Genomic DNA, 57671 nt, shown 5'->3' on the forward strand with positions numbered 1-57671 from the left:
AGTACTGCTAAGTCAGTATAATGATCAAAGCCAATTAACTCTGCAGGGTAGACTTGGCCGTTTTGTAGCAGTACTTGAATTAAGTCGGCTTCTCGAATAACGTGTAAGTTAGTGAGAATATAACCTTGAGTGCTCATGATAACCCCGGAGCCTAAGCGTGTACTTTTTCGTGGAGTACGACCATATTGCGGGTTTACTTCAATCTGCTCGGAATAAATATTTACCACCGCTGGGCTGGCAATACTCACTGCTTTAGCAAAAGACAACGGTGCTTGTTGAGTTTGGCTTCCTTTAAAGAGATTGCTGATTAAACTTGTATCATTTAAGCCGGGCACTAAACCGGGCAGAAGAAGTAATAACACTACGGCCAGTAATACGCCGTAACTAATTGCTGTTACTATATATTTTATTAACGCTAATATTTTCAAGAGGGGTCTGATTTTAATATTGTACTGATATTTTCAGTGTAACATAAAAAAAGCTGAACATAATGCTCTGGTGATTGATTCACTCAGGTTCATTACGCTCAGCTCATTACGTAAAGGCCATTACTTTTAGCGTGTCGCTTTATATGCACTAATTTATGTATGCGCTAAGCTCATTTACAAGCAGAGATGCATTTATGCAAAACACATAATTATCTTAACGGATCATTAAATAGAGAGAGTTTTTATCTCTAACAATATTTAAGGCGAAAACCTCACCTGCTTGATCTTTAAGATAATCACGTAATTGCGCAAGATCTTTGATACGAGTTTTATTAACACCTGTTATTAAATCTCCTTTTTGCAGCCCTATCATTTGCGCCGGTGACCCTTCAGCAACTTGCTCAATAACAACAACTTGTTTTTTACTGTCGTTATTAAATTTAGCGCCATCAAGCATTGGATGAATACTTGCAGCTGCAATATCAGCACTTTGGTCTTGTTTTAATGTAACGGTAAACTCTTCACTGTCACCGTCTCTGATTATGGTTAATTTTACTTTTTGATTAGCACCAATAGTGCCGATTTTTGCGCGCAGCTCAAAGAAACTTTTAATAGCTTTACCGTTCATGGCAACAATAACATCGCCTGCTTTTATACCCGCTTCGTCGGCAGCAGAGCCCGGCATTACTTGCTCAATAAAGCTACCTTGACTGGTTTCTAATTCCATCGCTTTGGCTATTTCACTGTTAACGCTGCGACCAGACACGCCAAGTACGCCGCGGTGCACTTCACCAAATTCAACTATTTGTTTAACCAGGTTGTCCATCATATTACTAGGTATCGCAAACCCAATACCTACGTTACCACCGCTAGGGCCAATAATAGCGGTATTAATACCAATTAACTCGCCACGTAAATTCACTAGCGCACCACCTGAGTTACCGCTATTAATGGCTGCATCGGTTTGAATAAAGTCTTCGTATTGCTCTATGTTTAGGTTACTACGTCCTAACGCGCTAACAATACCGGAAGTAACAGTTTGCCCTAAACCAAATGGACTACCGATAGCGACAGTAAAGTCACCAACGCGTAGGGCATCAGAATCGGCTAATTTTATTTCACTTAAATTTTCGGCCTCTACTTGAAGTAAGGCAATATCACTTTTAGCATCGCTACCTAGCTTTTTAGCTTCTAACTGACGACCATCTTTTAAAGTGATCATTATTTCGTCTGCGTTAGCAATAACATGGTTGTTGGTTACGATATAACCCTTGTCACTATCAATAATAACGCCCGAACCTAAACCGCGAAACTGCCGCTCTTGTGCTTGGCCTCTATTTCTATCACCAAAGAAAAACTTAAAGGCTTCAGGGATATTTTGTTGTTGTGTTTTATGGGTGCCAACTACCGAAATACTCACAACTGCTGGTGTTGCTTTTTCTAGCATAGGCGCCAAACTCGGCATTTCTTGACCTTCTACTTGGAAAGGCCATGCAGCTAAAGCCGGCGTGCTAGTTAGTGCTAAGGTTGATGAGAGCAATGCCGCGCCGACGATAAGGGAAAGTTTAGCTGTTTTAAACGAATTAACCGGTTTAAGTAACGTAGTTGATTTTTTCATATTTAGATTAGTATGTAAGCTCATAATTAAAAGGACTCCAATATTTAAAAAAGACTGAAAAAAAAAGTTAATTAAGACATTGGTGCCTTAATTAACTTTTTAAAGGGTACTTTTAAATAGACTGAACAAAAATATTTTAGTTCAGTGCTAACCTACTAAACTTAGCTTGCAGATGTAACGGTTTGTTTCTGATCGGCAAATAAACCACTTGGATTATTTGAGTAATCAAGCGGTGCTTCAGTTGCTTCAGTTGCTTTAGTTACGCGGTCTACTCCACGTAAAGTTGCAGTTTGTTGCAGTTCATTATGTGTTTCAGCAGAGAAAAATGGCATGCTTTCCACTTCTTCTATAGTAGCTCGTTGCAATAGTTGTGTACTTTCTTGCATTTGCTTCATTGCCGTTTGACAGGTGTTATTCATTTGTTCTAATAATGCCGCTGAGCTTGATAAATGTTCGGCAACATCAAGTTTATATTGATCTAATGCGGCTTCACTTTTAGTGACTTGCTCTGACAGTTTACGTTGCTCTTTGCTGGTGCTAGATAAAAGACGTGTTGCAAAAAAACCACCAATTCCACCGATAATAAAGATGACTAGGGCTATTACTACATTCATGGTGTGTACCTTATTTAATAATGATGATTGTGCTAACTATGTAATTAGAAATTAAATATGCTGTCTATATAGATTATACTACCATCAAAACAATTTGCTAAGTAAAAATATCTTCGTAAAATGTGTCTTTAAACGCTATTTTTTATAGTTTAGCGTTTGAATAAAAATAACGTGGTTTATTCGTACTGATATTGATAACAAGCAACAGCATGTAGCTTTACTATACAGTTTTTATTGAATACCAGTTGAAGATGATTAATTTATTATTTCAATTGATATAAGTACCACTTAGATTTAATCCAATGATTCAAATAACATAGGCTATCGATGACAAAGCTTCCTCCGCTTGCACAGTATAAACAAGATTTGACCCAAGATGATTTCCTTTTTGATGCAGCACAAGAAAATGCGGTTATTCATTTACAGCGCTTATATGATGATTTAGTTAATCAACCTAAAGCAACCTCGGGTTTTAAAAAATTATTCAATGGATTTTTTAATCAAAAGGAAATTAACCCAATTAAAGGCCTTTATTTTTGGGGAGGAGTAGGGCGTGGTAAAACTTATTTAGTTGATACGTTTTTTGATAGTTTACCGTTTGATAATAAAATGCGTGTCCATTTTCATCGTTTTATGCACCGAGTACATCAAGAGCTAAAAGGCTTAACAGGACAATCAGATCCACTTAAAATTATCGCTAAGAAATTTGCTCAAGAAACACAAATCATTTGTTTTGATGAATTCTTTGTTTCTGATATAACCGATGCGATGATTTTAGGTACATTATTTGAAGAATTATTTGCCCATAATGTAACCTTAGTGGCGACCTCAAATATAATTCCTGATCAGTTATACCGCAATGGTTTACAGCGCGAACGCTTTTTGCCAGCTATTAAGCTTATTAACCAATGTACAGAAATAGTGAATGTAGATAGTGGCGTTGATTATCGGTTACGTACTTTAGAACAAGCTGAAATTTTTCATCACCCGCTTGATGCGCAAGCGACCGACAATTTAAATCATTACTTTAAGCAACTTTCAACAGACGAAGGTAAAGTTGGCGCGACCATTGAAATTAATAATAGACAGTTAACCACAGTATTAGTGAGTGATGGCGTGGTGTACTTTGATTTCTCGGTGCTTTGTGAAAGTGCGCGAAGCCAGGGAGATTACATGGAAATCAGTCAAGTTTACCACACCGTATTAATGGCTAACGTTAAAGAAATGGGACCTGACTCTGACGACACTACCCGTCGTTTTATTGCTTTAGTGGATGAGTTTTATGAACGTAATGTGAAATTGATTATGTCAGCAGAAAAACCACTAGAATCCCTATATAGTGGTGGTCGCTTAGCATTTGAATTTAAACGTTGTTTAAGTCGTTTACAAGAAATGCAGTCGCATGATTATTTAGCAAGTGAGCATCTTCCATAAAGCTATTTATATTGCTCTAAATAAAACAGCCCGTTTCATGTGTAATGAAACGGGCCGTTTTTACTTTTCTATAAATATTTTTAATACATTAATGTATAAAGTTTTCTTCTGAATTTAGCGGCAAGCGGGTCGCCATCAGGTAACGATTTCAAAACATCAAGAAATAATTCTTTACTCTTATCCTTAGTTGACTCATCACCTGCTTGAACTAAGCGAAATAGAATGGTAAGTGCTTCTTCATGGCGATTTACCTGACTATATTGCGCGGCTAGTTGCTGGTTGATATTAATATCTCCAGGGCTGGCTTTTATTTGCGCTTCTAATGCTTGTATTTCAGGTGAGTTTTCTGCCGCTTCGGCTAATTCTAGCTTCGCCATTAATGCATGATAATCACTATCCTGATCAACCATGGTTATGGTTTCTAATAACGCTTTTGCATCCTTGTTTTTTCCTGTTTTGAGCAACACATCAATTAATATTAGTTTTATATCAGCACGAGTACTGTCGAGTTGGTAGGCTTGCACTATGGCTGCTTGTGCTTCAACTAACTGGTTTTCAGCAAGGGCTATTCTTGCTTGCCCCAACAGAACATCTTGTGGTTGAGGCAAATATTTATCTAAAAAATCAGCAACAGTGGCATCATCTTGCGTACCAGAAAAGCCATCAAGCGGTTGTGCGTCTTTTAATAAAATAACGGTTGGTAAGCCTTGAATACCAAATTGCTGAGCTATTGGTGCTTGGCTATGACAATCAAGAGTTGCTAAGATCATATAGTCTTCTAAGCCTGCAAGTTTAGCGGCTAGTTTATCGCGCAAGACTACACTTTCTGGTACCTGGTCTGCCCAAAAGCTTACCAGTACTAATTTTTGTTTAGATTGTTCAACAATAATTTGCTGAAAGTTTTCTACTGTGATGGCAATCATTTATAACTCTCTGATGATTCTATTTTAAAACGGATGCGATTAGTGTTCTTGGTTGAAACTCACTCAATTTGTGGTTGTGATAACATTTAACCAACAATTTAACGAGGCTTAATGCGTTGCTAAAATAAACCAAAGTAAACCAGCACCTAAAATTAAGCGGTAAATAACAAATGGCATCATGCCTATTTTTTCTAACAAAATAAGAAAGTAATGGATACAAGCATAGGCGCTCACAAAAGCAACTACACTACCTAAGCCCATAGCCAACCAGTCAACACCTTCACTGGCTAAAATAAGTTTAAGGGTTAAATAGCTACCTGCCATGGTAATAGCAGGAATAGAAAGTAAGAATGAAAAACGGGCAGCGTTATCACGGCTTAAACCTAACATTAAGCCAATGGTCATGGTGATACCTGAGCGAGATGTTCCTGGGATTAACGCTATCGCCTGTGCTAAACCAATTAACATAGCGCCTTTAAGGCCAAGTTTTTCCATAGGTTTATTGATTTTTCTATGACCTGCTTTAACATCAGCAAAGCCTAACAGGAAGCCAAATAATATGGTCGTTAATGCTATCACCATTGCTGAGCGCAAATGCTCTTCAATAAAGTCTTTACCTAATAAGCCAAATAATCCGGCTGGTATTGTTGCGAGTAAAATCCACCATGCAAGTTTGCCATCAAAACTGGCTTTACCTTGTTCAGGACCAACACCTACTGTACCTAACCAAGCAACGGCCATACCGCCCACTTCTTTGCGAAAATACATAACTACGGCGAGTAACGTGCCTACATGTACTGCAACGTCAAATGCCAAGCCTTGATCGTGCCAGCCTAAAATTTGTGATGGCAGTATTAAGTGCGCTGAACTAGAAATAGGTAAAAACTCTGTTAAACCTTGTAACAGGGCAAGAATGATTATTTCGAAAGTACTCATTTTGGCGTTGTCCTTTAACTTTATTAAGTAAATGTGTTTGAGAGTGCAGAGCTAATTACGTTGTTACCAGCAATTAGCAACAATACTAATTTGTTGGCTAGATTTATTATATTCTTGCCATAAATCGCGATAAGTTTTTGTTAATATTGGGTGTTCAAGGTTTGGGGCTATTTCGCTTAATGGCCACAAAACAAAAGCATTAGTTGTTATTTCATCGCGCGGTAGCTGCGCGGGTGAATCGATAATTAAATTATCATACAATAATAAATCAAGATCTAAACTGCGCGGGCTAAACTTTTTCGCGTTAAGCGCCCGGCCGTGAGCAAATTCTATGTTCCGTAAAATTGTGGCTACTTCTTCAACCGAGTGTGAACAAGTAAGGCCTATTACCATATTATAAAAAGCTGCGCCTTCAAAACCGACAGGATCACTTTCATATAATGCTGACAAGGTTAATTGTTCAAAAGGTAACGCGAAAGCTTCGGCTAAGGAAAGTAAGCCTTGTTTTACATGATGTTCCCGCTCAATATTACTACCTAAAGAAATATAAATTTGAGCCATTAACACGTTATCTCTTGTGTGCCACGCTCTATTTCTACGCCAACAGTTTGCGCGTTATGGACAGCACCGGGTTTTCCAATACTGAGTTTTAACCAAGGAATTTGGTATTGAGTCATTAAAAAGTTTGCCAAGCGCTCAGCGAGAGTTTCAATTAAATCTACGGGATTGTCGTTGGCAAAGCGCTCTATACTGACTGAAATGTCAGCATAATCAAGGGTTTTAGCTAGTTCGTCATTCTTAGCCGCATTAGCGGTATTCCAACCCATAGCAACATCTATCACTAAGGTTTGTTTAATTTCTTTTTCCCATTGAAAAAAACCAATAGTTGTTTGAATGCTTAAACCTTTAATAAATACTTTATCCATGACTTACCTATTTATGCTTATGGGAAATTTATGTAGTGAAATATTGTAGCTATGTTGTATTACTAACCTAACGATGAATGTTTCATTCGCTTTATATTAGGGCCACTAAAACCCATATCAAAACAGGTATTAAAGCCAATATTCACTTGTTAAAAGTAACCGCGAGAAGAACTATTGCAGTAATGCTACAATTGTTACAAAATACACAAGGATTTTACCTGCGAAGTAATGTAAAAACTAGCAGAGATGAAAATAGAATAAAAAATACCTTTCAAAATCAGTTTTTACCATCAATTTTTATATCGAGCAATATAGATAAGCAATGGGATTTGGCAATTAGATGTTATTACTTACATTAACTATGATTATTGTAGCTTATTTAATAGGCTCAATTTCTAGTGCTATATTAGTTTGTAAACTGTTAGGTTTACCTGATCCCAGAACAACAGGGTCACAAAACCCTGGGGCAACTAATGTCTTGCGGATGAGCAATGCTTTTACGGCTGCTACCGTATTATTTCTTGATATTCTTAAAGGGACTATTCCTGTTTGGGGCGCCTTTTTTCTGCACGTCGATTCTTTATATTTAGGTTTTATTGGTGTTGCAGCCTGCTTAGGGCATATTTATCCGATATTCTTCAACTTTAAAGGCGGAAAAGCCGTTGCTACTGCATTAGGTACTTTATTACCGATAGGTTTTACTTTGGGGGGATTGTTAATTCTTACTTGGATAGTGGTGGCTAAAATTAGCAAGTATTCTAGTTTAGCGGCTATTGTTACCGTATCAATTGCACCACTTTATGTGTATTTTTTAAAGCCGCTATATGTTTACCCAACGTTAATGTTAAGTGCGCTGATTATTTTTCGTCATCGAGATAACATCAAGCGCTTACTTAACGGTACAGAAGATAAAATAACCCGTAAAATAAAGAGCTAAGATACTGCTTTTTATTATCATCTGATGAAAGCTAAGCTAGCCAGGCTAAGTTAGAGTTAGCTTAGATTACTTTCTGATCGAAGGTAATGAATCTAATGCCCAACGCGGATTTGCTTTAAACGTTAAATCTGCATCCGTTCCTGCTTTTAATCGTTGCATACCTGCGTAAGCGATCATCGCACCATTATCGGTACAAAATTCAGGGCGAGGGTAAAATACGCTGCCACCAAGTTTTTTGGTAGTAACCGCTAATTTTTCGCGTAAAGATGTATTGGCGCTCACGCCACCAGCAATAACTAATCGGTTTAAACTTTCTTGTTGTAAGGCGCGTTTACATTTTATTGCCAAAGTATCAACTACTGCTTGTTGAAAAGCATGAGCAATATCGGCATGAGTTTGTTTTAATGCTTCAGCGCTTAAATCATTACACTCTTTACGAACTAAAGTGCCAGCCGCTGTTTTTAAACCGCTAAAGCTGAAATCTAAACCAGGTCGGTCGGTCATTGGACGTGGCAATTTAAATCTACCGGGTACACCTTGTTCAGCCATTTTAGCTAATGCTGGGCCGCCAGGATAATCTAAGCCCAATAATTTAGCTGTTTTGTCAAAGGCTTCACCAGCAGCATCATCAACTGATTCACCTAATAATTTATATTCGCCAATAGCATCAACACGCACTAGCATAGTGTGTCCGCCTGATACTAATAAAGCGATAAAAGGAAACTCAGGTACATCATCTTCAAGCATAGGCGCTAGTAAATGACCTTCCATGTGATGCACAGGTACAGCAGGTAAGTCCCAGCCGTAGGCTAAACTTCTACCAATAGAACAACCTACTAAAAGCGCACCAACTAAACCAGGACCAGCAGTATAAGCAACACCATCTAAGTCTTGGGGAGTTAACTTTGCATCAGCTAAAACTTGTTGAATTAACGGAATAGTTTTACGCACATGATCACGAGAAGCAAGTTCTGGTACTACGCCGCCATAATCAGCATGAACTGCTATTTGGCTATATAAACGATGGGCGAGTATGCCTTCAGGGCTGTCACCTTGACCATCATCATAAATGGCGATACCAGTTTCATCACAAGAAGTTTCAATACCTAAAATACGCATATATACAAAGTCTCAACACAATAGAATGATTGCTTTGCTTTTAATGAAGCAAAGCGTAACGCGGCGATTTTACCTGCTTTATGAATATTGCACCAGAATATTTGGTTTGAATTTGAGGAGGGTTTCGTCTCGGTTAAGTTTATATTATTAAATCTGTCGTAAATTAACCTTTACTTTAGTGAGTGATTGACAGTAGAATACGGCACCAATTTTTAATAGAGTGGGTGTAGATGAGGAAAACCTTGCAAATGATTGCATGGCAGAGCCGAAATCAAACGCCAATTTATATAGCTACCCTAAGGTAATAAAGTACATGCCAGTAATTAAAGTAAGAGAAAACGAACCATTTGACGTTGCATTACGTCGTTTTAAACGTTCATGTGAAAAAGCAGGAATCCTTTCAGAAGTTCGTCGTCGCGAATGTTATGAAAAGCCAACTTGGGAACGTAAACGTAAGAAAGCAGCTGCTGTTAAACGTGCTGCCAAAAAAGTTTCTCGTGAGAATGCTCGTCGCGTTCGCATGTACTAAGAATTATCTTAGTCAAACTATCCTCTAAGAGATTGCTTATTATGGAGAGCAAATGTCACTTCTAATACAACTCAAAGATGAAATGAAAGTTGCTATGCGCGCTAAGGACACTATTCGTCTTGGTGTAATTCGCATGGCAATTTCTTCGATTGATGAAGTCGTAAGACTTCAAAAATCAGAAGCAACTGATGAAGACATCCTCGCTGTATTAACCAAAATGGTTAAACAGCGTAAAGAATCCATTAAGATGTTTCATGAAGGCGGTCGTGAAGAATTAGCAGAAAAAGAAGCAGCAGAAATTGTTGCATTAAACTTTTTTATGCCACAACCACTTACCGCAGAAGAAATTCAAGTATTAATAGGTAATGCAATTACTAACTCTGGCGCAGCTTCTATGGCTGACATGGGAAAAGTAATGGCCATTTTAAAACCTGTTATGCAAGGCAAGGCTGACATGGGCGCTGTAAGCGGTCAAGTAAGGGCTGGTTTGCAAAAGTTATAATTAATATAATATTTAAATATAAATTAATTATAACCCAATACTTTAAGAACCGTAATAGCTATAGCTGTTACGGTTTTTTTATACCCATTTTTCCTGCGTTACACCTTAAGTATTAGCCATAACTTGGATGATAACTTAAAAAATATCATCACTTCTATTCGTGTATTGTGTAGAATAGCTGCGTTGTATCTTCCTTTTTAAAATGACTAATAAAACCTTATGGCTGGACGTATTTCCCGACAATTTATTGATGACTTACTTAGCAGAGCAGACATTGTTGATCTTGTTGATAGCCGAGTACCGTTAAAAAAAGCGGGTAAAAATTATCAAGCCTGTTGCCCCTTTCACAATGAAAAGTCGCCGTCATTTACGGTAAGCCAAGATAAACAGTTTTATCATTGCTTCGGTTGCGGAGAACACGGCAACGCTATCTCTTTTTTAATGGAATTTGACCGTTTAGACTTTGTTGATGCCGTTGAAGAGTTAGCCTCACACTGTGGTATGGAAGTTGTTCGCGAAGAAAACACTGCGAGTCCTGAAGAGCAACGTCGACAGCAACAAGTTTACCAACAAAAACAAGATGACTATGAACTAATGGCGCACATTAGTCGTTTTTTCCAGCAACAATTAAAAACAGCAAAAGACAAAGAAACAGCAATAGATTATCTCAAAGGTCGTGGTTTAAGTGGTGAGGTCGTTAAGCGCTTTGGCATTGGTTATATTAGTGATGAGTGGGATGGTGTGATGAATACCTTCTCAAACAATGGCCAGGCCAACCAACAACTTATTGATTTAGGGATGGCTATCTCAGGTGAAAAAAATCGCCCTTATGATCGTTTTCGTGGTCGTATCATGTTTCCTATTAGCGATAAACGTGGTCGGGTTATAGGTTTTGGCGGACGTGTTTTAGGAGATGCAAAACCTAAATATTTGAACTCACCTGAAACTCGTATCTATCATAAAGGCCAAGAGCTTTACGGTTTACACGAAGCCAAACAGGCTAATAAACAACTTACACGTCTTGTTGTGGTTGAAGGTTATATGGATGTTGTCGCTTTAGCGCAACATGGTGTTGATTATGCAGTAGCATCACTTGGCACCGCGACAACGTTTGAACAACTACAAACCCTATTTCGAACCGTGCCAGAAGTTATTTGTTGCTACGATGGTGACCGTGCTGGGCGAGATGCTGCTTGGCGGGCAATGGAAAATGCATTACCACTTATTCGTGACGGTTTTTCCTTAAAATTTGTTTTTGTTCCTGATGGTGAAGACCCTGATTCTTTGATCAGAACTCAAGGCCAAAAAGCTTTTGAAACAATTATTGATAACGCTATGCCGCTATCAAAATTTCTGTTTGAACAGTTGATGCAAAAAGTGGATATGAGCTCATTAGAAGGCCGAGCTGCTTTAGTTGAATCTTTTCAGCCTTATTTAGCTAAACTGCCAGATAGTATTTTAAAAGATTCTATGCTCAATGAAATAGCGAATAATTTTGGTACAGGCAGCGAACAATTTTTAGCGAAACTAACCAAAAATATAAAAGCTAGCGCAGTAAAAAAAGCGGTGACAAAACAAACAAAAGTCACGCCAGTTAGATTAGCACTTGCATTATTGCTAGAGCATCCCCATATAGCTAATAGCTTAGATGATATTAATGTTTTGCAAGCCTTAACAGCACCGGGAATACCGTTGTTGATACAAGTGCTAGGCGTATGTCAGCAAAACCCAGAAATAAAGTCTGCTCAGTTACTTGAGTCTTTTCGGGGGACTGAGCAAGGCGTGCAATTATCCAAGCTAATGTGTTGGCAACATCACGTAGAAGCTGACGCAGCAACGGATGTTTTTTTGGATAGTATCGAAAAGCTATTAAACAACTTTGTAGAACAGCGGGCTGAAGTGTTATTACAAAAAGCTCGTGCGGGTCAAATGACAACGCAAGAAAAACAAGAATTACAAGCAATACTCAATGCTTAACTCTTTGTCTTAGCTATACTAAGCAAATTGAGTAGAGAAATAGATAAAAGAAATAATTGATTTTTGTGCTAAAAATTAAGCACTAAAGTAAGATTAGCGCTATGTAAATAGCTTGAACAGCATTAAGTGATTAAGACCGTATATTAGCTGGTAACCGCGTAAAAAATTCGCTATAATTTCCTGCTTTATTGCGTCTTGTTGTCGCTCTAATTAATGCACAAATAATGCACTAAACGCAAATTTATATTCCATATTTTTATAATACAGGTGGACACTCGTCAATGGAACAAGCCCCTAAATCTAGACTTAAAGAGTTGATAACTAAAGGTAAAGAACAAGGTTATTTAACATTTGCTCAAGTTAATGATCATCTTCCACAAGACATTATCGATTCTGACCAAGTTGAAGATATCGTTAGCATGATCAATGATATGGGCATTCAAGTATTTGAAAACGCACCTGATCAAGACACCTTGATGATGAGCGAAGGTAATACAGATGAAGATGCCGCCGAAGCTGCTGCACAAGCATTAGCAACAGTAGAAAGCGAAATTGGTCGCACAACTGACCCTGTACGTATGTATATGCGTGAAATGGGCACGGTTGAATTACTTACTCGTAAAGGCGAAATCGTCATTGCGAAGCGTATTGAAGAAGGTATTAAAGAAGTTCAACGTAGTGTTTCTGAATACCCACCCGCAATTAATTATCTATTAGAAATGTGGGATAACTTTGAAGCAGAAGAAATTCGCCTAACTGATATCATTACTGGATTCTTAGACCCTGATGCTGAAGATGAAGACGTACCTGCTGCGGCAACGCATGTTGGTAGTGAATTGTCTAAAGATGAATTGGCTGATGAAGACAACGAAAAAAATGACGATGATGACGATGAAGATGCTGAGGACGAAGAAGAAGAAGATACAGGTCCTGATCCAGAATTAGCTCGTGAAAAATTCGCTTTACTACGTGAAGTACATGAAAATGCGACTAAAATCGTTCTCAAAAAAGGCCGTGGTCATAAAGACGCTCAAGAAGCGATTGATGCCGTAGCCGATGTATTTAAAGAATTTCGTTTAATTCCTAAATTATTTGATAAATTAGTGAAAAACATGCGCGGCATGATGGACAGATTGCGCGTGCAAGAACGTTTAATCATGAAGCACTGTGTTGTTGGTGCAGGCATGCCTAAAACAACATTTATCAAAATATTCCCTGGTAACGAAACGTCTAAAGAATGGTTTGAAGCTGAAAAAGCAGCAGGTCATCCTTACTCAGCAAGACTTAGCGATGTAGAACCAGATGTAGAACGTAACATCTACAAGTTAAACCAAATTGAAGAAGAAACGCACCTTAATATTTACGGCATTAAAGATATTAACCGTCGTATGTCTATTGGTGAAGCTAAAGCTCGTCGCGCCAAAAAAGAGATGGTTGAAGCTAACTTACGTTTAGTTATTTCAATTGCGAAAAAATACACCAACCGTGGTTTACAGTTCCTTGATTTAATTCAAGAAGGTAATATCGGTTTGATGAAAGCTGTTGATAAGTTTGAATACCGTCGTGGTTATAAGTTCTCAACTTATGCAACCTGGTGGATTCGTCAAGCAATCACCCGTTCAATTGCCGACCAAGCACGTACTATTCGTATTCCTGTACACATGATTGAAACGATTAACAAATTAAACCGTGTTTCTCGTCAAATGTTACAAGAAATGGGACGTGAGCCTACGCCAGAAGAATTAGCTGAACGTATGGTGATGCCAGAAGATAAAATTCGTAAAGTATTGAAAATTGCTAAAGAGCCAATTTCAATGGAAACGCCAATTGGTGATGATGAAGATTCGCACTTAGGTGACTTTATAGAAGATGGTAGCGGTGAACTTCCGGTTGACTCTGCAACTTCTGAAAATCTTAAAGGTGCTACTCATGAAGTATTGGCCGGCCTAACAGCCCGTGAAGCTAAAGTACTAAGAATGCGTTTTGGTATCGACATGAATACTGACCACACCTTAGAAGAAGTTGGTAAGCAGTTTGATGTAACACGTGAACGTATTCGTCAAATTGAAGCGAAAGCATTGCGTAAGTTACGCCATCCATCTCGCTCTGAACAACTGAAGAGTTTCTTAGACGGCGAGTAAAAAGAACGTAAAAAATAGTATTTAACAGTCTTTATTAGTATTTGGTTTAGTTATATTTAATTATTGATAATAAAATACTGTGTTAAATAGAGATAAAAAAGAGTAAGTTAGTTGCCTAGCTTGCTCTTTTTTTGTGGGCGGCCATTTTATAAAGTTATTTAACTTAGGAATTTTGATATGCGCGTTATATTAACTATTACTTGTGCTCTTTCTATTGTAGCAACGCCTTCAATTGCAAAGCAGCCATTAAACTTTGAAATAACCCCAATGATAGGTTATCGCTTCGGCGGTGATTTTGATAACGCACAAGGCTCGTCAATAGAATTAGAAGATGGTACTAGCTATGGCTTAGTATCTGCTTGGTCTGTTGATAGAAAACACCAAGGTGAGTTTTTAATTAGTTATTACGATACAAACTTCTCCGACTTAAGTAACATTTCAACAAGCGATAACGAACTTAGTATTACCTATGCGCATTTAGGTGGAACTGTGCCTATATCTGAAGGTGCATTACCTGTTAATGTTGTCGGCGGTTTGGGGTTAACACACTTTGAACCCGAAGATAGTGAGTATAGCAGTGAAACCCGTTTTTCAATTAATGTGGGTCTGGCAAGTAAAATACCACTCACTGAAAGTATAAGCTTTAGAGTAGAAGGTCGAGCTTATGCAACATTTTTTGATTCAGAGGGCGCGCTTTTTTGTGGACCAAATGGCTGTGTAGGTTACATATCCAGCAATGTATGGATGCAAGGTGAAGTAAATGCAGGCTTAACCTTTAAATTTTAACTATTAGGTTTAACTATTAGATTTAATTCCTGGCTTTAGTTATTGGTTTTACTTATCGTTGAGCCATTGTTTAGCTGTTAATTAGTTATATTGTTTAAGAAACAAGCTAACAGTTAAAAAAGCTTAATTATTTAAAGTTCAGTAGGTGACAACAAAATAAAAAATGCTTATACTGCACGCGCTTTGTTAATCAGGCTAATCAATTGCCTTAACAAAGTCCTAGAATACCAGGCCAAATAAATGAAAATGGGCCTTTAGCTCAGTTGGTTAGAGCATCCGACTCATAATCGGCAGGTCCGCAGTTCAAGTCTGCGAAGGCCCACCATTTTCATTATCTCAAATCGTGACTCAATACAGTTACTAGTTCATCAGTTAATACTTAATCATTAGCTCATTGCTAATATTCCACTTATCCAACATATTCCAATACCTTTTTATTTCTTTCTATTTTTGGATCTGGAATTGGCACTGCGGATAATAGTGCTTTGGTATAGTCGTGTTGAGGTTCAGCATACAGTTTCTCTACTTCGGACATTTCTACCTTGTTACCTTTGTACATCACCAATACTCTGTCGGAAATATGTTTAACCACGGCTAGATCATGGGCGATAAAAATTAAACTGAGCCCGAGCTCTTGTTGCAGTTGTTTGAGTAAGTTAATCACTTGCGCTTGAATGGATACGTCGAGTGCAGATACGGGTTCATCACAAATAATCAGTTTTGGTTTTAATATTAAAGCTCGGGCTATGCCGATGCGTTGACATTGACCGCCTGAAAATTCATGGGGGTAACGATTAATTAAGTTAGGGTGTAAACCAACTTTGCTCATGATCGCTTGTACTTGTTGCTTACGATCGTTATATGATAGCTCTGGGTGGTATGTTCTTAGTGGCTCGGCAACTATTTCGCCAACGGTCATTCTTGGGTTAAGCGAGCCAAGTGGATCTTGAAAAATCATTTGAATATTACGACGTTCAGCATGCCATGCTTGTTTGTCGAACTGGGTAAGATCTTGCCCGTGCCAAATTACTTTACCTGATGTTGGTTTTAATAAACCAATAATAGCGCGGGCTAAGGTTGATTTACCGCTGCCAGATTCGCCAACAATACCTAAGGTTTCACCTGCCATTACCTGAAAAGAAACGCCATCAACGGCTTTTAATAGGCTAGGTTTTGTCCATGGCAGGGCATTCTTTTTCACAATAGAAAAATGTACTTTAATATCTTGCACATCCAATATTACAGTGGATTTTTCAGGTTGTGCTGTAGACTCTGCTTTAAGCTCTGGTCTAGACTCAGTTTCAGCTAACGCACTAGCTTGCTCATTGATTGATAAGCTGGCTAAGTTGGTTACGTCTTTGTCTAATCTTGGAACGGCTTCTAATAAAGCTTGAGTATAAGAATTTTGTGGGCGATAAAATATATCGTCGGCGCTGCCGTATTCTTGCATTTCACCATTTTGCATTACTAACACATTGTCGCAAATACCAGCAACAACGCCTAAGTCATGGGTGATCATAATAATCGCAGTATTAAACTCGCTTTGTAGTTCACGTAACAACTGCATAATTTGCGCTTGCACGGTAACATCTAGCGCGGTACTTGGCTCATCGGCAATCAATAACTGTGGTTTACACAATAATGCCATGGCGATCATAACGCGCTGACACATGCCGCCTGAAAACTCATGAGGATATTGGTTCATGCGTTGTGCGGGATGAGGAATTTTTACCGCCTCTAACATGGCTACCGACTCGTTATAAGCTTGCTTTTTGCTCATGCCATTGTGCTGACGTAACACTTCAATTAATTGCTCACCTACTTTTAGATAAGGGTTAAGTGAGGTCATTGGATCTTGAAAGATCATTGCTATTTTTTTACTACGTATTTTATTTAACTGACTATTAGGTAAATTCAGTAACTGTTGTTGCTCAAACGTTGCTGAGCCTTTAATCATGGCATTACTTGGCTGTAATCCCATTAAAGCAAATACCGTTTGGCTTTTACCTGAGCCTGATTCGCCTACAATACCTAAGGTTTCACCTTGTTTGATACTAAAGCTCAGATTATTAACTGCAGTAACTATTCCCTCTGGAGTGTTGAACTGCACTTGCAGATCTTTTACGGCTAATAGCACTTCTTGTCGATTTTCTGGTGTGTTTTTTGAGTGTGACATGTTCGGTTCCTTAATGTTGCTTTGGATCGAGCGCGTCACGTAAACCGTCGCCCAGGTAGTTAAAACAAAATAGCGTTAAAATCATAAAGCTAGCAGGCACTAAAAGCTGCCAAATTGCTACTTCCATGGTTTGCGCGCCTTCTTGTAGTAATGCTCCCCATGAGGTCATTGGCTCTTGTACACCTAAGCCAAGAAAACTTAAAAAGGATTCAAATAAAATCATCCCAGGCACTAATAAAGTAGCGTACACCACAACAACACCAAGCACATTAGGTACAATATGACGGGTGATAATTTTCCAGTTACTTACCCCACATACTTGTGCGGCTTCAATAAAGGCTTTACCTTTTAAACTCAAGGTTTGACCGCGAACTATCCGTGCTACGTCTAACCAAGAAACGCAACCAATAGCGACAAAAATCAAAAAGATATTACGACCAAAAAAAGTGACTAAAAGAATAACTAAAAACATGAATGGCATAGAAGCGAGAATTTCTAAAACGCGCATCATTATTCTATCGGTATTACCGCCAATAAAGCCGGACGCTGCACCATACAAAGTACCTATTAAAACCGCGACTAGGGCACCTAAAATACCTACCAAAATTGAAATACGTCCGCCAATTAGTACCCGCATATATAGGTCGCGGCCTAATGAATCGGTTCCTAAATAATGTCCATTTTGCCAATTAGGGCCGGTATGAATATTTGGCCAGTCTGCCATATCAAAACCGTGCGCGCCGAATAATGGCCCAAACAACACGGCAATAATAATAAAACTAAGAATGTACACGCTGATCATTGCTGCGCGGTTGGCTTTAAATCGACGCCAAACGTCTTGCCATACACTGCGGCCATGTACTTCAATTCCTTGCGTTATATCTACAGAAAGACTCTCGATCGCTTGGCTATTTTTTGCTTTATTTATCATGAGTTTTTCTCCTTACTCATAACGGATTTTAGGGTCGATAGCGGCTAATAAAATATCGACAATCGCGTTAAAGGTAATGGTTAAAGCGCCAATTAGTATGGTTAAACCAAGCACTAATGAATAGTCTCGATTTAAAGCGCCATTAACAAATAATTTGCCTAATCCAGGTAAACCAAAAATAGTTTCGATAACCACTGAACCTGTAATAATACCGACAAATGCAGGTCCCATATAAGATAATACGGGTAGTAGTGCAGGGCGTAAGGCATGGCGTAATATTATGGTTGAGTAAGGTAAGCCTTTCGCTTTAGCGGTGCGAATAAAATTAGAGCTTAATGTTTCAATCATAGAGCCGCGGGTAATACGGGCAAATGAAGCAATATATAGTAAAGACATGCTTAACATGGGTAATAAAATGTACTGCCAACTGCCGCCTTGCCAACCGCCCGCAGGTAACCAACCAAGTTCTATTGAGAATATATAAATAAGCACGGGCGCTAATACAAAAGAGGGCATAATAACGCCAAGCATTGCAGTAGACATCATAGTGTAATCAAGCCAAGTATTTTGTTTTAATGCTGCTAAGGTGCCAATGGCAACGCCAACAATGGTGGTAAAGATAAACGCCAATAAACCTATAGTGGCAGAAACAGGGAGTGCTTGTTCAATTAGCTCGTTAACTGAATAGTCTTTATATTTAAAAGACGGGCCAAAATCGCCTTGTAATATATTACCTAAATAGGTGAAATACTGCTCGTGAATCGGTTTATTTAAGCCATATTCTGCTTCTATTTTTTCAACGATTTGCGGAGGTAAACCACGCTCACTAGAAAGTGGGCTGCCGGGAGCCAAACGCATCATAAAAAAAGATAAAGTGATTAATATCAATAATGTCGGTATGGCTTCTAAGAAGCGCTTAATAATAAATTTATACATAGATATATTTGCTCTTATTCTTGATATCTGTTGAGACTGCTACAATTACTTGAACATTCATTCTTTGTGGGTATCTGCCACTTTATACATTAATTTACTTGGAATAATATCTAGCGCATTATTCATTGAATAGCCACGAATATTCGGGCTCACTAAGCGTGCTAATACATAGTGGTAAATAGGAATAATAGGCATATCCTCTGCCAACATAGCTTCAGCTTCTTTGTAGGCTTGTTGTCTGTCTTTGTTTGATGTTGCTTGTAATGCGCGATTTAAAATAGCGTCGTAGGCTTCACTTTTATAATGCATATCATTTGACGAGTTAGTTGACATTAACAAGGTAAGAAAAGTTGATGGTTCATTGTAGTCACCACACCAGCCTGAACGGGTAACTTGAAATGTGCCAAAACGGCGGGTGTCTAAATAGGTTTTCCATTCTTCGTTTATCAAAGATATTTTAACGCCCAGAGCTTGTTTCCATAATTGACGTACCGCTGTCGCTATTTTTTTATGGTTTTCGCTGGTGTTATAAAGTAGTTCAAATTCTAGTGGATTATCTTCATCATACCCTGCCTCTTTTAATAAGCGTCTCGCTTCAGTATCACGTTTTTCTTGGCTCCACGTTGCATAGTCTGGTAAATCGGCAACCATATCAGCGGTTTTGTCTGGGGTAAAATAATAAGCTGGTGATTCACCTTTACCGGTAATGTAGTGAGTAATAATGTCACGATCTAACGCGTAAGATAATGCTTTTCGAATGCGAACATCGTCAAATGGTGGGTTAGTTACTCTAATGCCATAATAATAAGTACACAGTAGCGGAGAAATACGTAGCGAATCGCTGTGCTCTTTGGTTAAGCGTGAATAATGCTCATTAGGAACTTGCGACGTAATATCAATTTCACCGCTTAAAAAACGATTCATTTCTGCTACTTGGTTTTCAATAGGTAAGTAAGATACTTGTTCAATGATGACTTGATCGGCATCCATATAATGAGGGTTTTTTTCCAGAACGATACGCTCGTTTACCGTCCATTTCTTTAAGTTATATGCGCCGTTACCTACAAAGTTTTCTGCGCGAGTCCATTTATTGCCAAATTTTTCAATGGTTGCCTTATGAACTGGTTTTACTGGGGTATGCACCAACATTTTTGGGAAATAAGGTATTGATTCTGTTAACTTAACCTGTAAAGTGAAATCATCGAGCGCCTTTACTTCCAGAGTTTCTGGCTTTTTATTGCCTTTAATTATCTCTGCAGCATTTTGCATGGTGGTCATTTCTAGATACCAGGCATAAGGAGAGGCGGTGTTAGGGTCAACTAAACGGCGCCAACTATAAACAAAATCATCAGCGGTAACGGGATCACCATTAGACCAAAGTGCGTCTTTTCTTAAATAGAAGGTAAAGGTTTTATTGTCTTGGGTTGTCCAACGCTCTGCAATTAAAGGAATTAAATTCCCATTTTCATCTTCTGTGGTTAATCCTTCCATTAGATCATGAAGCACGGTACCTGCAGTAGCCCCCTCTATTTTATGTGGGTCTAACGACGCAACTTCAGCACCAACTCCGCGCACTAGATGTTGCTCTTTTGCTAATTTAATACCGTTAGGTACATTGGCAGCCTGTGCAGATATAAACGGTAGGGTAAAAATAAAGAATAATATGCATCGGTAAAAGCAATGAGTAAAACTTGGAAAAGTATTATAAGCAAAATGATGAAGGAAACTGGTTAACTGTTTGGCGTGCATATTCGACCTTTGTTTTGGGCTTTTACTGGAGATCTTGCTCTACGGCAAGTGTTGTGAGGCTATAGTATTGGCTGAAAAAGGGGGCAAGAGCAAGTGGCAATACAAAATAAAAGGGTGGGATGAATGTTTTAATTTTACGGGGTGGCAATATTAGTGTCATAAAACTGTTATAAAATGTTCTTTTTTCAATAGTTAAAAGTTATCAGGCATGCTGGCATTCGACCCTACACTCGCTTCTACTATAAAAAAGACTCACGAAAGCCGTTTTATTAAAATAATTAAAATACTCATGCTATTGTTAGTGGTTATTGTGACTTTATTTCTGTTAACGCCATCTACAGTTACGCCTTTGACATTGGATAATTTACACAGCTATCAATGTCAGGTAAAAAAAGCTGTAACGGATAATTCTTCTAATTACTCCCCTAATGAAGCACCGAACAAGTTGTCTACTAGGCAATCTACTAAGTCACCTACTAAGTCAGTAAGTAAATTATCAGTACACTTTCCGTCAGCAATACTCGCTAAGCAATACGCGAATCATTTATGTGATCAAACATTAGTCGCTAGGTCTTACAATGAAGTGGAAGTGTCTTGGTTACCTCGAGAAAAAATTAATAGTGATTACCTTTTACAACAAAAATTTGATGTGATGTTTAGTCGTAAGCATGTAATGCAGGGCTTGTTACCTAGTTTTAATCATTTTTACCAAGAGGTGTTAACGTTTCCTAATTATTCAGTGTATTGGTTTAGTAATAACGTAATGGATAATGTTGATTTGAAGCAATATAACATTGGCTTGGTTAGTGATAGTCAAAGCCAATCAAGCCACCAATTACCGATTAAATATTTACGCCAGTCTGGGTATCAGTTAAATGAGTTAGCTATTCATTATTATTCAAATAAAGGCGGGTTATTAAAAGCTTTTTTACGGGGAGAGGTTGATATTATCCCAAGTGTAAAAGGTATTCCCGTTTTATCAGATTGGCCGGCAGAGCATTTATTGTTAATAGATGATACAGCGCCATTAGGTAGTGTTTATGTTAGCAAGCAAGTTAAGCCCGATTTTATTTGTACTATTCAACAATCTTTTACCTTGCTCAAGCCTGTTTTAGCAAGGTTAACGCAAGAACCAATTCATATAAATGACTGTAATAAATTGAATGAAATATTTATTGAAAACTAATAATCAAATTAAAATGAAATATACACTTAAGTATTTTTTACTTTTAACAAGTATTTTTGTTTTGTTGACTTTAATAAGCCATTTACGACTTTATAGTGCAGTAAAAGCGCAGCTAAGTTTGCAACTTCCTGCAACACTTAACAGTGCTTTAGTTAATAGCTTTAATAACGAAGATCAACTAAATAAAATAGCGGATAAAATAGTTTTATCGAATCAACGTATTAGTGTTGATAACCCTTTGCCTTTACCATTAGTGAATTTTATATCACTTGAGCATCTTAAGTTTTCATTAAGTTCAACCGGCCCTAAAAATTCAAATGAGGGCTCTACTGCGGCTTCAGTAGAGCACAATGAGATAAATCACATTGATGGCTTTAATCAACTCAGTTGGCAAAATGGCAGTGAATTAGTTCAAGCAGAATTTTTATTGACGTATCAATTTAATATGTTCAATACAATAATAATCAGTTTATTGCTTAGCTCATTATTAAGCTATTTGTTTTATTTATTACCAAATAAGCAAAGACAAGAAGCTAAACAGTGGCAAGACAATATTGAGCAAGCGGGTGTTAATAAAACGCTCGCGGTAAAGCTTGCTAAGCTAATAATAAGCCAAGAAGCTGCTGCCAACTCAAATGACAATAACTTGCACGATAGCAGCATAAACATTAATGCCTTACCACGCATAGTAACCTTATGTATAGAAAGAGGTTTATTAACTGATGAGATTGCACTTGCATTGATAAAAGCCGAACCATTACCGATAGCTCATGAACAACAATTATGGTTTATTAAAGCGTTAGAGCACCAACATACTGTTGAGTCAGCATTGATTATTGCCAAAAGTGATGAGCAATTGAGTTTTAATTTATCTGCTAAAACAATTACAGCGCACGGCTTAACTATAACGTTAACTGCCACACCGTTATTTTATTATTATTGGTATGCGCAGCGCGCTATTTCTCAACTTCCTTTGTATGTAAATCCTTCACAGACACAACCAGATCGTAAACAAGGTGAGTTATTAGCTACTATCATGCTCGAATATAATGGTCACAGCAAAGCGATGAATGATCTATCGCAAAATGGCCTAAAAGCTAAAGCGTTGGAGTTAAACCGTAATAAGATTAAAGATGAGCTGATGGCATTATTAGGTGATTTAGCTAGCCCTTATTTGTTAATAAAAGAGCGAGATTTAAAAACAACACGCTATAAATATGGTTTTTCTACTGATTTAAAAATACTGCTGTAGTTCCTTACTTATATATCATGATCTCCGTTTTTATTGGGTTAAGAGATATCTCGATGCAGTAAAGAGATATCTCTTTAACCAAACTGTCATCTTTTTAAACTACTTTGTTTGCGTCTACTTAACTCAAACAGAGAAATACCTATGAAAATTAAAACACTACTTGGCAGTTCATTAATTGGCTTATGTTTAAGCCAGCCAGCTTCAGCATTAAATATTGTATTAACCAACGATGATGGTTGGGACACACATAATATTAAAACTTTATTTACTCAATTAAAGTCAGGAGGTCATGATGTAGTTATGGCTGCACCTTGTATCGGACAAAGTGGTAAGGGCGGCGCTGTTGAATTTTTAAAAGCAGTGAATATAGACCGCAGTCAAATCGCAGACAATAAAGCCTGTATTGGTGAAACCGATGAAACCTTAGCATATGAAGATTTTAGTAACGGTACGCCAGTAATGGCTGCTTTATATGGTATTGATGTTCTAGCTCAAGAAAAATGGAGCGCTGCACCTGATTTATTAATATCAGGACCAAATGAAGGTAATAACTTAGGTTATCTAACTAATAATTCAGGTACTTTAGGTGCCGCTAACGTTGCTATTGCTCGTGGTATTCCTGCTATTGCGGTAAGTGCGCATATGGACGATGAAAATACGGAAGCGATGGCAAAAGTGGTGGTAGATATTGTTGCTGAATTAATCGCAAATCAAAAAGAAGGGCAGGCGTTGTTACCAGCATTTACCGGATTAAATGTAAATACTCCTGCAGACTCTGCTAATCATCAAGGTTATGTTTTTAGCCGCGTAGGTTGGAATTCAGGTAATGTTGATGTGCAATTTGTTGACGACATGTCACAAGACCAAACGGTAATGGGCTATGTTGCACAAGGTATTTTAGCAGCAGGTTATGCACCAGATATGGCAACGGCAATGCAGATAGCGCAAAGTCAATATGCAGGTAAAGGTGGCGTTTCTATTGCTGATGGTGGTCTTGTAAACGACAATAATGCCAATAGTGAAGGCGTATTATTAGAGCAAGGTTACGTTACAATTAGTACGATTGAAGCAAACGTACAGGCCACTTCAGCCAAAACAGCCTTAATGGAATTAAAGCTAAATGGTTTAATAAAATAATGGAAAGTTTAACAATGAAAAAATTATTACTTCCTAGTGTGATATTAGCATTACTTGCTGGCTGTGATGACAGTGAAAAAAATGCTGTTATTGAAGCGTCACCACAAGAAAATTATGAAACGTTATTAGCAACTTATCTTGGCACTTATCAAGTGGCTTATGAAATAGAAAGCAATGTTTTGTTAGCAACATTGGCTATCCATCAGCATGATGCGACATTACGTTTAACTGATGGAAACGAGAATGTTCAAGTTATTAGCGGCGATTACTCGGTTAATGAAGATACTAACCAAACAAGTATCAGCTTTGCTGATCTGGGTCAGTGTAGCCTTGTTGAACAAAGTGTTAGCTGTGAACTGCAAAGTCAATCATTAGTCTTGTCAACTACTAGCGATACGACTAACTTATCGCTTACTGAATTAGCGGGTAATTATCAGTTAGTAAATAATGGTGATAATTACACGGTAACTATCGACGCGGCAGGTGATTTTACAGGGCTTGTTAATAATTGTGAGGTGACAGGTAGTATCACTGTTGACTCAGGACCCGTGATAGAAATTAGTCAAAACGCCAGCTGTAATATTGAAGAAACCATTGGTTATATTACTAGCGACTCTTTATATCAAGAAAATGACACATTGAATGTAGCGTTACCTAATTCGATTTTATCGGGTTATTGGTTCAAAGCTTAACAGTTAATAGTTATGGATTATTAGTTATGGGTTATTAGTTAATAGTAACGAGTAAAAGCAAAGTATAGATAAAGCCCTATTGCCAATGGATTCCAATGGAGTAGGGCTTTTTAAATTGTGATTTCACTTTAAAAAGACCGCTAACCTTGCCGATTAGAAGTAATAAATGTCTGCTACAAATTAATATTAATCATCTGTATGCCAATAATTTTCCGCTGCTTACCTTTTAGGTTACTTAACCCAAACTGAGGTTGTCTGTAGCTATCATTAACTCGATTTCAGATTAACTAACATAGATGTTGTGATCATAAAGTACTCTCTCGTTCATCTAAATTTCAGCTATACTAGGTTGATAACATATAATAAATTAGCTATTTAGAGAGTATATATAAAGAATGCTTTTTACTAAAATGAAATGGTTACCTTCCTCAATAATCTTAAGCTTATTTAGTTATGCCCTAGTACTTATCGCGACAATTTCATCAGGTGATGCGTTATCGATAGAGCCTTCACCAACAATTGAAAATACACTAATTAAAAAGCATCTACATATCTTATTAATTAACTCCGGTAATAGAGACTTACCTATGGAGCGAGAGATATTGGCAGGTTTGAAAAGCAAATTAAAAGAAAGCCCTGTAATTGTAGATATTTATCAAGAGTATTTAGATTCAGCAAGATTCAGCGAAAGCTCGCAAAATCTTGCTATGGCAAATTATTTAGCAAAAAAATATGAAAATACACCGCTTGATATTGTCATTTCAAATGGTATACCTTCGGCCAATTTTTTAACTGAAAACCTTGAGTTATTTAAAAAAATAAAACAGGTTTTTGTTCGCTCTGGTGCGGTAGATGTTAGCCAAGTACACAATAAAGTACTTATTGATGCGAGTAATGATTATAAAAAATCAGTGAATGATCTGATCCGTTTAACCTCACCTAAAAAAATAGTCGTGCTTGCCGACAAAAAAGCGACCTTAGCACGGGTGCATTTAAAAAGTTTAAATGAAGAATTTGAACTATTACCTAACTCCATTGAAATTAAATATGTATTGGATGAACCTTTAGTCATATTACGTCAACAAGTTGCCAATCAACCACCGGGCACTATTATATTATTTACGCCGATTATGCGTTTTAAAAATGGTTCATTCCAAACACCTTATCAAACAGTAAGCGAACTAGAGAAAGTTAGTAATGCGCCTATTTTTAGTTTTTGGGGATCAATGCTAGGTTCAGGTGTGGTAGGTGGTTATATGCTATCAGGCCTTAAAGTAGGAGAGGCTATCGGTACTATAATTATTGATATTGCCCAAGGTAATGAAATTAGAAATTATTCTGCCGACCTCGTGAATGTTCACTTATATGATTCACGGCAATTAATAAAGCATAATATTGATGTGCAATCTCACATTTCCGAAGCCGTTATCAAGTTTTATCAACCGACATTTATTGAGCAATATAAGGTGGGGATTTTATTCACTTTATTCGCGTTTGTTGTGCTTTCAATTTTTGTTTTTCTTTTGGTTATCGCCAACAAAAAAAGAAAGTCTGCTATCAATGCTCTTCATCGGGAGCAAAACTTATTAGAGCAACGTGTTCTGGAAAGAACCGAAGAGTTACTTATTGCAAAGCACAAAGCCGTAGCCGCCTCTGTCGCTAAAAGTGATTTTTTAGCGAATATGAGTCATGAGATTAGAACGCCGATGAATGGGGTAATGGGAATGCTCGGTTTATTAAATAATACCCCGCTTGATGAACAGCAAAAACATTATATTAGTATTGCTGAAAGTAGTTCGCAGTCATTGTTAACCGTGATTAATGATATTTTAGACTTCTCTAAAATAGAGGCTGGAAAACTCGATATAGAAAATATTGATTTTAATTTACAACTGCTTATTGAAGAAAGCATCACCTCAATGAGTTTTCTTGCCTATGAAAAAAACTTAGAGATTATTGTTGATACTAAAAATATTAACAATGTTTTTGTGAAAGGCGATCCTAGTCGACTTCGTCAAATATTTAATAATCTTGTCTCCAACGCTATTAAATTTACCGAGGTAGGGGAAATTGTCATTAGTGTTAAAACCCAAAGCTCTAAAACCGAAAGTACGAAAACCGATGGCGAGCAAAATAACGAACGTATTGATTTTACTTTTAGTGTCACCGATTCAGGCATTGGTATTGCAAAAGATAAGATAACTAATTTATTCTCAGCGTTCACTCAAGCGGATAACAGCACAACAAGAAAATATGGCGGCACTGGCTTAGGTTTGAGCATTACCAAACAACTATGTAAATTAATGAACGGAGAAGTATCGGTTATCAGCAAGATAGATAAAGGAAGTACCTTCACTGTTAATTTCACTTTACCGACAGGAAAAGTTATTGATAACGAAGCCACTTTTATTGATATATCCCATAAAAACTTTCTTATTGTTGATGATAATAAAACCAATAGAGAAATTCTTATTAGCCAATTAAGTCATTGGGGAGCTTATGTTTTTTCAGCAAAAAGTGGTGCTGAAGCGTTGGCATTATTAACGAGTGATAATGCTCCTGAGCTTGATGCTATGATCCTTGATTTTCAAATGGAGGAAATGAATGGTATTGAGCTGGCGAAAGAAATTCATAATATCCCTGCTTATAAACAAGCAAAACTAATGATGATGACCTCGGTTATGTTGAATGAAAATTATCAATACTATATTGATAATGGCTTTTCTGCTTATCTAACCAAACCAACAGCCGCGACAAAGTTAGTAAAAGCCTTATCTAAGGTGTTAAGCCAAACAAATTTACAACCAGCAACACTGGTCACTGAATATAATACAGAAGCAATGAATGAGGCTATTAAGCTTGATAGTAATGAACATAGTAATGAAGATAGTCATGAAAATGTTGATGACTTTTCCGCAATCACCATACTACTTGTAGAAGATAATCGCATAAATCAAAAAGTAGCTTTAGGTATACTTAAACATTTTAAAGTAAATTGTAAAGTGGCTAACAATGGCTTAGAAGCCATTTCAATATTGGAAACAGGTGCGCTCATTGATTTAATTTTAATGGATTGCCAAATGCCAGTAATGAGTGGTTTTGAAGCGACTGCGGCTATTCGTAGTAGTGATAAAATAGCAAACGCTAAAAGCGTACCTATCATTGCTTTAACCGCTAATTCGATGGCGGGTGACCGAGAAAAATGCTTAGCGTGCGGTATGGATGATTACTTATCTAAACCGATTAATTTAGCTGAATTTATGGCTAAATTTAAATACTGGTTGGAGGAAAAAAAATAACATCAGACCTTGGTTAATTATCCTATACTGAATAAAAGTCCTCGATTAAGTTTTTATGATTGCTAATTTGTTGCCCTATTATATTTTGTTTAGTTTTATATTAACTTTCTCGACACAGTCATTATCTTATGACCTAGAAAAACCTTCCATAAACACTACACAAGTAGTTGTAAATCAAAACACAGCGATAACTACCGAACTGGAAACCATTACGGTTACTGCGCAAAAGCGTGATCAATCTATTCAATCTATTCCCATCACTGTTAATGTTTTAAATGAAAACGAGATCGTCAACCTGGGTTTAACCGATATGGAGGACATATTATTTTTATTTCCTAATCTTAGTACTAATGCCACAACCGAGCTAGCTGTGGGGTATAGTATTCGAGGTGTTGGTACTAATAATCCGCACGGTAATGTGAATCAAGCAGTAGGCATTTACCGCGATGAAATATCCTATGGCACACCGTATTCGGGTATTTTAGGTGTTTACGATACCGCTAGAATAGAAGTATTAAGAGGACCACAAAATAGCTTATTTGGCCGAAATACTATCGGCGGTGCAATTCATTATATTTCGATAAAGCCTTCTCTTGATGACCATGCTTCGGGTTACATTATAGGTAATGTAGGAAATTATAATCTAGGTGAATTTACTGCAGCGTTGAATGCACCTTTAAGTGAAAGTGTCGCCTTAAGAATCACCGGTCAATCAATTCAACGAGAGGGTATTTATACTAATTTAGCAACTAACAGTGCAGGCGAGCCGCTTGGTGAAAGCAGCCTCGGTGATAAAGACAGGCAATCTGCTCGTGCTCAATTATTATGGCAACCCAGTGATAATACCGAATTACTTTTTAATTATCACACAGCTAATCATCACGGTACTAATATTGGCAATAGAGCCTATGGTACACGCGATGCCGACGATCCTTATTTATTGATTAATGGCGTGCAAGACTTTAAAGATAATAGTTTACCGGATGACAAAGCCAGTATTTCTCCTTTTATTGAAAATGTTGATGCTAATAGCAGCGATATAGTTAACAGTGTAGACCGTAATGGTTTTAATCCTGCAACGGGTGATTGGCACAAAATATATAACGTATCAAGCGCGCGATCTTATGCGAAAATTAGTGGTGGTTTCTTTAAGCTGAATCATTTGTTCGACAATAATTATAGTATTAACTTTAGCGCATCATACGATAACACGTTACTTGAAACGGCAGACGAGACCTCAGGGACAAATTCATTACAATTTATACCCAATAGAGACGCTAGTTATGCTCAGAAGTCTTATGATATACGCGTTATGTCGCCAGAAAACCAAGCAGTACGTTGGTTAGTGGGGGCTTATTATTTTAATGAGAATATGGATTTATATACCATGATCCGACGCTTTAATTATATTGGACCTGAAAGTAATGTTCCCAGAGATATTGTTGCTCATAATATACTTGAACAAGTTGATGAAGATGTGTCACTTTATGGGCATTTAGAGTGGTCGCTTACCGACAACTTAGTGCTTAGCTCAGGGCTACGTTATACCGAAAACAACAAACAAGCCGACTCGCGTTTTGGTGTGGCTACAAATTATAATACCAATCCAGCTGGCGGTAGCAGTATTTCAGCAAAACCTTTTAATACCCAAACCGATTTGATTTTTGATCGTGTGTCTACCGATATTTTTCTAGATAAAAGTTTTATTGAAAATTGTTATTCGGCTGATTTTGCAGACTGTACGATATTACCTGCCACCATTAAAGAGTATCAACTTCAACAAAAATTGTCAGAGTGGGGTGGTAAAGTCGCTTTGGATTATCAACTCAGTAAAAATAACTTTACTTATATTAGTTTTGCGCGCGGTTTTAAATCAGGGGGCTTTGACACTCGCGCTTTAGCGGCTTTATTTGGTGAGGGGGCAGAGCAAGCATTCTTACCTGAGTCTTTAGATGCCTATGAACTTGGCTTAAAAACTCAGCTGACTTCAACACTGCAAATTAACAGTGCTGTTTTCTATAATGTTTGGACAGACTTACAAACCTTTGGTGTATTTAATGGTGAACCACGCTATGTCAATATTCCTACTTCGGTAACTAAAGGGGTAGAAAGCGAAATAAAATGGCTCCCGGCAGATACTTGGTACACACAAATAGGTATCGGTTTTCTAGATACTGAAATAACAAATAGCGGCACTTTTACTGCCGCAGATGAAGGACATGAATTACCAAACTCGCCAGCTGTTACCTTAAATGGTTTATTGCGTAAACAAATAGATAGCTCATTTGGTTTATTCACCCTAGAAAGTGACTTTAGATATGTTAGTGAACAAATTGATGGTTTAACTTACGATAGTGATAGATACGCCACCAAAAATGCTCAATTTTGGCTTAATGCTCGACTTAATTATCAATTTGGTCAAGAACATCAATATAACGTTGCGCTTTGGGCTGAAAACCTTACCGAAGAAACCTACTGTGTAGATATAGGTATGCAAAATATTATTACCCCGACAACAACTCAAGCTGACCTAGGTGAAAGAGGGATTGATTTAACCTCTACAATTACTTGTCAGCCATCTGAAAATAGCGGCGAACGTTTTTTTGGTATATCGATTGGAGTTAATTTTTATTAAAATCTTTCGTTTGCATATGTTGAATATGTTACTAAAAAGCGGCTAAGACTTTGCAATATAAGTAGCTGTAACTTTAATACTTGATTCAAGAGCTTTGTCTGGAATCGTTTTGTTTTTTCGGTATTCGCTTGGTGAAATACCAACTAAACGATTAAAAAAACGATGAAATGACGATTTATTATTAAAACCAGACATAAGTAAAATTTCTAGAATATTCTTATCCTTTGAACCTTCATCTCTAAGTAATCGTTTAGCTTCGGCGATCCGGTGATAATTAATGAATTCGAAAAAGCTTGTTTTCAGCTTTTTATTTAAAACATAGGAAACATCTTTTGCCGGAACATCTATTTTATTAGAAAAATCTTCAATGTTAATATTTGCTTCTAGGTGTAATTTTTGCTCGGTTATTGCCGAGTTTATTTGGTTAATAATATGCTCGCATTTATCTTTATTATGATTGGCTTTTTTAATAAAAGGCTTACATGTCAACATTCTATGGCTATGAACTAGGCTGTAAATAAATAGCGCATTGATTAAGATAAATATTAAATAGTTATACACTTTCCCTATATCATCGGCGATAACACCTCCCCATTGATCAGCAACCAGCACAATAATAAACGACCAACTCCAGCAGAGAATAAAACAAGAAGAAATGGTTGTTAACCAGTTAACTTCTACCGTTGAAAACGAGGAGTAATTTTCTTGTAATTGAGCATAGTATTGTCTGACTGTAATTAATGAAAATACGGCATATAAAACGGATGTTGTGGTAACAAAATACCAAATAACCGTAGAAATTGGAGACTGCTCTTGTGTCACATCAGAGTACATTTTTAAATCTTGCGTGGTACCTGAAATCCCTAAAACAATAAATAAGCCGATGAACATGGGCAGAAAGTGCCAACAATCAGTTAATTTAATGTGATATTTTGTTTGTGTTATTGAGTACACATACAGTAAAAATAATGGTCCCCTTGCTAGATGACCAATAACAAACAAATAAGGTAATAATTGTTGGCGTACTGTATTGGAAGCAGGCAGTGCCTCATTCCACATAATTAATTTAGTTAATATCTCTACTACTATTGCTAGTAGAAAAGCGCCAAAAATAACATCTTGGACTCCTTGGCTTTTGTCGATAAAAAAACGATAAAAGGCAAGTATTAAGCATTCAATGATCGTAATGATGAAGCAAATATCGTTGAGGTTGAAAATACGATCGTCGATTATTGACATAGTTGACTCGATAAATTTTTAGTTTTAACTATCGTACTTTCCTTGATGATAGGCGAATAAAAAAGGTTAACACAAGGTTAATATAATATGAAATTAAATTGTAATTTAGAAAGGTTCATTATTTCAATATGAGTTTTATAAATAAAAACGGAGCATTGCTGCTCCGTTAATGTTTTAAGGCAATATTTTAAGCCTTTAAGTTAAGGTGTGAACTTAAGTTTTTAATTTAGATTTTTATCTCACTTTTAAACTGCTTGAATAAATATGCTAATAAACTAAAGTGCTTCTAAGAAGTTATGTAAGTTGCTGAGATCATTTGCAGATAACTCTTTGTAGTTATTGGTGGCGCTTAACGCTTCACTGCCATTAGTTCCATGCCAAAGAATTGCTTCTCTGATAGTGCGCGCTCGGCCATCATGTAAATAAGTGCCACCCGGCGCTTCGTTGCAAACGTCATCACCTTCAGCGCCCGTAGGGTTAATAACCCCGTTAGTTACGCACATGGATAAACCTAAACCCCATAATGGTGTGGTACGCCATTCGCGACCACTAGCTAAGCCTTCGCCTAAGTTGTCAGCTAAACCATCACCCATGTCATGAATCAACATATCCGTGTACGGTTGAATAGCTTGATCACGTACTTCGACTAAAGGATGGTATTCACTTGTTTGGAATGAAGGCGTATGACAAGCCGCACACCCAGTATCAACGAACACTTGTTTACCTGATTTAATCGATTGATTTTCAACGCCCGATTCTAAGCCACGCTGGGCACGTACTGCTAATGCTTGTACATAATAAACGAGCTTGTCTAAGTTTGTGTCATCTAAAGCTGCTGCGCCCGAGCTACAATCAGTTTGGTTACTACCACAATCTAAATCAGGTAATAATGATGTTTTAACGCCCATGTCAGTATTTAATGCCGCAGCAACTTGATGCTCAACACTTACCGTTGAAGCTTTCCAACCAAAACGACCTATACGTGAAATTGCCGGATTTTGTGGGGCGGTTATGATATTAGCGCGACCAGAAACACCATCGTTAGTACTTTGTTGTGCTAGCTCTAAGGCTAGAATGTCTTCCTCCTTAATTGCCTCTAACAAACCTAATCCTACAATCCTTGGTGAAATACGTGCAGAAAATAATGCTGGCTGACCATTTTCAAAGGTAAAAGTAGGAGTACGTAAACCGTCTTCTAACTCAGTCCATTGTGCAATAGCCACTGTACCTTCACCACTTCCACTGGTATTGCTCGGTTGTATTACTCGACCTCGATCAGCATCTGGTTCACCTGATACATCACCAATTTTAAATACCCAGCGATCTAATGGTACGCCATTCGCTTCTACTGCCGCGCCGCCATTACGTTCGTGACAACTTGAGCAACTTTCATTCACGTAATGTGCGCCAATAAGGTTAGTTACCTCAGTAAAAGTCCCGTTGTCGACAAATTCATCATGTTGACCGTCAATAAAAGAGGAATGAAAAACACGACGACCTTCCAAAAACTTTTGTGATTTATCGTAATCAATATTTAACGCCATTTGCATAAAATAGTTATCTGGTTCATCGGTATATTGGTATGGCGCGGTGGTGCCGCCACCTAATCGATACTCTTCAGGAAGCTCTCGGCTATCTTCTTGAAAATGCGTTTGATATTGAACAAACTCACCGGGGTTTTCTAAATACCAAGGAACAATCCCAGAACCGGCAATATACAAAAAGGTTGAGCCGTAATAGTTAGTTTGGCCACCGATAATCTCACCGTTTAAAGTTCCACTAAATTGGCTAATTTCAAACTCCATTAAATCGCCGATGGCAATTGGAGGAGAATCATAGCCAAAATTACCTAATGCGGTATCTCCTGCGGTAGCTAAGTTAGATGGGGATTTTCGAGGGTTAAAGGTAACTGTTTTTGTGTAGTGAAAATGCGATCCGTCATAACCATTTTCATCACCACGACTTGTGTCAATTTGCATTAAAGAATTATCAATGTAATCAGCTTTAGTGCCCCAGCCCATGTACCAAACTCGACCTTCGCGTTGAGTTGAAATTGGCCAAACGGTTCGTACGTTGATTGTTATACCTTCACCGCCTTTTGCCACATGGTCAATAATTTCAACACTGGAAGAGCGGCGTTCAAAATAATGGGCAATATAGTGATCGTAAGATTGGAATTCGTTTTCTTTAGCATGACGTGTACGTGGGCGGTCACCAAAACGTGTTATTAATGCTGTAGAGGTATGTTCTTGATGAACACCTTCTAAAGCAGTAGCGCTGTTGTATAAAGGCGTAACTGATAAGTTAGTAACAGAGCATCCTAATGAATTTACCGCCTCACCTGTTGGTGTATTAGGACATTGATCGCTACTGTCATTAATGCCATCGTTATCTGTATCTACAGTATCGTCGGTTAACGTCAACTGTAGCCAATTGAGGTTAAAGCCAGCGTTAAGTATATTAAGTCGTACTGTATACGTGCCCGCTTGCACCGTAATTTGACCATTATCATTCGTGGTATAGTTTTGCCAACCTCCAGTGCTATCGACAGTGTCAGTAGTAAACACATTACCATCTATACTTAACTCATAACTTCCACCACCGCTAGGTGATGCGACTCGTGTGCTAACATTGTAAGTGCCCGCACCTAAAGTTACTTCGTACTCTAACCATTCTCCTGCTGCAGTCCAGCCAATATTATAGCCACCGTTAGTATCGGTTGTGCCTTGAATATCAACGTCATCTGAGCGGTATTGACCACCGGTATTACCGGTACTGCTATCATTAAAATCAGTATAATCTTCTGCTTCAATTAATACTTGGCTAGTAATTACTACAGCACAACCAGCAGTATCAACTGACGTATTTATGGGAGTATTAGGGCATTGATCTGTGTCATCTAGTACACCATCATTATCGCTATCAAGTATTGCTTCTGCTATTAACTCTAGGTTTAACCAGTTAATATTAAAGTTACCGCTGTTTACGCTAAGTGTAATGGTATGTTCACCCGATGAAACGGTAAATTCGCCAATTTCATGGGTTTGGTAAGTTTGCCAACCATTGGTTGCCACCGTATCGCTGGCAATGGTTTGACTATCAATACTTAAGGTGTAATCGCCCGTATTTCTTGCGGCAACACGGGTAGATAAAACATATGTACCAGCACTTAATTCAAGGGTGTAATCAAGCATTTCAGTGCTTTCAATCCAACCGACGTTATAACCACCTCCTGTGTCTGAGGTGACTTGAATATCAACCGCGTCAGTGCGGTATTGCCCACCAAGGTTAGCTGATGTGGTGTCTGAAAAGTTAGTGTAATCTTCTGCTTGAATTAATACGTTGAAAGCAGCGGCCTGACTACTGCCTAACAAGAGTGAAACGGTTAAACAGTTTAAAATCGTGGTGAATAATTTATTATTTTTCATCGTTATTATTCCTTATTTTATTGTTTTTTATACTTATATTTCTAAATGTTTAGTTACATGATTTATCGTTCAAAAATTATTAATGTTATTGGTTAATATTGTTAAAAAATAAAGGCCGCTTATTACCCTGTTATGAAGGAATAAGTGGCCTTTGAGTGCTATTTTCTATCTATTAGTTTTAGCTTAGAAGGTGGATCACCTTAAAAGCCATTACCGCTAAAAGTATGTGTTTGCCAGCTAGAGTCTCTTACTGTGCCGTTGTCATCTTGATAAGTATAAAAATACGAAATGACATCACTAGTAGATAAATTAGCTAAACTTCTCGTATTACTTTCACCTGTATTGGTCATGCGCAAGTTTTGTTGACCGCCATTATTAAGCACATAATGAACATCTGCCCAACCGCTTAGGTTAACAAAAAATTCAACGCTACTACTTGAATCTTCAACTAGTCCTAATACTTCAACAATAACTTCACAGCCATTTTCGTCTACGGTTACACCTTCCGTAGTATCTAAACATTGATCAACATCATCAAGCACGCCGTCGTTGTCTGTATCAACTACTACTTCACAGCCTGTTTCGTCTACTGTCGCGCCTGCTGTTGTTGAAAGACATTGGTCAACATCATCAAGTACACCATCGTTGTCATTGTCAATTGGTGTTACTTCAATAAGCTCAAGGTTAAGCCAGTTAATATTAAAGTTACCACTGTCTACCGTTAGCGTAATAGTATGTTCACCTGAGTCAACAGTGAAATCACCAAGCTCATGGGTTTCCCAACGCTGCCAAGCACTTGTTGCCACGGTATCTGTGTTGATTGTTTGTCCGTCAACTGAGATGGTATAAGTACCTGTTTTTCTCGATGCAACACGGGTTGATAACGCATAAGTGCCAGCACCTAATTCAAGAGTATAAGCAAGCATTTCACCGCTTGAAATCCAACCAACGTTATAGCCACCATTTGTGTCTGATGTTACTTGAATATCAACCGCATCAGTGCGATATTCGCCACCAAGGTTGGCTGAAGTAGTATCTGAAAAGTTAGTGTAATCTTCCGCTTGTATTAACTCGCTTTGTGCAACAATTAAAGTACAGCCTTGTTCATCAACTAATACACCTGTTGCGGTATCTGGACATAAATCATTGTCATCACTAACGCCATCATTGTCACTATCTACCACAGTAACAATTTCACAGCCGTTTGAATCAACTACAGCACCTGCAGGAGTGTTGGCACAATTATCTAAAATATCGTCAACTCCATCACCATCGGTGTCGGTAATAATGACTTCTCCACCACCAGTCCAAACAATGTCATCAATAGCCATTTCAAAAGGGCCTGACGGTAAATCACTGTCCATACTAGCAATGTAAAACATACCTTCTATTGCTTGTAAGGCAATTAATGTACCGCGCATATCTGCAACAGGGATTGTTGCTGTTGCCCATTCGCCATTACGCACTAAACCATAGGTTGTTGTATTAGCAGGAAAATCAAGCCAGTTTTGGTTGGTGTAGCTATCTTCAATACCTATTTTAAATGAAACATCAGCAGGTATTTTAATGTTAAAAGTTATCTCGCCATCATCAGCAAAATTACTCATGTCACGCACTTGGCGAGTGTTTATACCACCACCAAACCACTCGTTAGTGCCGGTGTAACTCCAGCTAATTGCATTATCACCTTCAATTGGCGCAATGGTGCCGTCAACAACAGTGCCGGTATTCCACACATAAATGTCTGAGGTTTGACCTGCTTCAAGTTTGTTATTTGTTGGCGTAGTGTCAGTAAATACACCAAAAGTTCCTGCTTCAGCAACTGTTTGATTACCAATAAATACTTCACCTTGACCGTCTAGCTCATAAACACGTACATAATCTATATACATTTTAGCGGGTGTTGTTGCCGTTACTTGGTCATTGGTAGCAGCGTCAGTGAAGTTACCACCAACGGCTAAGTTAAGTAGTAAAAAAAATGGTGCTTGAAATTCATCTGCATCGGCAGAAATGCCAAAAGGAGAATCGAACATATCGTATTCAACACCATTGTCTTCAACGGTAAAACGTATTTCAGTTTCGGTCCAATAAGTACGGTATGTAACAAAGCGATTGGTTAGGGGAGTTGATGAAAGATGCGCATTGTCGTTTTGCCATGCAACACTGGCTGCACAGGTTGGGTTACCGTCGCTACAAGCATCTTCAGTATAAAAAATAAGGTTTGAACCTACATAATTATTGATTTCTGCACCAGGAAAGCCAGCGTCTTCACGGGCTTGTGCGCTTTGTCCCATTTCCATCATGTCGATTTCGCCTTTGGCAGGCCAGCTTTGTGTAGAAGTACCTAACATCCAAGCGGCAGGCCATAAGCCAATACCAACATCAGGTATTTGTAAGCGCACTTCAATCATGCCGTATTGCACGGCTACTTTATCGCTACTTTCCACTTTGCCTGAAGTAAAAGCATAACCATTACTGGCTTCACTGCGAGCTTCTAATACTAATGCTTTATTACCTGTTTCGCCGGGAACATCATCAATATAAGTATTGCTTTCACCATACCATTGTAGCTCGGCATTACCCCAGCCACATAAACCTTGATCACAACCGTCACCAACATCAACATGCCAATTTTCAGTATTTAAGGTGTTAAAATTGTCTTCCCATAATAATTGTCCTACCTCAGCATTAACTTGAATGCTTGCTAAAAGTAGCGCACCAGTTAAAAAACTTAGTGGAGTTTTTATCTTTTTTGTTAATAACCATTGGCTAGTATTGCCGCTAAACTTCTTACTTAAATTTTTATTTCTCATGATGAAAATCTCTTATAATTTTTATTGTTTTACGAAACCTAATTCTCTAGTAACTCCCTAGCTTCCTCCTTGAATAGTGTTCATTTTATTTTGCTTTTTTAACGCTAAATTTTTACCGCTAAATAAGAATAGGGAGCAATAATCGAATTAAGCATGATGAAATATCTACTTTGCTGAAAAACAAGTCGTCACTCTTTTGTTGATTTAATGAAATACTTTGTTATTAAAGTGTGACCATGGTCTATGCTATTGTTTAAGATGGAAAAAATTAACTTATGGTTTTTGTAAAAAAATCACTTAAATAAAAAATTTAGAGAATAAAAAGTACAAAAAATAGAAGTGAACAAGTTGATAAATTTGCAGGCTGCGTTGAAAGGAAACAAAAATAAGACGTAATTTAGCCGAATAATCCGAAATTAAGTCATTAATTTGGCTTTGGTCTGGCTTTGGTCTGGCTTGGTCTGGCGCAGTTGGACGAGGCATTATATTTTTTGAAAGTGTAAACAAAAAGACTGATATAACTTACGTAAGAGTCATATCAGTCTTTAACTTGAAAACATTTTTGTAGTGGTCAGTCATAACTTAGGTATAACTTAGGTTTAACTTAGTTATGACTCAGAAAAGAGCCGTTAACTATATAAATCCGTCACATAAGTTTGTGCAACATCACGCCATAGGAATCTGGCCTTATGTGCTTTGCTACAAATATCTTTCCATTTTGTCTTTTTTTGTTTCTTCAGTTCAATGGCCGATTTAAAACAGCTGAGCATATTTTCAGCTTGCTCAATGGGCGTGTCACCGGTAAAAGTAAAACCATTAGTTTTATCAATAATGGTGTCACTTAAACCGCCAACGCTATGGGCTAAACAAGGTTGTCCTGCGCGCATTGATAACATTTGGCTAATACCGCAAGGTTCAAATGAACTTGGCATTAAGAATAAGTCGCCAGAGCAGTATATACTTTCAGATAAAGCTTCTGAGTAGCCTTTAAGGAAGATAAAATTATTGTTGTTAGATGATACGTGAGCTAAAAACTCTTCTAATTTTTTATCACCGCTACCTAGCAATATAAATACACCGTCGTCAGCTAATTGCGCTAGTAAGTGTTCTAATGCGCTTTCACCATTAGGCATTAGTTGCTGAAATAGTTTAACTTTTTGATCGGTAATTCGACCCACTGACGTTAATACTAAAGGTTGTTGCGCTGATTTACCTGATTCTGATAGAAATGCCTTTTTTTCACTTAATTGTTTTAAGCGCGTTAACGCAATTAAGTGGGCGCTATCAATTAACGGTTTGTCTGAAATCCATTTAAGGATCTCTGTTTCAGACAAGGTAATTAATTCAGCTAAACTAAGGCGATTACTAAGACGAGAATCGCCTTTATCAGAATACTCACAGCCATTTAAAATACCATGTAATCTGCCAGTGCTTTTTGCGTTACGTAAATCCGCTTCTAAACCTTCACCGCCAACATAACCGTGCTCAGGATCACTGGGTAATAATATTTCTTTAACATAATTTGGCGAAACAGCATGTACCTTATCTGACAAGTTAATGCCTGCGCGCATTGGGTTATAGCAATGCGGGTAACGAGGATCGTTAATTTGATTATGGTTAAAAGGTAAATAGGGAAACCATGCTTTAAATGATGATTCGTCGCCATCAAGTGGTCTGATACCTTGCAATGATAAATTATGAATGGTGTAAACCGTTTTAATCGATTGTAATTGCTTATATTCAGGATCATAGGCGCGCAATACCGATAGCATAGCGGTGTGCCAGTCATGTAAATGTAAAACATCAATTTTACCAAAAACATCACTAATTATTGCTTTAGCAACAGCGGCACTGAATAACGCGAATTTAGTAGCATCTTTGGCAAAAGGTCTGTCATTGGGATCATCGCAGTAAATGGCGCCAACACCACCAATAGCAAACATTGGGTGTTCAATGACCCATTGCGTCACATTGTCTTGCGGGTTTGCTACCGTAATTTTGAAAATATCAACCGTTTGTAATTGGCCTGCAAAGACGACTTCTAACGAGGTAATATGTTGCGCTGCAGCGAGTTTAGAGAAACTCCCATAGCTAGGAATAACAACATCGACCACTTGACCAATTTTAGCTAAAGCAATAGGTATGTCGCGAACAACATCGCCAATTCCGCCTACTTTACCACGCGGTAATGCATCATTTTCTGCTGCAGCCATTAATATTTTCATTGTTTACCTTATTTTTTGAGGGGCGTTCTTCATCAAACACTTTCTGAATATTTCTACTTATTTGTAAAAAGGTACACATATCAGTTAGCTTTAACCGATATGTGTAATTGTTGGATGTGATTCTTAGGTAATTACGTCTGGCTTTTCTCTGCCTGTGAAGCTTTTAATACCAGCAACCGCTTCTGCTACGGTAATTAACTCGCTAAGCGCTTGTTGTGTTTCTTGGGCTAACAACTCAGGGTTTTGTTGGTAAGTATCTAAGTACACTCTTAATGTTGCGCCTTGAGTACCTGTTCCTGAAAGTCTGAATACAATACGACCGCCATTGGTTAAATAAATTCTAACGCCTTGTGCGGTAGTTTTACTGTTATCAACGGGATCAATATATTCAAAATCATCAGCTGATTCTATTGTCGCGCCTGCAATAACTTGACCCGCTAAGGTAGGTATCTTAGCTTTTAATTGGCTGATCATGTCTTTTGCTGCAGCGCTGTCTACCGCTTCATAATCATGACGGGTAAAGTAATCTCGACCATATTGTGCCCAGTGATTCATAACTATTTCACTTACAGGCTGTTTTTTAACGGCGATAAGGTTTAACCAAAAGAGTACTGCCCACAAACCATCTTTTTCTCTTACATGGCTAGAGCCTGTACCAAAGCTTTCTTCACCACAGAGTGTGATTTTTCCAGCGTCTAATAAGTTACCGAAAAATTTCCAGCCTGTAGGTGTTTCATAACAAGGAATATTCATGGCTTTTGCTACGCGATCAACTGCACGGCTAGTTGGCATTGAGCGGGCAACACCTGCAATGCCATCGGCATAAGCGGGTATTAGATGCGCATTAGCTGTTAATAACGCTAAACTGTCACACGGGTTAATAAAAAAGTTTTTACCTAAAACCATGTTGCGATCGCCATCACCGTCTGATGCGGCGCCAAAATCTAACGGATCGTCACCATAAAGTAAGTCAACAAGTTCATGTGCATGAACTAGGTTTGGATCGGGATGACCGCCACCAAAATCAGTTAAGGGTATGCTATTAATTACGGTGCCTTTTGGAGCGCCTAATCTATTTTCAATAATTTCTTTAGCGTAAGGACCGTTTACCGCATGCATAGCGTCGAAACATAAACGGAAATCACCACTGGAAACTAGCGCTTTCATTGCATCAAAATCAAACATGGACTCCATTAAGTCGGCGTAATCACTCACAGGGTCAATAATATCAATTTGGCATTGGTCTAATTGTATTGTTGCTAGCTGATCTAATTCTATATCAGCAGAATCAAATTTTAGGTAATTCTCTATCGACAGTGTTTCTTCAAATATAGCGTCGGTTAGTTTCTCTGGCGCTGGACCACCATTTTCGGCATTAAATTTAATGCCAAAATCTTCATCTGGGCCACCTGGATTATGACTTGCAGATAAAATGATACCACCGCATGCTTGATTTTTTCTGATCACACAAGAAGCCGCTGGTGTTGATAAAATACCACCTTGACCAACTAAAATATGCGAAAAACCATTAGCAACGGCCATTCGAATAATTACTTGGATCGCTTCACGATTGAAATAACGACCATCACCACCGAGTACTAATTTTTTGCCTTGGCAAGGCGAAATGGTATTAAATACGGCTTGAACAAAATTCTCTAAATAACCCACTTGTTGAAATTGAGTGACTTTTTTTCTTAAGCCAGAAGTACCCGGCTTTTGATCAATAAATGCGCGAGTCTTATATTTTTTAGGTTGATTTGTTTTTTCTGTTGTCATTACTTTATCCTTGATAAATCGGTAATTATTTTAATCCAATATATTTGTAGTTTACGTATCTTAACTGTATTCACTTATTAATTTTGCTGTAATTCAAAAATCATCGTTGCTAATGGCGGTATAGCTAAGGTAACTGTATGCGTTTGACCTTGGGATGCCACAGGTTGAGAGTTTACCCCGCCACCATTCCCAACATTACTACCACCATAAATACTACTGTCAGTATTTAAACATTCGCGGTAATAGCCAGCCTGAGGTACGCCAACGGTATAATTTTCATAACTTGTTGGCGTAAGGTTTACTACCACTAAAGCGGGAGCTGTGCCTTTTTTACCTTTTCTTAAATAAATTAAAATTGATTGTTGATTGTTTTGTGAATCAACCCACTCAAAACCATTACCGTCGCAATCTAATTCATGTAAGGCTGGAATATTTCTATAAGCATGGTTAAGATCTCTAACCAGTGATTGTACGCCTTTATGGCTGTCGTGCTCAAGTAAATGCCAATCTAAACTTTGATCATGATTCCATTCATCGCGCTGTGCAAATTCACAGCCCATAAACATCAGTTTTTTACCCGGATGGGTCCACATAAAACCATAATAGGCACGTAAATTGGCAAATTTTTGCCAATCGTCACCAGGCATTTTGTTAAGTAATGAACCTTTGCCGTGTACCACTTCATCGTGACTTAATGGCAAAACAAAGTTTTCACTAAAACTGTAGACTAAGCTAAAAGTCATTTCGTTATGATGATGTTGACGGTAGATAGGATCTCGTTCCATGTATTTTAATGAGTCGTTCATCCAGCCCATATTCCATTTAAAACCGAAACCTAAGCCACCGCTGTCTACCGGTTTAGATACACCCGGCCAAGCAGTTGATTCTTCGGCGATCATCATTACGCCCGGATTTTTTAAATAAGCGCGAGTATTTACTTGTTGTAATAAGGCGATAGCTTCTAAGTTTTCACGACCGCCGTGAATATTAGGTAACCATTCTCCAGCTTCTCTGCTGTAATCTAAATAAAGCATTGAAGCAACGGCATCAACGCGTAATCCGTCGATATGAAATTGATCTAGCCAGTAATTAGCATTACTGATTAAGTAACTTTTTACTTCAGCACGACCGTAGTTATAAATTAGCGTTTGCCAGTCAGGATGGAAACCTTGACGTAGATCTGCATGTTCATAAATACACGAGCCATCAAATTTACCCGTACCGTGTTCGTCGGTTGGAAAATGTCCAGGTACCCAATCTAGCAATAAACCGATGCCTGCGTTATGGCAACAATCTACAAAGTATTTAAAGTCTTCCGCGCTACCAAAACGCGCGGTAGGCGCAAAAAGCCCAATAGGTTGATAACCCCATGAGCCATCAAACGGGTATTCACTTACCGGCATTAATTGCAGGTGAGTAAAGCCCAGATCAACCACATAAGGAATTAATTGCTCGGCTAGTTCTCGATAGGTTAAGTATGCAGGTGAATATTGGGCTTGTGAGTTACGTTTCCACGAGCCTAGATGTACTTCATAAATTGATATAGCGCCATTGTAGGGATTTGATGTCGTCGCGCGTTCATTCATCCATTGCGTATCTTGCCATTGGTAATTACTGTTTTGAATAACCTTAGAAGCCGTGTCTGGCGCTAATTGCATTGATAAAGCATAAGGGTCTGCTTTTAATGGTTGAATATGATCGTGTTTATCGGCTATTTCATATTTATAACTTGCACCAGCGGAAATATTAGGGAGGAATATTTCCCAAACGCCAGAAGCGGGATGTTTGCGCATGACGTGGTGTCGACCGTCCCAGTAATTAAAATCACCAACCACAGAAACACGATTAGCATCAGGCGCCCAAACAACAAAGTGAGTACCTTTTACATTATCTACTTCTTTTTCGTGCGCGCCCATCCATCGATAAGCTTGTTCGTGAGTACCTTCACAAAAAAGATAAAGGTCATCGTTACTAATAAGGGAAGGGTAGCGATAAGGATCGTCTATAGTAATAGTTTCACTTTCATAAGAAACACGTAAACGGTAGTCAAAGCTATTGCGTCGTTTGCCCAATTTTCCTTCAAAAAGTCCAGCTTGATCAACAAGGCTAAGCGCAGCCACTAATTTATTAGTTTTCGTATCGATCACTTCAACACTTTGCGCATGTGGTAAAAATGCTCGGACAATTAAACCGCTCGTTGTAGGATGCTGATGTATGCCTAATACGGCAAAAATATCTTGGTGTTTAACATTAACGATTGCTGCGACTTCTGCGTTATCTAACAAACTTTTTGCTAGGTTATCCATTATTTTTTCCTAGGTACCATTAAATTTAAGGCTTTGTAATATCAATCAATTATATAAAAACTCACTAGATAGAAATTGAAAATAACTACATAGAAATTAGCTGTTATAAATAATTGATATGAATGTGGGTAATTTGAGGTAATTAACTATTACCTCTTTTATAGTACCCACTTCGTTAGTTGTGTATTAGCTACGATTTGTTTTTTAGGGCTAGTGCATCAATCATCGAGCTTGTAACTAGTACCACACCTTTATCTGTAACTCTAAAGCCGTTTGCTCTGTCGTCGTCATTGTTTATACCAATCTTCATGTTTTCAGGGATAACACAACCGCGATCGATAATAGTTTTTTTAATGTGACAACCACGTTTAACAACTGCGTCAGGTAAAATAACTGACTCGTCAATTTCACAGTAAGAATTAATTCTTACCTTAGAGAATAATAATGATCGTCTTACCGTTGAGCCAGAAACTACTACACCACCAGATACGGTTGAATCAATTGCTATGCCGCGACGAGTGTCTTGGTCAAATACAAATTTAGCCGGCGCGTTTTGTTCTTGAAAAGTCCAAATTGGCCAGTTTTCATCGTACATATTAAGCTGTGGCTCAGGTGCCACTAACTCCATATTCGCTTCCCAGAACGAATCTAAAGTACCAACATCTCGCCAATATGGTTGTTTATCTTCATCAGGATCTTTAAATGGGAAGGCAAAAACGCGATGCGATTCAATTATCTTTGGAATAATATCATTACCAAAATCACCACTAGAGCTGGTATGGGCGGCATCTTTTTCTAATTGCTCAAATAAAAACTCAGTATTAAAAACATAATTTCCCATTGACGCTAATGTTTTTCCTGGCTTACCTGGGATCTCAGAAGGATTAGCAGGTTTTTCATCAAATCGACAAACACGATGGCTTTCATCAACGGTCATCACTCCAAATGCGCCAGCGGCTTCCTCAACGGGTACTTCGATACAACAAACCGTCATATCAGCTTCGTTAGCAACATGCTTGGCAAGTAATGGTCCGTAATCCATACGATATACATGGTCACCAGATAAAATCATTACGTACTTTGGTAACTCATGTCTGATAATGTCAATATTCTGAAATACTGCGTCGGCAGTACCTAAATACCAACCTTCACCTTTTTGCTGAGAGGCAGGCAGTATTTCGATTGACTCACCAAGTTCCTTTTTGAAGTGTCCCCACCCACGGTTAACATGACGAATAAGAGAGTGCGATTTATATTGTGTGGCAATACCAATACGTCGAATACCCGAGTTAATACAGTTAGATAACGGAAAATCAATGATTCTAAACTTCCCCCCAAAAAAGGTAGCGGGTTTGGCACGTTTATCGGTTAATTCAAAAAGACGAGATCCCCTACCTCCTGCTAATACTAAAGCATAGGTTTCTTTCGTTAAATTACTTATTCTGCGTTCTTCGTAACTGCTCATAGCGCTTCCTTTTTTAAATCCTTTACTGGAGGTAATATATTGTATGTTTTTATTTTCTTGTTTCACTTGTTTATATTTTATTGCTATTTATTGCTATTTATTGGTTTTTATCCTTAAACCTTAACTCAAATTTTCCAAATTTCATCACGATACTGGCTAATGGTATTGTCACTTGAAAACACGCCACTGGCGGCGGTATTTAAAATGCTAATTTTGGTCCATAGCGTTTGGTCTTGATAAATATTATCCACTTCTCTTTGCGCTTTTAGGTAGCTATCAAAGTCATGTGCGGTTAACCACATATCTTGTGGATCACGAATAGTTTTTATAATTGAGTCAAAAATACCAGGTTCAAATAAATTAAAGTGCCCACTTTCAAGTAAGTGCATTACAGCAGTTAATGTTTTAGAGTTGGCAATAATATCGTTGGGTTGGTAGTTTTCACGAATGGTCGATATTTCATGTGCTTGTGCGCCAAATAAGAAAAAGTTTTTAGCGCCAACAGCGTCTCTAATTTCAATGTTAGCACCGTCTAATGTGCCTATGGTTAGTGCACCGTTCATCATGAATTTCATGTTACCTGTGCCTGAGGCTTCTTTACCTGCAGTAGATATTTGCTCGGATAAGTCTGTGGCAGGGCAAATAACTTCCATCGCCGAAACATTGTAATTAGGAATAAAAGCAACCTTGAGAAACGGCGCTGCTTTGGGATCTAAGTTAATGGTATCAGCAACGTTATTTATGAGTTTAATAATTTGTTTTGCCATCACATAACCGGGGGCCGCTTTACCGCCAATTAATACACAACGCGGGGTAATATTTGCAGTATCACCTTTACGAATACGATCATATAAACTAATAACATGTAATATGTTGAGTAATTGACGTTTGTATTCATGAATGCGTTTTACTTGTACGTCAAACATCATATTTATGTCAAATTTAACGCCCGTTGTTCGTTCAACAAGATCAGCTAATACTTGTTTGTTTGCTTTTTTACTGGTTTGCCATTGTTGCTGGAATGCTTTGTCTTCTGCAAATTTTTTAATTTGGGCAATATCTGCGAAATCGGCAACCCAGCTTTTACCTATTTTGCTAGTGATAATCTCGCTTAGGCTAGTGTTGCAATGTGATAACCAACGACGTGGAGTTACACCATTGGTTTTATTATTGAATTTTTCAGGCCATAACTGATAAAAATTGTTAAACAATCCCGCTTTTAATAACTCGGTATGTAAGGCGGCAACGCCATTTACTGAAAAGCTACCGACAATAGCAAGGTGTGCCATTCTTATTTGTGGTCCATGACCTTCTTCAATAATTGAAAGATCTTGTTGTTTTTGACAATCGCCAGGCCAAGCAACGGCAACTTGACGAAGAAAGCGTGCATTAATTTCATAAATAATTTCTAAAATACGCGGCAGTAACTTTTCAAATAATCTTACTGGCCATCTTTCTAATGCTTCTGGCAATAATGTATGGTTAGTATAAGCCATGGTTTGCGTGGTGATATTCCATGCAGCATCCCACGACATGTGATAATCATCCATTAAAAGTCGCATCAATTCTGCAACGGCAATACTTGGGTGAGTATCATTTAATTGAAAGGCATTTAACTCCACAAATTTATCAAAACTATTACCGTGAGTTTCGAGATAGCCATTAATGGTATCTTGTAGTGAAGCTGAGCTTAAAAAGTACTGTTGACGTAAGCGCAGTTCTTTACCGTTTTCGCTGCTGTCATTGGGATACAATACCATGGTAATTTGTTCGGCAAGGTTCTTTCGGGCTACTGATTCAGTATAACTACCAGCGTTAAATTCTTCTAAATTAAACTCGTCAGTTGCCTCAGATTTCCATAATCTTAAGGTATTAACTATGCCATTTTGGTAGCCAGGAATAGGCATGTCGTAAGGTACGGCTAAAACATCTTGGGTATTATTCCATTGTCGATATTGCTCGCCATTACGTTTATTAATAACGTCAACTCTACCAAAGAACTTAACGCGTACTGTTTTTTCTGGTGCGGCTATTTCCCATGGATTGCCATGGCGAAGCCAGTTGTCAGGGTGTTCAATTTGGTTACCATTTTTAATTTGTTGATTAAACATGCCGTATTCGTAACGAATACCGTAACCAATAACCGATAAGGCTAAGCTGGCACAACTATCTAAAAAACAAGCGGCTAACCGGCCTAAGCCGCCATTGCCTAATCCTGCGTCATGCTCTGATTGTTCAACGTCTTCTAATGCACAGCAATAACCTTGCAACGCATCACGAACTGTTTCGTTTAAATCCAAATTTAATACGGCGTTGTTAAGAGCCCTGCCCATTAAGAACTCTAATGAAATATAAGCAACTCTACGTTGACTACCGCGTGATTCACGAGTTTTTCGCCATTGTGCAACTAATCGGTCACGAATTGTGATTGCTAGTGCGTTATAAAGATATATATGAGATTCCTGTACTTTGTCTCGACCTAATGAAAAATGAAAATGTCGTGCTAGATCTTCTGCGAAGGTATGCTCATTCATTAAAACACTGTTATCAGAGGTAGTAATTTCGCAGAAATCTTTATCTTTATTTATCAAGCGGAATGTCCTGTTTTGCTGTTATCTATTTGTTATAGATTTTGTTATTAATATACTTAAACTTTACTTTAGCGCTTATTTATACACTGTCACTGAGCAACACTATAGTTGAAAATGGCATAATGGTAATAATACGCTCGGCAGGTATATTACGTACCTCTTCGTGTTCAGTATCCGTTGATGTGTCAACCATTACTTGCCAATGATTTATGTTAGTTATTTCAGGTAATTGAAATTCAATTATTTCTTCACCGGCATGAAATATACATAATAACATTGGCGTATTTGGCATTTTTTCTTCGAGTAAATAACCCAAGGTTGCACCGTGATGCGAATGCCATTGATCTTTTTGCATTTCAAAGCCTGACGGGTGAAACCAAGTAATATCTACCGTTGATTTTTTATCTTCTTTATGGATAAAACGATCATGACTCAACATAGGCAGTTTCTTGCGTAGAGCAGTTAAACTAGCTGTAAATAATTTGAGCTCGTGTGCATATAATGCGTTTTCATCCCAGCTTAACCAATTTAATTCATTGTCTTGGCAATAAGCATTATTGTTACCTTTTTGGCTGCGTCCTATTTCATCACCAGCGAGGAGCATAGGTACGCCTTGAGAAAGCATTAAGGTGGCTAACATGTTTTTTATTTGGCGCAAACGTACGGCTAAAATAACGGCGTCGGTGGTTTCACCTTCTACTCCGTAATTGCGGGCAAAATTATCTGAATGGCCATCTCGGTTATTTTCGCCATTGGCTTCATTATGACGCTCTTGATAACTAACTAAGTCATACAAGGTGTTGCCATCATGACTGGTTAAAAAGTTAATGCTAGCAAAAGGCTGACGTCCGCTGTGTTCAAAAATATCACTTGAGCCGTGAATTCTTCGAGCAAACTCAGGTAATAAACCTTTATCGCCTCGCCAATAACGGCGCATAGTATCTCTGTATCTATCATTCCATTCAGACCAAGGCGATGGAAAACCGCCGAGTTGATAACCGCCAGGACCAATATCCCAAGGCTCAGCAATGAGTTTTACACTATTAAGAATAGGGTCTTGTAAAATAGCGTCTAAGAAACCATTACTTTTATCAAAGCCTTGTACTTCTCGGCCTAATATAGTGGCTAAATCAAATCTAAAACCATCAACCCCCATTACTTGAACCCAGTAACGTAAACTGTCCATTACCATTTGCATTACGCGAGGGTGACTAATATTTATGGTGTTACCACAACCTGTATCATTAATATAATATCGAGGCTCAGAAGGGTTTAAGCGATAGTAAGAGCTGTTGTCTATACCTCTAAAACTGAGGGTTGGACCTAAACGATTACCCTCACAAGTATGGTTGTATACCACGTCAATGATCACTTCAAAACCAGCTTGATGAAGTTCATCAACCATGCGCTGAAAATCACTGATTTGGTTTTGGTTTAAGTAGTCTTGATGAGGCACGAAAAATGATAGAGTATTGTAACCCCAATAATTAGTGAGCTTTTTATCAGTTAAAAAGGCCTCAGAAATAAATTGCTGTACCGGTAATAATTCAATAGTTGTAATACCAATAGCACGATAATGGGCAATCATTTCTGGGTGACTTAAACCTAGAAAAGAGCCACGTAATTGCGCTGGTACTTTTGGGTTAAGTTCGGTTAAGCCTTTTACATGACCTTCATAAATAACGGTGTTTTGCCAAGGGATTGGATTGCGTGGCATAACAGGTGCAGAAGGATCTGTGACCACAGCCTTTAGCATAATATCGGCATTGTCTCGTGCATCGAAAGAGAGATCTTGTTTTGGGTCGTGCACATTGTAAGCAAAATGGCGTTCGTTCCAGGAAAACTTGCCTGTTAGTACTTTTGCATAAGGGTCGAGTAATAGTTTATGGTGATTAAAACGATGGCCGTATTCAGGACTATAAGGTCCATACACTCGGTAACCATATACTAAGCCTGCTTTAGCGCCTTTAAGGGAGCCATGCCAAATATTATGTTCACACTGCGGTAAGGCAATACGTTCTAATTCTTGATAACCTTGCTCGTCAAAAATACATAACTCAATTTTTTCAGCGTTTGCTGAAAATATAGAAAAATTAACTGCTGAATCAGTAACGGTTGCGCCTAGCGGATAAGCCTTTCCAGGCTCCATTTTATATTGATTCATGTTTCTCCAGTAACGTAAAGTTGATGATTTTTGCTTAGCATTATCCGCTAGTATTCACGCAGAATATCACCTTGCTGAAAGCTATCTAACCTAGTTCGGGATAATTAAGGTTTTTAGCATTTTGTTTATCCCAAACTCAAGTTATCTATAAAAACACTTTTATACCTTTTATACAAAGTAAAACAATAAAAAGTAAACTGCAATTAAAGAATTATCTTTTTGTTTTTATTAATGAAAAAAGTATTTTAAATTTTGGCCGTACGAAACCCATTAACTAACCGTTTGCACATTTATAATGTAATCAATACATTAAGAAACTCATAAAACAGCATGTTAAGCTAGTATTTCGCCGGCGTAGTTTAAGCTCATGATTTAGCTTTTAACTTATTTTCAGATAATATTTATGGTGTTGTTTGCACAACACTGTTTTCGCTACCAAATTCATTAGGTAAATATTGATCTGCTTTATCATCATTTTCCCACTCAGAGTTATTTAAAAGGTAGCGAAAATGAAAAGCTTCACCTTTGGGTAATCTAACTTTGGTTTTAAAAGTCTGCGTTTTTTTATTGTATTTCATTTCGACAGCTTGCCAGTCATTAAAATCAGCAACGAGAGCTGCGTTTGTGACATCGCCGCGGTTAAATTCAAAAGTTACTTCAGCTTCATCTTTTGTCTTAAAAAACTTTTTTGTTAGCATTGTTACTCTCCATTAAGCAGGTACTAATAAATTACACAACCGTTGCTTGTTTTTAGTGCGCTTTGTTTAATTAAGCACCAGTAATGTGCATCTTTGATGTAATAATCACCGATTTATATGTCGGTATTATGAAAAGAGCATAAATCGAGCCGAATATAATAAAGTACTAGCATTTTGTTAAAAGAATCATCAAAGTAGTGTTAATATTTTCTTGGTAGTTTCGGTAATAAATTCGGATGTGTGTTGACTTAGCAATTGAAGAATTTAACTTTGTGATAACTTAATTTTATAATCGATAGGGAATTAAAATGGATCTGATTGGGCAATTAGCCGATATCGTGGGTTTTCATCCAAGTTATACTGGTACCTTTGGCGATAAGGTTTTTGCAACCGATGAAGCTAAACAGGCACTACTAGAAGCAATGGGATTCGAATTAGATGAACAATCATTAATTGAATCAATTGCTTATTTAAATCAAAGACGGTGGACTACTATATTGCCAGTAGTTTATATAGCTAAACTCGAAGAGCAACAACATGCTATTACCGTCAGTTTACCTAACATTGAAGGCTTAGTACTTCATTGGCAGATAACAGTTGAAGAAACGAATGAAGTCATCAATAGTTGCTCTGATAAATCATTATTAACAGGCACGGTTAAGGTGAGTGATTTAGCTATTATTGCCGAGAAAACTATTGGCGAAATACGCTACTGTCAGTACCTGTTAAATTTACCGACACTTTTTCAAGGTTATCATCAATTAACCGTAAAATATTCTCAAGATGATGTTAACGCAAGTCATTCTTTCGAAGAACAATCAGCCCGTTGTCCACTAATTTACGCACCTAAAACTTGTTATTCAGCACAAGATGCCTCAGCCAACAAAATGTGGGGTTACACAGCACAATTATATTCATTACGTAGTAACGATAATTGGGGGATGGGAGATTTTGGCGATTTAAGCAAGCTTGTTGATATTTCAGCACAGCAGCAGGCCGCAACTATTGGTTTAAACCCGCTGCATCCGCTTTATGTTAATAACCCATCTCACCGTAGTCCTTATTCCCCATCAACGCGTTGTTTTATCAACCCTATTTATATAGATGTTACTCAAATAGCTAATTTTGAACATTGTCAGTTGGCGCAGCAACAATATAATAGTACGGCATTTCAGCATAGCCTTGCTGAGGCTAAAGGTGCTACCTTGGTAGATTACCCAAAGGTAGCAAAACTTAAATACCAAATAGTCGAATTATTATTTGCAGACTTTTGTTTAAATGTTACTGACTGCTGGGAAAAAAGTGTTAATAAAGCTGACACTTATGCAGAAAAAATCAGTCACGCAAAAAATAGTGTGCATTTAGCTAAAAGTACTGATGAGCAAAACTTATACCGCTGTATGGCTGAAAACTTTGAGGCTTTTAAAGCTGAGCAAGGTAATGATTTACAACAGTTTGCCACTTTTGATGCCTTGTACGAGCATTTTCAAGTAAATAATGATAATTCATTTGGTTGGCAAGATTGGCCACTCGACTTTCAAAATCCCCTCAGCGAAGCGGTACGTGAATTTCAATTAACTCACGCCACACGTATTGATTACTTTTGTTTTTTACAATGGATTGCCGCGCAACAATTATCGGCTATTAAAAAGCAAACTGGTGAGCAAAATATGGCAATAGGGCTTTATCTTGATTTAGCCGTTGGCTGTGATGGCTCAGGTTTTGATGTCTGGTCTGATCAAGCTGTTTATGTAGCGGGAGCGTCAATTGGTGCGCCACCTGATGATATGAACGCCCTTGGGCAAAACTGGGGGTTAACGCCAATTAACCCTGTAGCATTACAAGAGCAAGGTTATCAACCTCTGGTTAAAGCACTGCGCAGTAGCATGCAATATGCAGGCGCTTTACGTATTGATCATATTTTAGGTTTAATGCGTCAATATTGGGTAGCCCCAGGTATGGGAGCCGATGAAGGTGTTTACATTAGTTTTCCGTGGGATGATATTTTACGCATCATTGCGTTAGAATCTCGTCGTAATAACTGTGTAGTTATTGGAGAAGATTTAGGTAACGTACCTGACGGTTTTAGTGAAACCATTCAAAATGCAGGCTTGTTATCATTCAAAGTATTATTTTTTGAACGCTGGGATTCTGGTTTATTTAAACGCCCCGATAACTTCCCAGAGCAATCTATTGTTACCATTGCTACTCATGATACCGCAACCCTAACCGGTTGGTGGCAAGGACGAGATTTAGAATGGCGTGAGCAACTTGATCTTTATCCTAATGAAACCGCAGGGCAAGCAGACCGAGATTCGCGAGTAGGGGAGCGTAAAAACCTGATTGCGGCGTTAAATGATTTACATGTTATTGATATGAATAAAGCGCCACAGTTAATTCCCGCGGTGATGAATACTGAATTAAGTATGGCTGTGCAAAAGTATTTAGCGATGTCGCCAAGCCATTTACAGCTTATTCCGATAGAAGATATGTTAGAAATCGCCGAGCAAGTGAATATTCCAGGTACTATTGACGAGCATCCTAATTGGTTGCAAAAATTACCTGTGTTGTTAGAAGACTTTTGGCAAACCGATTCAATGACAGATATTGTTAACGCAATAAATGCTATTAGACCTAAGTAAATATTATTTACCTAGTATTTTTATTAAGTAACCTGAGCTCTGGTTAAGTAGTTAGCGGGTTATTCATTAACCCGCTAATAGCGTACAATACTGAAAAAACGTAACAAATATTAACGTAACAAACATTGAAAATGAAAAATCAATCTAATAGTAACTTACTTAATCGCAATATACTGAATTCAAAAGCAAACTCACTCATCATTCTCGATTTCGAAACCACTGGATTATCACCAGACAATGGCGATAGAGCGATAGAAATAGGCGCAGTAAAACTTGAAAATGGCGTAGTAACCGATCGTTTTCAAGAGTTAATGTATCCGGGAAAACGGGTGAGTTCTTTTATTGAAGATTACACTGGCATCACTAATGCCATGTTAAGCACAGCCGCGCCATGTCATGAAGTAATGGCGCGTTTTAGTGACTTTATTCAAGGGCAAAACTTAGTTGCTCACAATGCCTCGTTTGATAAACGCTTTTTAGACAATGAGCTTAGGCGTATATCATCAAGCTACGACGGCCAATTCGCTTGTTCTGTATTACTGTCTCGCCGTATCAACCAAAATGCACCTAGCCATAGTTTATCAAACCTGATTCGATATAAAGGTATTCCTTCAACGGGCGGTTTTCATAGGGCGTTATTTGATGCTGAAATGACAGCTAAAGTATGGACAGCCATGCTAGATGATATTACTGAAAAAACAGGACTTGAAGAAGTACCGTTTGCGTTAATACAAAAGTTAACTAAAACAACTAAAGCTAATGTTGCTAAGGTTTTAGCTAATTATTAATTTCTATTTTTCCGGTACGAGTCCAATAGAAAAATTACCAACCTGATATCACCTCTATTTATAAAACTGAGCTAAATGTCTAATAAAAGGTCACTTTAAGTTGATGTTTAGCTAAGTATTTTGCAAACTGCGACAATTGGTCACAGGTGTTTTTCGTCAATATTTTTTATAATAGCGAGATTATAAATTTATGTTTAACGTAAAACCCAACGAACTACTTACCGTAATGGAACTTAACCCATGCTTAATAAACTTACCTTAGCGATAAAAACAGTGTCACCAGTAAAAATGGCAACAATTGCTTTAGCAACAATGATGCTTGTTACTGGTTGTGATTCAGATAGTTTGAGCGAAATAGCAAAAGAAATAGAAGACGAAATAAAAGGAAACACTCCTTTTACCCTTAATTTTGCCGCCAAAAGTGCAGGTGATTTGGTCGTTTGTAATAGTGTTTATGATAACTTTGGTAGTGCAGATGACGGCTTAAATTCAATCTCAATTAGCGATTTACGTTTTTATATTAGTAACGTGAAGTTTTATGATGCAGACAACAAAGAGCTTACGATTGAGTTAGACGACAACGATTTTCAACGCAATAGCGATCAAGGTTTTGTTGGCTTAGTTGATTTAACGAGTAATACATCAGGAGCTTGTGCTGATGAAGCCTTAGGTGGAACAGAGCGCACTAATGCCAGTATTAGCGGTACGTTAATCGCGGCTACCTTAGCTGATGGCACTGCAGCTAAAGTTAGTTTTGATGTGGGTGTTCCACAAGCAGTAATGAAAGATGTTATTGCCACTAACAGCCAAGAAGATGCACCAACGCCATTAAATGAAATGTATTGGTCTTGGGCAAGTGGTTACCGTCATTTAGTAATGAACTTTACCATTGAAAATTCTGCTGAAGAAGCCGGTAAAGGTTTAGTACATATTGGTAGCCGTAACTGCGGCGGCGATGGTTTACTTGCCTTAGAAGAGAAAGATAGTTGTGATGAAGTGAACACACCTACAGTTAGCTTTACTAACTTTGATCTAGCTAACGATACTATTGTTCTTGATATTGATGAGTTATTGAAAAATGTGCAATTTTCTGCATCAGGAGGCGATGAAGTAGTACCAACGGTAGCGTGTCATTCAAGCCCTATGCAAGCAGATTGTGCCGCTATTTTTGAAAATATTGGTTTAGATATTACTGACGGTACTGCAGATGCAGATACCAATAGTGTATTTACGAAAGAGTAAATAAGCGGCTTACTTTTTGTTAATACTTTAGTAAAGTAATTAGTAAAGAAATTCGCAAAAAACTCGTAAAGCAGCTCATAAAGCAAAGAGTAATAAATGTTATTTAAACACAAAGCTTGGTTACCATTAACCAAGCTTTTTAATGTAAAAAGCAGCCAAAGTGTTAGCGGTTTATCAGCACCTTCATTGGTTGCGATATCTTTATCGATGCTTGTTACTGGTTGTGATATTTCTTCAACGACAACCATAGTATCAACAGAAAGCGAACAATATTTACGTACCTTGTTAGCGTTGCCTGATCACATGCCAATCCCTGCTATTCCAGAATTTAATCCACTAACTCAAGAAAAAATCACCCTCGGACGCTTTTTGTTTTACGACACGCAATTGTCGGCTAATCAAACTCAGTCGTGTGCTTCATGTCATTTTCAAATTGATGCTTTTTCAGATGCGCTTGAAACGCCAACAGGTTCAACGGGGCATGTGTTAGCGCGTAATAGCCAAGGGTTAAGTAACGTTGCATATAATGCATCTTTTACATGGAGCAACGACACATTTTTGGAACTCGAAGATCAATTGAATGTACCGATTAGAGCGGATGATCCTATTGAATTAGGGGTAACGGATAGTGAACTTGCAACCGTGTTAAGTCGCTTTGAAACCGATGAGCAATATCAACAAATGTTTCAAGCAGCTTTCCCTGGGAGTGATACTGGGGTTAGCATGAATAAAATTATTTTTGCACTCGCCAGTTTTGTTCGCACCATGGTCAGCGCTAACAGTGCTTACGATGACTATGTTGTAGGAGATAAAAGCGCATTAACGGATCAACAAAAACAAGGTTTTAGTTTATTTAACGGCGAGAAGTTTGAATGTTTTCACTGTCATACAGGGATTAACTTTACGGTTTCTTATCGTGATGAAAACTCAAGTAGTGACTCGCTGTTATTTCCATTTTTTAACAATGGCTTATACAACGTAAATAATGATGGAAGTTACCCTGAAACAGATCAAGGCTTATTCGACTTATCGTCAGATCCCGCAGACAAAGGTAAATTTAGGCCGCCGTCACTACGTAATATCGGCTTAACTGCACCTTACATGCATGACGGTAGTATTGGCACATTGCGCGAAGTGGTTGAACATTACGCCCGCGGTGGAACCTTAACCCCATCAGGAATTAACGAAGGTGACGGTAAAAACAACCCGTATAAATCAGCATTAATTACTGGCTTTACCGCAACCGACGAAGAGATTGATGCGGTAGTCGCTTTTTTAGAATCACTTAACGATTATGACTTTATCAATAATGAAAAATTCTCAAATCCTCATCAGGGAAATTAATGCCGATGCTTGTTAATCTTATTAAAACGGTAACTTTTATTAACTCTTTAAATCTAAGCAAGTTGAACAAGGTAATAAAATACAGTG

At 37.9% G+C, this 57671-nt stretch carries 40 protein-coding genes and 1 tRNA gene (2 of these 41 cut by a window edge); 19 read left to right on the forward strand and 22 right to left on the reverse strand.

Annotated elements, in window-relative coordinates; translation table 11 throughout:
• From CWS31_RS07395 to CWS31_RS07405, 3 genes are all read right to left on the reverse strand, one after another.
• Positions 1-428, reverse strand: partial view of a trypsin-like peptidase domain-containing protein gene (locus CWS31_RS07395; RefSeq protein WP_101345503.1) — the 5' end (the start) only. The gene continues 643 nt to the left of window position 1, outside the view; only the first 428 of its 1071 coding nucleotides appear in the window; it begins with the start codon at positions 426-428; the stop codon falls past the left edge of the window.
• 214 nt (positions 429-642) lie between these two features.
• Positions 643-2046 (reverse strand): Do family serine endopeptidase, encoded by a 1404-nt coding sequence (locus tag CWS31_RS07400; protein WP_101345585.1) that lies wholly within the window; start codon positions 2044-2046, stop codon positions 643-645.
• Between the two features lie 161 nt (positions 2047-2207).
• On the reverse strand, positions 2208-2660 hold the full coding sequence (locus CWS31_RS07405; RefSeq protein WP_101345504.1) for a Z-ring associated ZapG family protein: 453 nt from the start codon (positions 2658-2660) through the stop codon (positions 2208-2210).
• 327 nt (positions 2661-2987) lie between these two features.
• Here CWS31_RS07405 and zapE point away from each other — a divergent pair, with 327 nt between their 5' ends.
• Entirely contained in the window at positions 2988-4094 is a 1107-nt protein-coding gene (gene zapE, locus CWS31_RS07410; RefSeq protein WP_101345505.1) for a cell division protein ZapE, read from the forward strand.
• Positions 4095-4174: 80 nt separating this feature from the next.
• Here the strand turns inward: zapE and CWS31_RS07415 are convergent, their stop codons facing one another.
• The 4 genes from CWS31_RS07415 to folB form a co-directional block, all read right to left on the reverse strand.
• A complete protein-coding gene (locus CWS31_RS07415; RefSeq protein WP_101345506.1) occupies positions 4175-5017 on the reverse strand; it encodes a tetratricopeptide repeat protein in 843 nt (280 codons plus the stop codon).
• Between the two features lie 108 nt (positions 5018-5125).
• Positions 5126-5953, reverse strand: a complete 828-nt coding sequence (locus CWS31_RS07420; RefSeq protein ID WP_101345507.1) for an undecaprenyl-diphosphate phosphatase — start codon at positions 5951-5953, stop codon at positions 5126-5128.
• A 63-nt stretch (positions 5954-6016) separates the two neighbouring features.
• A complete protein-coding gene (folK, locus tag CWS31_RS07425) occupies positions 6017-6514 on the reverse strand; it encodes a 2-amino-4-hydroxy-6-hydroxymethyldihydropteridine diphosphokinase (RefSeq protein WP_101345508.1) in 498 nt (165 codons plus the stop codon).
• Complete coding sequence (gene folB, locus CWS31_RS07430; RefSeq protein WP_101345509.1) at positions 6514-6879, reverse strand: dihydroneopterin aldolase; 366 nt, start codon at positions 6877-6879, stop codon at positions 6514-6516. The genes folK and folB overlap by 1 nt, the downstream gene beginning before the upstream one ends.
• Positions 6880-7219: 340 nt before the next feature.
• Here folB and plsY point away from each other — a divergent pair, with 340 nt between their 5' ends.
• Positions 7220-7816, forward strand: a complete 597-nt coding sequence (gene plsY, locus CWS31_RS07435; protein WP_101345510.1) for a glycerol-3-phosphate 1-O-acyltransferase PlsY — start codon at positions 7220-7222, stop codon at positions 7814-7816.
• A gap of 66 nt (positions 7817-7882) precedes the next feature.
• Here plsY and tsaD read toward each other — a convergent pair whose 3' ends face one another.
• On the reverse strand, positions 7883-8935 hold the full coding sequence (gene tsaD, locus CWS31_RS07440; RefSeq protein ID WP_101345511.1) for a tRNA (adenosine(37)-N6)-threonylcarbamoyltransferase complex transferase subunit TsaD: 1053 nt from the start codon (positions 8933-8935) through the stop codon (positions 7883-7885).
• Between the two features lie 313 nt (positions 8936-9248).
• Here tsaD and rpsU point away from each other — a divergent pair, with 313 nt between their 5' ends.
• From rpsU to CWS31_RS07470, 6 genes are all read left to right on the forward strand, one after another.
• The gene (gene rpsU, locus CWS31_RS07445) at positions 9249-9464 is read left to right on the forward strand and encodes a 30S ribosomal protein S21 (protein WP_076420232.1); all 216 of its coding nucleotides are present in this window, start codon (positions 9249-9251) and stop codon (positions 9462-9464) included.
• A 52-nt stretch (positions 9465-9516) separates the two neighbouring features.
• Entirely contained in the window at positions 9517-9966 is a 450-nt protein-coding gene (locus tag CWS31_RS07450; RefSeq protein WP_101345512.1) for a GatB/YqeY domain-containing protein, read from the forward strand.
• A 219-nt stretch (positions 9967-10185) separates the two neighbouring features.
• Positions 10186-11943, forward strand: a complete 1758-nt coding sequence (dnaG, locus tag CWS31_RS07455) for a DNA primase (protein WP_101345513.1) — start codon at positions 10186-10188, stop codon at positions 11941-11943.
• A 281-nt stretch (positions 11944-12224) separates the two neighbouring features.
• Positions 12225-14084, forward strand: a complete 1860-nt coding sequence (rpoD, locus tag CWS31_RS07460) for an RNA polymerase sigma factor RpoD (protein ID WP_101345514.1) — start codon at positions 12225-12227, stop codon at positions 14082-14084.
• Between the two features lie 177 nt (positions 14085-14261).
• Positions 14262-14870, forward strand: a complete 609-nt coding sequence (locus CWS31_RS07465; protein ID WP_101345515.1) for a hypothetical protein — start codon at positions 14262-14264, stop codon at positions 14868-14870.
• 248 nt (positions 14871-15118) lie between these two features.
• Positions 15119-15195, forward strand: a tRNA-Ile gene (locus CWS31_RS07470).
• A gap of 84 nt (positions 15196-15279) precedes the next feature.
• Here CWS31_RS07470 and CWS31_RS17935 read toward each other — a convergent pair.
• The 4 genes from CWS31_RS17935 to CWS31_RS07490 are packed head-to-tail and all read right to left on the reverse strand — an operon-like array spanning position 15280 to position 20662.
• Positions 15280-17046, reverse strand: coding sequence for an ABC transporter ATP-binding protein (locus CWS31_RS17935; protein WP_101345516.1), 1767 nt, complete (start codon positions 17044-17046; stop codon positions 15280-15282).
• Positions 17047-17056: 10 nt separating this feature from the next.
• Positions 17057-17977: an oligopeptide ABC transporter permease OppC gene (gene oppC / locus CWS31_RS07480; RefSeq protein ID WP_101345517.1), complete on the reverse strand. Its 921-nt coding sequence runs from the start codon at positions 17975-17977 to the stop codon at positions 17057-17059.
• Between the two features lie 12 nt (positions 17978-17989).
• Positions 17990-18913: an oligopeptide ABC transporter permease OppB gene (oppB, locus tag CWS31_RS07485; RefSeq protein WP_101345518.1), complete on the reverse strand. Its 924-nt coding sequence runs from the start codon at positions 18911-18913 to the stop codon at positions 17990-17992.
• 57 nt (positions 18914-18970) lie between these two features.
• Positions 18971-20662: an ABC transporter substrate-binding protein gene (locus CWS31_RS07490; protein WP_101345519.1), complete on the reverse strand. Its 1692-nt coding sequence runs from the start codon at positions 20660-20662 to the stop codon at positions 18971-18973.
• 310 nt (positions 20663-20972) lie between these two features.
• Here CWS31_RS07490 and CWS31_RS07495 point away from each other — a divergent pair, with 310 nt between their 5' ends.
• From CWS31_RS07495 to CWS31_RS07520, 6 genes are all read left to right on the forward strand, one after another.
• Positions 20973-21848 carry a hypothetical protein gene (locus CWS31_RS07495; RefSeq protein ID WP_148747743.1) on the forward strand — a complete coding sequence of 292 codons (876 nt, stop codon included), beginning with the start codon at positions 20973-20975 and terminating at the stop codon, positions 21846-21848.
• A 61-nt stretch (positions 21849-21909) separates the two neighbouring features.
• A complete protein-coding gene (locus CWS31_RS07500) occupies positions 21910-23100 on the forward strand; it encodes a hypothetical protein (protein WP_148747744.1) in 1191 nt (396 codons plus the stop codon).
• A gap of 141 nt (positions 23101-23241) precedes the next feature.
• On the forward strand, positions 23242-24237 hold the full coding sequence (locus tag CWS31_RS07505) for a 5'/3'-nucleotidase SurE (protein WP_101345522.1): 996 nt from the start codon (positions 23242-23244) through the stop codon (positions 24235-24237).
• Positions 24238-24251: 14 nt separating this feature from the next.
• Positions 24252-24929 carry a hypothetical protein gene (locus CWS31_RS07510; protein ID WP_148747745.1) on the forward strand — a complete coding sequence of 226 codons (678 nt, stop codon included), beginning with the start codon at positions 24252-24254 and terminating at the stop codon, positions 24927-24929.
• A gap of 395 nt (positions 24930-25324) precedes the next feature.
• Entirely contained in the window at positions 25325-28228 is a 2904-nt protein-coding gene (locus CWS31_RS07515) for a response regulator (protein ID WP_101345524.1), read from the forward strand.
• A 55-nt stretch (positions 28229-28283) separates the two neighbouring features.
• On the forward strand, positions 28284-30863 hold the full coding sequence (locus CWS31_RS07520) for a TonB-dependent receptor (RefSeq protein ID WP_101345525.1): 2580 nt from the start codon (positions 28284-28286) through the stop codon (positions 30861-30863).
• 42 nt (positions 30864-30905) lie between these two features.
• Here the strand turns inward: CWS31_RS07520 and CWS31_RS07525 are convergent, their stop codons facing one another.
• From CWS31_RS07525 to CWS31_RS07570, 10 genes are all read right to left on the reverse strand, one after another.
• On the reverse strand, positions 30906-32102 hold the full coding sequence (locus tag CWS31_RS07525) for an AraC family transcriptional regulator (RefSeq protein ID WP_101345526.1): 1197 nt from the start codon (positions 32100-32102) through the stop codon (positions 30906-30908).
• A gap of 275 nt (positions 32103-32377) precedes the next feature.
• Positions 32378-35530, reverse strand: a complete 3153-nt coding sequence (locus tag CWS31_RS07530) for a di-heme oxidoredictase family protein (protein WP_101345527.1) — start codon at positions 35528-35530, stop codon at positions 32378-32380.
• A 200-nt stretch (positions 35531-35730) separates the two neighbouring features.
• Positions 35731-38343, reverse strand: a complete 2613-nt coding sequence (locus CWS31_RS07535) for a carbohydrate-binding domain-containing protein (RefSeq protein WP_101345528.1) — start codon at positions 38341-38343, stop codon at positions 35731-35733.
• Between the two features lie 629 nt (positions 38344-38972).
• Positions 38973-40568 carry a glycogen synthase gene (locus tag CWS31_RS07540; protein ID WP_101345529.1) on the reverse strand — a complete coding sequence of 532 codons (1596 nt, stop codon included), beginning with the start codon at positions 40566-40568 and terminating at the stop codon, positions 38973-38975.
• A 123-nt stretch (positions 40569-40691) separates the two neighbouring features.
• Positions 40692-42344 (reverse strand): alpha-D-glucose phosphate-specific phosphoglucomutase, encoded by a 1653-nt coding sequence (locus tag CWS31_RS07545; RefSeq protein ID WP_101345530.1) that lies wholly within the window; start codon positions 42342-42344, stop codon positions 40692-40694.
• Positions 42345-42421: 77 nt separating this feature from the next.
• Complete coding sequence (gene glgB, locus CWS31_RS07550) at positions 42422-44650, reverse strand: 1,4-alpha-glucan branching protein GlgB (RefSeq protein WP_101345531.1); 2229 nt, start codon at positions 44648-44650, stop codon at positions 42422-42424.
• 190 nt (positions 44651-44840) lie between these two features.
• On the reverse strand, positions 44841-46115 hold the full coding sequence (gene glgC, locus CWS31_RS07555; RefSeq protein WP_101345532.1) for a glucose-1-phosphate adenylyltransferase: 1275 nt from the start codon (positions 46113-46115) through the stop codon (positions 44841-44843).
• Between the two features lie 125 nt (positions 46116-46240).
• Positions 46241-48706, reverse strand: a complete 2466-nt coding sequence (locus tag CWS31_RS07560; protein ID WP_425457516.1) for a glycogen/starch/alpha-glucan phosphorylase — start codon at positions 48704-48706, stop codon at positions 46241-46243.
• A gap of 79 nt (positions 48707-48785) precedes the next feature.
• Positions 48786-50870 carry a glycogen debranching protein GlgX gene (gene glgX, locus CWS31_RS07565; RefSeq protein WP_101345533.1) on the reverse strand — a complete coding sequence of 695 codons (2085 nt, stop codon included), beginning with the start codon at positions 50868-50870 and terminating at the stop codon, positions 48786-48788.
• Positions 50871-51271: 401 nt separating this feature from the next.
• Positions 51272-51568 carry an isoamylase early set domain-containing protein gene (locus CWS31_RS07570; RefSeq protein WP_101345534.1) on the reverse strand — a complete coding sequence of 99 codons (297 nt, stop codon included), beginning with the start codon at positions 51566-51568 and terminating at the stop codon, positions 51272-51274.
• A gap of 308 nt (positions 51569-51876) precedes the next feature.
• Between CWS31_RS07570 and malQ the strand changes: the two genes are divergently transcribed.
• The 5 genes from malQ to CWS31_RS07595 form a co-directional block, all read left to right on the forward strand.
• Positions 51877-54210, forward strand: a complete 2334-nt coding sequence (gene malQ, locus CWS31_RS07575) for a 4-alpha-glucanotransferase (protein WP_101345535.1) — start codon at positions 51877-51879, stop codon at positions 54208-54210.
• A gap of 131 nt (positions 54211-54341) precedes the next feature.
• Positions 54342-54998 carry a 3'-5' exonuclease gene (locus CWS31_RS07580; protein ID WP_246143423.1) on the forward strand — a complete coding sequence of 219 codons (657 nt, stop codon included), beginning with the start codon at positions 54342-54344 and terminating at the stop codon, positions 54996-54998.
• Positions 54999-55238: 240 nt separating this feature from the next.
• Positions 55239-56240, forward strand: a complete 1002-nt coding sequence (locus CWS31_RS07585) for an MbnP family copper-binding protein (protein WP_101345536.1) — start codon at positions 55239-55241, stop codon at positions 56238-56240.
• A 96-nt stretch (positions 56241-56336) separates the two neighbouring features.
• Positions 56337-57584, forward strand: coding sequence for an MbnH family di-heme enzyme (locus CWS31_RS07590; protein ID WP_246143425.1), 1248 nt, complete (start codon positions 56337-56339; stop codon positions 57582-57584).
• On the forward strand, positions 57584-57671 hold the 5' portion of the coding sequence (locus tag CWS31_RS07595; protein ID WP_101345537.1) for a hypothetical protein. 1199 nt of this gene lie beyond the right edge of the window; the window shows 88 of its 1287 coding nt (coding positions 1-88); the start codon lies at positions 57584-57586; its stop codon lies off the right edge, out of view. Before CWS31_RS07590 ends, CWS31_RS07595 begins: the two co-directional genes overlap by 1 nt.

Source organism: Colwellia echini (assembly GCF_002843355.2).
In the GTDB taxonomy this organism is placed as follows: domain Bacteria; phylum Pseudomonadota; class Gammaproteobacteria; order Enterobacterales; family Alteromonadaceae; genus Colwellia; species Colwellia echini.

Excerpts from the sequence above, each read along its gene's own strand:
- CWS31_RS07400 (WP_101345585.1), bottom strand. The coding sequence starts at position 2,046 with ATGAAAAAATCAACTACGTTACTTAAACCGGTTAATTCGTTTAAAACA.
- CWS31_RS07405 (WP_101345504.1), bottom strand. The coding sequence starts at position 2,660 with ATGAATGTAGTAATAGCCCTAGTCATCTTTATTATCGGTGGAATTGGT.
- zapE (WP_101345505.1), top strand. The coding sequence starts at position 2,988 with ATGACAAAGCTTCCTCCGCTTGCACAGTATAAACAAGATTTGACCCAA.
- CWS31_RS07415 (WP_101345506.1), bottom strand. The coding sequence starts at position 5,017 with ATGATTGCCATCACAGTAGAAAACTTTCAGCAAATTATTGTTGAACAA.
- CWS31_RS07420 (WP_101345507.1), bottom strand. The coding sequence starts at position 5,953 with ATGAGTACTTTCGAAATAATCATTCTTGCCCTGTTACAAGGTTTAACA.
- folK (WP_101345508.1), bottom strand. The coding sequence starts at position 6,514 with ATGGCTCAAATTTATATTTCTTTAGGTAGTAATATTGAGCGGGAACAT.
- folB (WP_101345509.1), bottom strand. The coding sequence starts at position 6,879 with ATGGATAAAGTATTTATTAAAGGTTTAAGCATTCAAACAACTATTGGT.
- plsY (WP_101345510.1), top strand. The coding sequence starts at position 7,220 with ATGTTATTACTTACATTAACTATGATTATTGTAGCTTATTTAATAGGC.
- tsaD (WP_101345511.1), bottom strand. The coding sequence starts at position 8,935 with ATGCGTATTTTAGGTATTGAAACTTCTTGTGATGAAACTGGTATCGCC.
- rpsU (WP_076420232.1), top strand. The coding sequence starts at position 9,249 with ATGCCAGTAATTAAAGTAAGAGAAAACGAACCATTTGACGTTGCATTA.
- CWS31_RS07450 (WP_101345512.1), top strand. The coding sequence starts at position 9,517 with ATGTCACTTCTAATACAACTCAAAGATGAAATGAAAGTTGCTATGCGC.
- dnaG (WP_101345513.1), top strand. The coding sequence starts at position 10,186 with ATGGCTGGACGTATTTCCCGACAATTTATTGATGACTTACTTAGCAGA.
- rpoD (WP_101345514.1), top strand. The coding sequence starts at position 12,225 with ATGGAACAAGCCCCTAAATCTAGACTTAAAGAGTTGATAACTAAAGGT.
- CWS31_RS07465 (WP_101345515.1), top strand. The coding sequence starts at position 14,262 with ATGCGCGTTATATTAACTATTACTTGTGCTCTTTCTATTGTAGCAACG.
- CWS31_RS17935 (WP_101345516.1), bottom strand. The coding sequence starts at position 17,046 with ATGTCACACTCAAAAAACACACCAGAAAATCGACAAGAAGTGCTATTA.
- oppC (WP_101345517.1), bottom strand. The coding sequence starts at position 17,977 with ATGATAAATAAAGCAAAAAATAGCCAAGCGATCGAGAGTCTTTCTGTA.
- oppB (WP_101345518.1), bottom strand. The coding sequence starts at position 18,913 with ATGTATAAATTTATTATTAAGCGCTTCTTAGAAGCCATACCGACATTA.
- CWS31_RS07490 (WP_101345519.1), bottom strand. The coding sequence starts at position 20,662 with ATGCACGCCAAACAGTTAACCAGTTTCCTTCATCATTTTGCTTATAAT.
- CWS31_RS07505 (WP_101345522.1), top strand. The coding sequence starts at position 23,242 with ATGAAAATTAAAACACTACTTGGCAGTTCATTAATTGGCTTATGTTTA.
- CWS31_RS07510 (WP_148747745.1), top strand. The coding sequence starts at position 24,252 with ATGAAAAAATTATTACTTCCTAGTGTGATATTAGCATTACTTGCTGGC.
- CWS31_RS07515 (WP_101345524.1), top strand. The coding sequence starts at position 25,325 with ATGCTTTTTACTAAAATGAAATGGTTACCTTCCTCAATAATCTTAAGC.
- CWS31_RS07520 (WP_101345525.1), top strand. The coding sequence starts at position 28,284 with ATGATTGCTAATTTGTTGCCCTATTATATTTTGTTTAGTTTTATATTA.
- CWS31_RS07525 (WP_101345526.1), bottom strand. The coding sequence starts at position 32,102 with ATGTCAATAATCGACGATCGTATTTTCAACCTCAACGATATTTGCTTC.
- CWS31_RS07530 (WP_101345527.1), bottom strand. The coding sequence starts at position 35,530 with ATGAAAAATAATAAATTATTCACCACGATTTTAAACTGTTTAACCGTT.
- CWS31_RS07535 (WP_101345528.1), bottom strand. The coding sequence starts at position 38,343 with ATGAGAAATAAAAATTTAAGTAAGAAGTTTAGCGGCAATACTAGCCAA.
- CWS31_RS07540 (WP_101345529.1), bottom strand. The coding sequence starts at position 40,568 with ATGAAAATATTAATGGCTGCAGCAGAAAATGATGCATTACCGCGTGGT.
- CWS31_RS07545 (WP_101345530.1), bottom strand. The coding sequence starts at position 42,344 with ATGACAACAGAAAAAACAAATCAACCTAAAAAATATAAGACTCGCGCA.
- glgB (WP_101345531.1), bottom strand. The coding sequence starts at position 44,650 with ATGGATAACCTAGCAAAAAGTTTGTTAGATAACGCAGAAGTCGCAGCA.
- glgC (WP_101345532.1), bottom strand. The coding sequence starts at position 46,115 with ATGAGCAGTTACGAAGAACGCAGAATAAGTAATTTAACGAAAGAAACC.
- glgX (WP_101345533.1), bottom strand. The coding sequence starts at position 50,870 with ATGAATCAATATAAAATGGAGCCTGGAAAGGCTTATCCGCTAGGCGCA.
- CWS31_RS07570 (WP_101345534.1), bottom strand. The coding sequence starts at position 51,568 with ATGCTAACAAAAAAGTTTTTTAAGACAAAAGATGAAGCTGAAGTAACT.
- malQ (WP_101345535.1), top strand. The coding sequence starts at position 51,877 with ATGGATCTGATTGGGCAATTAGCCGATATCGTGGGTTTTCATCCAAGT.
- CWS31_RS07580 (WP_246143423.1), top strand. The coding sequence starts at position 54,342 with ATGAAAAATCAATCTAATAGTAACTTACTTAATCGCAATATACTGAAT.
- CWS31_RS07585 (WP_101345536.1), top strand. The coding sequence starts at position 55,239 with ATGCTTAATAAACTTACCTTAGCGATAAAAACAGTGTCACCAGTAAAA.
- CWS31_RS07590 (WP_246143425.1), top strand. The coding sequence starts at position 56,337 with ATGTTATTTAAACACAAAGCTTGGTTACCATTAACCAAGCTTTTTAAT.